Annotated in this window: 54 protein-coding genes (1 of these 54 cut by a window edge); 23 read left to right on the forward strand and 31 right to left on the reverse strand. The window is 67.0% G+C overall.

From position 1 onward, the window contains the following. Window positions 1-159 precede the first annotated feature (159 nt). From Q0632_RS06910 to Q0632_RS06925, 4 genes are all read left to right on the forward strand, one after another. On the forward strand, window positions 160-537 hold the full coding sequence (locus tag Q0632_RS06910) for a YHYH domain-containing protein (protein ID WP_298926409.1): 378 nt from the start codon (window positions 160-162) through the stop codon (window positions 535-537). A gap of 44 nt (window positions 538-581) precedes the next feature. Continuing rightward, window positions 582-938: a DUF6232 family protein gene (locus tag Q0632_RS06915; protein WP_298926266.1), complete on the forward strand. Its 357-nt coding sequence runs from the start codon at window positions 582-584 to the stop codon at window positions 936-938. Window positions 939-1,146: 208 nt separating this feature from the next. Continuing rightward, window positions 1,147-2,679 carry an AAA family ATPase gene (locus tag Q0632_RS06920; protein ID WP_298926269.1) on the forward strand — a complete coding sequence of 511 codons (1,533 nt, stop codon included), beginning with the start codon at window positions 1,147-1,149 and terminating at the stop codon, window positions 2,677-2,679. Then, window positions 2,672-3,610: a DUF4435 domain-containing protein gene (locus tag Q0632_RS06925; protein ID WP_298926272.1), complete on the forward strand. Its 939-nt coding sequence runs from the start codon at window positions 2,672-2,674 to the stop codon at window positions 3,608-3,610. The genes Q0632_RS06920 and Q0632_RS06925 overlap by 8 nt, the downstream gene beginning before the upstream one ends. A 242-nt stretch (window positions 3,611-3,852) precedes the next feature. Here Q0632_RS06925 and Q0632_RS06930 read toward each other — a convergent pair whose 3' ends face one another. After that, complete coding sequence (locus tag Q0632_RS06930; RefSeq protein WP_298926275.1) at window positions 3,853-4,200, reverse strand: hypothetical protein; 348 nt, start codon at window positions 4,198-4,200, stop codon at window positions 3,853-3,855. Between the two features lie 239 nt (window positions 4,201-4,439). Between Q0632_RS06930 and Q0632_RS06935 the strand changes: the two genes are divergently transcribed. Next, window positions 4,440-4,850: an STAS/SEC14 domain-containing protein gene (locus Q0632_RS06935; RefSeq protein WP_298926278.1), complete on the forward strand. Its 411-nt coding sequence runs from the start codon at window positions 4,440-4,442 to the stop codon at window positions 4,848-4,850. A gap of 12 nt (window positions 4,851-4,862) precedes the next feature. Here the strand turns inward: Q0632_RS06935 and Q0632_RS06940 are convergent, their stop codons facing one another. The 3 genes from Q0632_RS06940 to Q0632_RS06950 are packed head-to-tail and all read right to left on the reverse strand — an operon-like array spanning window position 4,863 to window position 11,847. Further along, window positions 4,863-6,107 (reverse strand): TIGR03862 family flavoprotein, encoded by a 1,245-nt coding sequence (locus Q0632_RS06940; protein WP_298926281.1) that lies wholly within the window; start codon window positions 6,105-6,107, stop codon window positions 4,863-4,865. Further along, window positions 6,104-9,331, reverse strand: coding sequence for an exodeoxyribonuclease V subunit beta (locus Q0632_RS06945; protein WP_298926284.1), 3,228 nt, complete (start codon window positions 9,329-9,331; stop codon window positions 6,104-6,106). The genes Q0632_RS06940 and Q0632_RS06945 overlap by 4 nt, the downstream gene beginning before the upstream one ends. Continuing rightward, a complete protein-coding gene (locus tag Q0632_RS06950) occupies window positions 9,328-11,847 on the reverse strand; it encodes a PD-(D/E)XK nuclease family protein (protein ID WP_298926287.1) in 2,520 nt (839 codons plus the stop codon). The genes Q0632_RS06945 and Q0632_RS06950 overlap by 4 nt, the downstream gene beginning before the upstream one ends. Before the next feature lie 103 nt (window positions 11,848-11,950). Here Q0632_RS06950 and trxA point away from each other — a divergent pair, with 103 nt between their 5' ends. Next, a complete protein-coding gene (gene trxA / locus Q0632_RS06955) occupies window positions 11,951-12,283 on the forward strand; it encodes a thioredoxin TrxA (RefSeq protein WP_298926290.1) in 333 nt (110 codons plus the stop codon). 180 nt (window positions 12,284-12,463) lie between these two features. Next, a complete protein-coding gene (gene rho / locus Q0632_RS06960) occupies window positions 12,464-13,729 on the forward strand; it encodes a transcription termination factor Rho (RefSeq protein ID WP_298926293.1) in 1,266 nt (421 codons plus the stop codon). A gap of 66 nt (window positions 13,730-13,795) precedes the next feature. Here the strand turns inward: rho and Q0632_RS06965 are convergent, their stop codons facing one another. Next, entirely contained in the window at window positions 13,796-14,869 is a 1,074-nt protein-coding gene (locus tag Q0632_RS06965; RefSeq protein WP_298926296.1) for an oxidoreductase, read from the reverse strand. A 121-nt stretch (window positions 14,870-14,990) separates the two neighbouring features. Between Q0632_RS06965 and Q0632_RS06970 the strand changes: the two genes are divergently transcribed. The 3 genes from Q0632_RS06970 (at window position 14,991) to Q0632_RS06980 (ending at window position 18,403) form a co-directional block, all read left to right on the forward strand. Beyond that, entirely contained in the window at window positions 14,991-15,293 is a 303-nt protein-coding gene (locus tag Q0632_RS06970; RefSeq protein WP_298926299.1) for a type B 50S ribosomal protein L31, read from the forward strand. A gap of 75 nt (window positions 15,294-15,368) precedes the next feature. After that, the gene (locus Q0632_RS06975; RefSeq protein ID WP_298926302.1) at window positions 15,369-17,054 is read left to right on the forward strand and encodes a hypothetical protein; all 1,686 of its coding nucleotides are present in this window, start codon (window positions 15,369-15,371) and stop codon (window positions 17,052-17,054) included. Then, window positions 17,051-18,403, forward strand: a complete 1,353-nt coding sequence (locus Q0632_RS06980; RefSeq protein WP_298926305.1) for an MATE family efflux transporter — start codon at window positions 17,051-17,053, stop codon at window positions 18,401-18,403. The genes Q0632_RS06975 and Q0632_RS06980 overlap by 4 nt, the downstream gene beginning before the upstream one ends. Here the strand turns inward: Q0632_RS06980 and phoR are convergent. The 7 genes from phoR to pstS form a co-directional block, all read right to left on the reverse strand. After that, on the reverse strand, window positions 18,354-19,598 hold the full coding sequence (phoR, locus tag Q0632_RS06985) for a phosphate regulon sensor histidine kinase PhoR (protein ID WP_298926411.1): 1,245 nt from the start codon (window positions 19,596-19,598) through the stop codon (window positions 18,354-18,356). The two genes, Q0632_RS06980 and phoR, sit on opposite strands and share 50 nt — an antisense overlap. A 166-nt stretch (window positions 19,599-19,764) precedes the next feature. Next, window positions 19,765-20,457: a phosphate regulon transcriptional regulator PhoB gene (phoB, locus tag Q0632_RS06990; protein ID WP_298926308.1), complete on the reverse strand. Its 693-nt coding sequence runs from the start codon at window positions 20,455-20,457 to the stop codon at window positions 19,765-19,767. Then, window positions 20,454-21,155: a phosphate signaling complex protein PhoU gene (gene phoU, locus Q0632_RS06995; RefSeq protein WP_298926311.1), complete on the reverse strand. Its 702-nt coding sequence runs from the start codon at window positions 21,153-21,155 to the stop codon at window positions 20,454-20,456. The genes phoB and phoU overlap by 4 nt, the downstream gene beginning before the upstream one ends. Before the next feature lies 1 nt (window position 21,156). Further along, entirely contained in the window at window positions 21,157-21,939 is a 783-nt protein-coding gene (pstB, locus tag Q0632_RS07000; protein WP_298926314.1) for a phosphate ABC transporter ATP-binding protein PstB, read from the reverse strand. Window positions 21,940-21,951: 12 nt separating this feature from the next. Further along, a complete protein-coding gene (pstA, locus tag Q0632_RS07005; protein ID WP_298926317.1) occupies window positions 21,952-22,836 on the reverse strand; it encodes a phosphate ABC transporter permease PstA in 885 nt (294 codons plus the stop codon). Further along, the gene (pstC, locus tag Q0632_RS07010; protein ID WP_298926415.1) at window positions 22,833-23,771 is read right to left on the reverse strand and encodes a phosphate ABC transporter permease subunit PstC; all 939 of its coding nucleotides are present in this window, start codon (window positions 23,769-23,771) and stop codon (window positions 22,833-22,835) included. The genes pstA and pstC overlap by 4 nt, the downstream gene beginning before the upstream one ends. 80 nt (window positions 23,772-23,851) lie before the next feature. Beyond that, complete coding sequence (pstS, locus tag Q0632_RS07015) at window positions 23,852-24,895, reverse strand: phosphate ABC transporter substrate-binding protein PstS (protein WP_298926320.1); 1,044 nt, start codon at window positions 24,893-24,895, stop codon at window positions 23,852-23,854. Between the two features lie 188 nt (window positions 24,896-25,083). Between pstS and Q0632_RS07020 the strand changes: the two genes are divergently transcribed. Genes Q0632_RS07020 through Q0632_RS07050 form a run of 7 tightly spaced genes read left to right on the forward strand, consistent with a single transcriptional unit; the run spans window position 25,084 to window position 29,732 of the window. Continuing rightward, on the forward strand, window positions 25,084-25,578 hold the full coding sequence (locus tag Q0632_RS07020) for a fasciclin domain-containing protein (protein ID WP_298926323.1): 495 nt from the start codon (window positions 25,084-25,086) through the stop codon (window positions 25,576-25,578). A 7-nt stretch (window positions 25,579-25,585) separates the two neighbouring features. Further along, a complete protein-coding gene (locus Q0632_RS07025) occupies window positions 25,586-26,728 on the forward strand; it encodes an ABC transporter substrate-binding protein (protein ID WP_298926326.1) in 1,143 nt (380 codons plus the stop codon). 54 nt (window positions 26,729-26,782) lie between these two features. Beyond that, complete coding sequence (gene ppx / locus Q0632_RS07030; RefSeq protein ID WP_298926328.1) at window positions 26,783-28,267, forward strand: exopolyphosphatase; 1,485 nt, start codon at window positions 26,783-26,785, stop codon at window positions 28,265-28,267. Continuing rightward, window positions 28,267-28,779, forward strand: coding sequence for a DinB family protein (locus tag Q0632_RS07035; protein ID WP_298926330.1), 513 nt, complete (start codon window positions 28,267-28,269; stop codon window positions 28,777-28,779). The genes ppx and Q0632_RS07035 overlap by 1 nt, the downstream gene beginning before the upstream one ends. A gap of 24 nt (window positions 28,780-28,803) precedes the next feature. Further along, entirely contained in the window at window positions 28,804-29,076 is a 273-nt protein-coding gene (locus Q0632_RS07040; RefSeq protein WP_298926332.1) for a DUF2277 domain-containing protein, read from the forward strand. After that, a complete protein-coding gene (locus tag Q0632_RS07045) occupies window positions 29,073-29,348 on the forward strand; it encodes a DUF2164 domain-containing protein (protein ID WP_298926334.1) in 276 nt (91 codons plus the stop codon). Before Q0632_RS07040 ends, Q0632_RS07045 begins: the two co-directional genes overlap by 4 nt. Window positions 29,349-29,360: 12 nt before the next feature. Then, window positions 29,361-29,732 (forward strand): glyoxalase superfamily protein, encoded by a 372-nt coding sequence (locus Q0632_RS07050; protein ID WP_298926337.1) that lies wholly within the window; start codon window positions 29,361-29,363, stop codon window positions 29,730-29,732. Window position 29,733: 1 nt separating this feature from the next. On the opposite strand, the gene ppk2 is transcribed toward Q0632_RS07050, so the two are convergent. Then, window positions 29,734-30,627 carry a polyphosphate kinase 2 gene (gene ppk2, locus Q0632_RS07055; protein ID WP_298926341.1) on the reverse strand — a complete coding sequence of 298 codons (894 nt, stop codon included), beginning with the start codon at window positions 30,625-30,627 and terminating at the stop codon, window positions 29,734-29,736. A gap of 76 nt (window positions 30,628-30,703) precedes the next feature. Between ppk2 and Q0632_RS07060 the strand changes: the two genes are divergently transcribed. The 3 genes from Q0632_RS07060 (at window position 30,704) to Q0632_RS07070 (ending at window position 32,889) form a co-directional block, all read left to right on the forward strand. Continuing rightward, complete coding sequence (locus tag Q0632_RS07060) at window positions 30,704-31,735, forward strand: transporter (protein WP_298926344.1); 1,032 nt, start codon at window positions 30,704-30,706, stop codon at window positions 31,733-31,735. Window positions 31,736-31,803: 68 nt separating this feature from the next. Further along, window positions 31,804-32,391, forward strand: a complete 588-nt coding sequence (locus tag Q0632_RS07065) for a hypothetical protein (protein ID WP_298926347.1) — start codon at window positions 31,804-31,806, stop codon at window positions 32,389-32,391. A 78-nt stretch (window positions 32,392-32,469) separates the two neighbouring features. Next, a complete protein-coding gene (locus Q0632_RS07070) occupies window positions 32,470-32,889 on the forward strand; it encodes a hypothetical protein (protein ID WP_298926350.1) in 420 nt (139 codons plus the stop codon). A gap of 5 nt (window positions 32,890-32,894) precedes the next feature. Here Q0632_RS07070 and Q0632_RS07075 read toward each other — a convergent pair whose 3' ends face one another. From Q0632_RS07075 to Q0632_RS07115, 9 genes are all read right to left on the reverse strand, one after another. Continuing rightward, window positions 32,895-34,382, reverse strand: a complete 1,488-nt coding sequence (locus Q0632_RS07075; RefSeq protein WP_298926353.1) for a TAXI family TRAP transporter solute-binding subunit — start codon at window positions 34,380-34,382, stop codon at window positions 32,895-32,897. A 2-nt stretch (window positions 34,383-34,384) separates the two neighbouring features. Then, window positions 34,385-35,566 carry a sodium/glutamate symporter gene (gltS, locus tag Q0632_RS07080; RefSeq protein WP_298926356.1) on the reverse strand — a complete coding sequence of 394 codons (1,182 nt, stop codon included), beginning with the start codon at window positions 35,564-35,566 and terminating at the stop codon, window positions 34,385-34,387. Window positions 35,567-35,650: 84 nt separating this feature from the next. Further along, window positions 35,651-36,112: a phosphohistidine phosphatase SixA gene (gene sixA, locus Q0632_RS07085; RefSeq protein ID WP_298926359.1), complete on the reverse strand. Its 462-nt coding sequence runs from the start codon at window positions 36,110-36,112 to the stop codon at window positions 35,651-35,653. A gap of 4 nt (window positions 36,113-36,116) precedes the next feature. Beyond that, complete coding sequence (gene ppk1, locus Q0632_RS07090; protein WP_298926362.1) at window positions 36,117-38,210, reverse strand: polyphosphate kinase 1; 2,094 nt, start codon at window positions 38,208-38,210, stop codon at window positions 36,117-36,119. After that, on the reverse strand, window positions 38,207-39,313 hold the full coding sequence (locus Q0632_RS07095) for a glycosyltransferase family 1 protein (protein WP_298926365.1): 1,107 nt from the start codon (window positions 39,311-39,313) through the stop codon (window positions 38,207-38,209). Before Q0632_RS07095 ends, ppk1 begins: the two co-directional genes overlap by 4 nt. Then, window positions 39,310-40,170, reverse strand: coding sequence for a UDP-2,3-diacylglucosamine diphosphatase (locus Q0632_RS07100; RefSeq protein ID WP_298926368.1), 861 nt, complete (start codon window positions 40,168-40,170; stop codon window positions 39,310-39,312). Before Q0632_RS07100 ends, Q0632_RS07095 begins: the two co-directional genes overlap by 4 nt. Window position 40,171: 1 nt before the next feature. Continuing rightward, window positions 40,172-40,996: a GNAT family N-acyltransferase gene (locus tag Q0632_RS07105; RefSeq protein ID WP_298926371.1), complete on the reverse strand. Its 825-nt coding sequence runs from the start codon at window positions 40,994-40,996 to the stop codon at window positions 40,172-40,174. Window positions 40,997-41,117: 121 nt separating this feature from the next. Continuing rightward, a complete protein-coding gene (locus tag Q0632_RS07110) occupies window positions 41,118-41,900 on the reverse strand; it encodes an alpha/beta fold hydrolase (RefSeq protein ID WP_298926374.1) in 783 nt (260 codons plus the stop codon). Further along, window positions 41,897-42,862, reverse strand: coding sequence for a M14 family zinc carboxypeptidase (locus Q0632_RS07115; protein WP_298926418.1), 966 nt, complete (start codon window positions 42,860-42,862; stop codon window positions 41,897-41,899). Before Q0632_RS07115 ends, Q0632_RS07110 begins: the two co-directional genes overlap by 4 nt. Before the next feature lie 351 nt (window positions 42,863-43,213). Here Q0632_RS07115 and Q0632_RS07120 point away from each other — a divergent pair, with 351 nt between their 5' ends. Beyond that, on the forward strand, window positions 43,214-45,502 hold the full coding sequence (locus tag Q0632_RS07120) for a PhoX family phosphatase (RefSeq protein ID WP_298926377.1): 2,289 nt from the start codon (window positions 43,214-43,216) through the stop codon (window positions 45,500-45,502). Between the two features lie 6 nt (window positions 45,503-45,508). On the opposite strand, the gene Q0632_RS07125 is transcribed toward Q0632_RS07120, so the two are convergent. After that, complete coding sequence (locus Q0632_RS07125) at window positions 45,509-47,068, reverse strand: methyl-accepting chemotaxis protein (protein ID WP_298926380.1); 1,560 nt, start codon at window positions 47,066-47,068, stop codon at window positions 45,509-45,511. Window positions 47,069-47,235: 167 nt separating this feature from the next. Here Q0632_RS07125 and Q0632_RS07130 point away from each other — a divergent pair, with 167 nt between their 5' ends. Beyond that, a complete protein-coding gene (locus tag Q0632_RS07130; protein WP_298926382.1) occupies window positions 47,236-48,162 on the forward strand; it encodes a DUF4214 domain-containing protein in 927 nt (308 codons plus the stop codon). A gap of 14 nt (window positions 48,163-48,176) precedes the next feature. Here the strand turns inward: Q0632_RS07130 and Q0632_RS07135 are convergent, their stop codons facing one another. The 5 genes from Q0632_RS07135 to Q0632_RS07155 all read right to left on the reverse strand — a co-directional run bounded on the left by Q0632_RS07135 (window position 48,177) and on the right by Q0632_RS07155 (window position 53,673). Continuing rightward, window positions 48,177-48,719 carry an MOSC domain-containing protein gene (locus tag Q0632_RS07135; protein ID WP_298926384.1) on the reverse strand — a complete coding sequence of 181 codons (543 nt, stop codon included), beginning with the start codon at window positions 48,717-48,719 and terminating at the stop codon, window positions 48,177-48,179. After that, window positions 48,719-50,053 (reverse strand): phosphoglucosamine mutase, encoded by a 1,335-nt coding sequence (gene glmM, locus Q0632_RS07140; protein WP_298926387.1) that lies wholly within the window; start codon window positions 50,051-50,053, stop codon window positions 48,719-48,721. Before glmM ends, Q0632_RS07135 begins: the two co-directional genes overlap by 1 nt. Before the next feature lie 3 nt (window positions 50,054-50,056). Continuing rightward, complete coding sequence (gene folP / locus Q0632_RS07145) at window positions 50,057-50,899, reverse strand: dihydropteroate synthase (protein ID WP_298926390.1); 843 nt, start codon at window positions 50,897-50,899, stop codon at window positions 50,057-50,059. Window positions 50,900-50,970: 71 nt separating this feature from the next. After that, window positions 50,971-52,887 (reverse strand): ATP-dependent zinc metalloprotease FtsH, encoded by a 1,917-nt coding sequence (gene ftsH / locus Q0632_RS07150; RefSeq protein WP_298926393.1) that lies wholly within the window; start codon window positions 52,885-52,887, stop codon window positions 50,971-50,973. A 126-nt stretch (window positions 52,888-53,013) separates the two neighbouring features. Next, a complete protein-coding gene (locus Q0632_RS07155) occupies window positions 53,014-53,673 on the reverse strand; it encodes an RlmE family RNA methyltransferase (RefSeq protein WP_298926396.1) in 660 nt (219 codons plus the stop codon). A 32-nt stretch (window positions 53,674-53,705) separates the two neighbouring features. Between Q0632_RS07155 and Q0632_RS07160 the strand changes: the two genes are divergently transcribed. Next, window positions 53,706-54,182, forward strand: a complete 477-nt coding sequence (locus Q0632_RS07160) for a YhbY family RNA-binding protein (RefSeq protein ID WP_298926398.1) — start codon at window positions 53,706-53,708, stop codon at window positions 54,180-54,182. Between the two features lie 48 nt (window positions 54,183-54,230). Here Q0632_RS07160 and Q0632_RS07165 read toward each other — a convergent pair whose 3' ends face one another. From Q0632_RS07165 to carB, 3 genes are all read right to left on the reverse strand, one after another. Then, window positions 54,231-54,674, reverse strand: coding sequence for a DUF4149 domain-containing protein (locus Q0632_RS07165; RefSeq protein ID WP_298926400.1), 444 nt, complete (start codon window positions 54,672-54,674; stop codon window positions 54,231-54,233). Continuing rightward, the gene (gene greA, locus Q0632_RS07170) at window positions 54,674-55,150 is read right to left on the reverse strand and encodes a transcription elongation factor GreA (protein ID WP_298926403.1); all 477 of its coding nucleotides are present in this window, start codon (window positions 55,148-55,150) and stop codon (window positions 54,674-54,676) included. Before greA ends, Q0632_RS07165 begins: the two co-directional genes overlap by 1 nt. Before the next feature lie 74 nt (window positions 55,151-55,224). Further along, window positions 55,225-55,276 carry part of the coding region annotated (carB, locus tag Q0632_RS07175; protein WP_298926406.1) for a carbamoyl-phosphate synthase large subunit on the reverse strand (this coding region is incomplete at its 5' end). The annotated region continues 1,417 nt past the right edge of the window, so 52 of the 1,469 annotated nt are shown.

Consider the following 55,276-nt stretch of genomic DNA (forward strand, 5'->3'; position numbering starts at 1 on the left):
CCGGTGAAACATCGGGCCTCCTGCGGGGATCCAGGGGGTACGGGGGGGCTTGTCCAAGGCGAATGGTCGATAAGGGCTCAGAGATTTTTCTGCCAAAACATTCCCTTCGCTACAACTGCATCCGGTAAAGCCCCGTTTACAACTGTAACGACGGTCTATATGCTGGTGCCGCTGTGTACGCCCGGGCTCTTGGTCACGGGACTTCTTGTGGCCTCTGGGGAAGCCATCGTGAAAACCCGGGTTCAGTCGTTAGCGGTGGCGTGGCTTACATGCCTGGTTGCGGCGGCATCGCCTGGCGTTGCTAACGCCCATTCGGGCGGTCTTAACGGTGAGGGTTGCCACACCAACCGAAAGACAGGGGACTATCACTGCCATCGTGGCGGCGGATCAGCCTCCAGCGCATCCACTGAAAAACCCTCTTCACAGACGACCCGTGAGACGCCTGCGCGTAGCGCCGGGCCCACCTGCTACACAGGCCCCCGTGGGGGCACCTACACGATCACCTCAAGCGGCCGTAAGAACTACAGCGGCTGCTAAGCGGTGCCTGTCATAAAAATTCACAACGAAGCAAGGAGAAGAGGATGGACGAGAAAATTTTCTTTCAGGCCCCCGAAGTGCTAGTGAGCAGCTCGCGCGTCGAAATCAGCGGACAAACGTTCGCCACTCGCAACATTGGCTCAGTCAAGGTCACCGCACCAGGAGTCAGCATCGTCGCGGTACTGATGCTCCTTGTCGGTGCTGCAGCGATGGCAGGCAGCGCTACGGGCGTTGGCCTTTTCTTCCTTGTCGTCGGCGCAATCTGGGCGTATACAACTTGGGCGCGGCGAGAGCTCAAACTCGTCGCGGGCGGCGGCGAAGTTCTGGCACTCAAGACTACTGACCGGAATCACGTCGAGAAGATTCGATCCGCAATCGCAGAAGCGATCTCGGTGCGTTGATCAACCGCGACAACCCTCCTCGGTCGGAAGTCTTTCCATCTCTGCGAAATCTGTGCAAATTCCCAAAGCCCTTTGAACCTCATCTAGAGCACGGCTTCGCAACGCAAGATCAATTGCCCCCTCAGATACTTCCTGAAAAAAGCACCAGTGGGTGATTGTCGGATTCTCACCCCTGATATATGGTCGAGGCTAGGGAATAGAAAAGCACATGGACGATTCAACTACACCAAACACACCGACCTCAGCGGGAGGCATGCCCTCGCTCGTAAAGCACTTCAGTATTGAGGGGCTGTACGGTTATAGGTCCTTGGCACTTGATTCCGAGTTTGCCGCTACTGTCTTGATTGCGAAGAACGGCTCTGGAAAAACCACCCTGCTCGGAGCCCTCGATGCGTTTCTTCAAGGGCAGTTTTCTCGCTTTGCGGGACTCGAATTTTCTGTCATTCGGTGCCGCCTCGCCGGTGTAAGCGACGAGCTTATTTTGTCCCAGAGCGACGTTGAACAACTAGTCACCATACCGGAAGGCACTGAACTTCATGCAGCCGCCGCGTATTACGAAATTGAGCCACATGTATTGCTAGAAGCCCTTCACGACGTTCATCTTCGGACCACTCGCGAGCAATTGGACAACCCCGCTTTTTACAAAATCCACGCGAAACTTGGGTACAACATTGCCAAAGCCAAGGTGGTCGTTGACAAATTGCGCCAGGAGCTTGCTGCACGGTTTCCTACCATTGAGGAGATACGGAAAAAGATTCGCGACACGCTCGGTCCAATTGAAATCGTATATCTCCCCACCTTTCGACGCGTAGAAATGTCGCTGCCGGATATCGACGATGCTCGGACGGGGCGGCGAAAGCTCAGCATGTTGGCGAGACTAGGCCTCTCGAAAAGAGGACTGCATTCTGGGGACATTCAGTTCGGACTGGCCGACATTTCCGAGCGGCTTGCAAAGCTGCATCAAGAAATGCTCTTTCAATCCAATCAAGGATATAGAGAGATCAGTGCAAATATCATCAACGATCTGATTTCGGGAGAGTTCGACAGAGAAAACCCCAGCCTAGATCAGCGGCCGAGCCCAGAAGCCCTCAAGATATTCTTCGAGAGGGTCCAGGAAGGTCGCCAGATGGGTCCTTACGAGGTCATGCAGATTCCCGATGTGGACAGAATCTACAAGGGCACGAATCTGCCGGAAGCATCAGACAAGTTTCTCCAGTACTTTCTGGGAAAACTCAACACTGTGATGAAGAAGACTAGAGGCGTGGAAGATGTGGTTGAAGAGTTCATACGAAACTGCAATCGCTATCTCTCCGCAGACGACGAAAGCGCCACTCTAGAACCCAGCAAGCGGAAGAGCACACGAAACGACGATGACAAGCTCTTGAAGCTAGATCGACGCAGCCTAAAGGTGAGCGTTATAAGTGTGAGTACTCAACGCCCTATTCCCCTTGATGCATTGTCTTCAGGCGAGAAGCAGATGATCTCGCTCTTCGCCAGACTTTATTTGTATCCGACAAAGAAAATTGTCCTAATTGACGAGCCGGAGTTGTCCCTATCTTTGGACTGGCAACGCAAGATACTCGTTGACATCGTCACTGCGCCTTCTTGCGTTCAAGTGATTGCGATTACCCACTCACCCTTTGTCTTCGACAATGATCTTGATCAATTCGCGACATCGCTAAAACTTCGGCTGAACCCAATCGCTTCGCTGGACATCGACGAGGAAGATGGCAATGCATGAGGACCACGCTGCCGAGGCGGAGGATCGGTACTTGAAGGAGATGAAGGAGGCTCGCGACGTCTCCGCTGTGTTTAAGCTCAAGCTAATTTCGCTGCGTGCTTCCGACCCTCAAGTAATCGTATTTGTGTTTGAAGGTGTTGACGACAAAAAGGTCTATTTCCATTGGGTACGAAGAATTTCCCCGGAATTGAGCTACGAGGCATTCGTATGCGGTGGTAAAGGAAAATTACTAAAGTTTCTGGCAACGCTGAGACGCGACAGAAGCAACGCGGCAAGCGGGGTCTACTTCTTCATGGACCGCGATTTTGACGACCATCGTGTGGAGGCACCCGGTCCAGAGCTCTTCATGACGCAAACATACTCATTCGAGAATGCGTTGGTAGGTGAGCAGGTTGTTGATGAACTGCTTAGAGGAGAACTCCACTGCCACGCAGAACCGGCTTGCCGCGCAGACGTAGTTGCCATCTTCCGTACACAGTACGAAGCGTTCTTAGCGTCCACGCGTGATGTCAATTTTCGACTTTTTGTTGCCCGAAAGTTGGGCATTGAAGTAGATACGCTTCCATCCAAAATCAATCTCCTGGCGAAGGTGGAATTGGATAGCGTTGCGCCCAGCGGTGCACCGCTTGATGAGATTGTGCCGCTTGCAACGGAGCCCTCTGAAGAACAAATGATTGAGCGTCGGCCTGAATTCGAGGCACTTGATCCGAGAACTCGTTATCGGGGCAAATACGCTTTGCTCTTCTTTTTGCGCTGGGTGCGACTCCTGATCGCAGATCGCAATGATCCTAATAGCCACTTTTTCGCCGCATTGCAGGGAGGCGAATTCAAGGCTGGGGGTGAGGTTTCTTTAGACATGCTCGCGGTGAAGGCCGACATACCTGCCGGTCTGCAGGCTTTCGTTGGCGCAATCAGTGCGCCACCTGGCTAGCTTCGGGCATCGCGCCGGCGGCCACGGCCTCTTGGTCCGCAAAGCGGGTACCATCAATGGTGTGTCACCGGCTTGTATCACTTGGAGCTTGTGAATTCTCCTAAGCCGTTGATTTCATTGGGTTTTCTCAACCAGTTGGCAGCGGTAAGGCTCGTCAACCTTTCATTCTTTGTGTGGGGCCCGCGCGGCACGCAGCCCCCACACGCCGCAGCCGGACCGAAGTCCGGCGTGCGCTTTCCTCCTCAGCCGTTCTTGCGCTTCCAGCTCGCGTACGCCTCGTCCATGCGCGAGCGGCGGCCAGCGTCGCTGCCATCAGTCTGGCTGGCGGGCGCCGCGCCCATGGAACGCGTGTCACCGGCGCGGACGGCGGCTTTTCCGCTTTCTTCCGGGTGCGTGATGCTGCGCACGCCCTTGGTGAACGTGTGGCCGGCATCGGCAGCAATGCCCTTGGCCTGGCGGCCCGTGTCGCGCGCAGCCTCGCCGACACTCACATTGCCATCGCGGTTCTCGTCGGCCCCGGCGGCTTGGGTCACGAGGGGGGCGCCACAGGCCAGCAGCGCGGCCAGGGCAATGGGGGTGAATTTCTTCATGGCAGTTCTCCTTCAACAAAAGATGTCTTGCCATGACATCCCGATCCGCCGCGCAGCCTTGTCGGACAGGCCCGCGAGGCCGCGTCAGCGTCCTGACCCGGCCTGTTCGGGCCGCTGTGCCTTCCTGGCAACGCCAAAGCTGTGCACAAGGGCACAAGACCCTGCTCCCAACCCAGCCGTCCGCTGCAAGCGCAGGCCGCGTGGCTTAGCATTGGCCCAACACCTGAGCAGTTCGCACCATGACCTTCAGCACCACCATCCACCGGGTCACCGACCGTGTCGAGGTGCGCGTGGCCGGGCCGGCGGCGATCAGGGATTTCGTCGATCTGATCCAGGCCATGGCGCAGGAGACCAGCTACTGGTCCGACACCCGCCTGCTGGTCGACCTGCGCCGGATCGAGGGGCGGCTCAGCCCCGAGGAGCAGGTGTTCATCGGCGAGATGGTGGCGCACAGCCTGTCGCACCTGGACAAGGTGGCCTCGGTGGTCAAGGCCGAGGAGATCACCCGCAACAGCGAACGGGCGGCCCAGGAGCTGGGCGCTCGGCTGCGCGTGTTCGACTCCGAAGACGAAGCCCTGGAGTGGCTGGGCTCGGACTCCGCCATCGCCGGCCTCTACACCCGCGACTCGGTCAAGCCGCCGCCGGTCTGAGCCGCGGCCTCCTCAAAGCCCCAAGTGCGCAAGCGCGCCCAGCGCCGCTTGCCGGCCGCTGGCAAAGCAGGCGGTCAGCAGGTAGCCGCCGGTGGGCGCCTCCCAGTCCAGCATCTCGCCGGCGCAGAACACACCCGGCAGGCTGGTCAGCATCAGGCCCTGGTCCATGGCCTCGAAGCGCACGCCGCCGGCACTGCTGATCGCCTCGTCCACCGGCCTGGCCGCCGCCAGCCTCACCGGCAAGGCCTTGATGGCCGCGGCCAGTTGCGCCGCATCGTGCATGGCTTCGGCGGGCAGCAATTCATGCAGCAAGGCCAGCTTGATGCCCTCGAGCGCCAGGCGGCTTTTCAGGTGGCTGGACAGGGAGCGCGAGCCGCGCGGGTGCGCCACCTCGGCCAGCACCTGGTCGGCGGTCTTGCCCGGCAGCAGGTCGAGCTCGAACACCGCACTGCCCTGCTGCGCGATCGCGTCGCGCAACAGCGCCGAAGCCGCATAGACCAGGCTGCCTTCGACCCCGCCAGCCGTGGCGACGAACTCGCCCTTGCGCCGGAACAGTTCGCTGCCATCGGCCGCGCGCACGGCGATGGCCACCGACTTGAAGGGCTGGCCGGCAAAGCGCTCGCTGAAGTAGGCGCTCCAGCCGCCCTCCACATCGAAGCCGCAGTTGGCCGGCAGCAGCGGGGCCACGTCGACGCCGCGCTCTTGCAGCAGCGGCAGCCAGGCGCCGTCCGATCCCAGCCGGGCCCAGCTGGCGCCGCCCAGCGCCAGCAGCAGCGCATCGCCAGGCCTTGTCACCTCCCCCTGCGGTGTGGCAAAGCGCGGCTGGCTGGCATCGTCCCAGCCGGTCCAGCGGTGCCGCATGTGAAAGCGCACGCCGGCACTGCGCAGGCGCTGCAGCCAGGCGCGCAGCAAGGGCGCGGCCTTCATGTCCTGCGGGAAGACGCGGCCCGAGCTGCCGACGAAGGTGGCGACACCCAGGCCCTGCGCCCATTCGCGCAGCTGCTGCGCGCCGAAGCTGCGCAGCAGCGGCTCGATCTGCGCTTGCCGCGCGCCGTAGCGTGAGACAAAGGCCTCGAAGGGTTCGGAGTGGGTGAGGTTCAGGCCGCCCTTGCCGGCCAGCAGGAACTTGCGGCCGACTGAAGGCATGGCGTCGTACACGTCGACCTGCAGGCCGGCGGCGGACAGCACCTGGGCCGCCATCAGGCCGGCCGGGCCGGCACCGACGATGGCTACGCACTTTGCGCTTGGAGTGCTCATTCGACCTCCACCAGCCGGCCCTGGCCGGTGAGGAAGGCGGCCTTGACCGCCGCGCCAGGATAGGCCAGACCCACGGCCACGCGGTAGCGTCGCATCTGGGCCAGCAAGGCTGCATCGCGCTCGGGCCGCGAGGCCGACTTGTAGTCCAGCACCCACCACTGACCGCCGCGCCGCACCAACCGGTCCAGCCGCAGCAACTCGCCCTCATGGAACAGTTCCACCTCGTTGCCCTGCCAGTCGACCTCGCGCCCATCCCAGGCCCAGGCGCCCTCGCCCGCCAGGATGCGAGAGGCCATGGCTGCGGCCTGCTGCATGGGGCCGGCCTCCAGCTTGAACTCGCGGGCCACACGCTGGAGCTGCGCCTCGGTCCAGGCCGCGCCAGTGCGCGTTTCCAGCAGGCTGTGCATGGCCTGTCCGAACAGGGCCTCGTCGGATGGAATCTCGCTTGCTACTGTTTCAATAGCATCCTGGGCATGTTTCACGGGGGGTAGAGGCACAAAAAGCATTTCAAATGGGGCGCAAGCCTGGGCTTGCGCGGGGTTGGCAGCAGCGGCCGCCGCAGGCTCCAGCGGTGCGCACAGCAGCGCCAGCCGCTGCCACCAGCTGGCTTCGGCCGCGATGTGCGGCTGGACGGAGGACAGTACCAGTTGTTGCCTGGCCCGGGTCATGGCCACGTAAAGCGCGTTGAGTTCCTCGCGCTGGCGCGCCGTACGCTCCACCGCCAGCGCCTCGGCGCTGCAGGCCGGCGGCCGGCTCTCGCTGGCGATGAAGGCAAAGCGCCAGGGCGCGGGTGCCTCGCCCGGCCACTCGACGATCACGCCCATGGTCTCGCTGCGCGCCGGCGGGCCATCGGTGTCCAGCAGCAGGACGATGGGCGCCTCCAGGCCCTTGGCACCGTGCACGGTGAGCAGGCGCACGGCCGCGGCATCGGCCAGCACCGGCGCGCGCACGCCGCCGGCCTTGAGGGCCCGCACGAAGGCATACGGCGTGCCATAGCGCGCGCCATCGACCTGCAGCGCCGCGCCCAGCAGCGCGCGCAGGTTGGCCAGTACCGAGGCACGCAGAGGTGCTGGCGCGGCCTGGGCAAACCGCGCCAGCACATCGCCCTGGTGGTAGACCGCTTCCAGCGCATCGTGCGGCGGCAGCGTGTCGACCAGCTGTTTCCAGCGCAGCAAGATGGCGCCCAGGCCCGCCAGCGCCTCGGGCAATTGCTCGCCCTGCTGCAGCAGCTCGAACCAGGTGGTGGGTCGGTTCTCATGGCGGGCCCGCCGCGCCAGCAGGGCCAGCTGCACCAGGTCGTCGTCGTGGATGCCAAACAGCGGCGACTTCAGGGCGCGTGCCAGCGACAGGTCGTGCGCGGGCGAGACCAGCACGTCCAGCAGTGCGACCAGGTCCTGCACCTCGGGCGCCTCGCCCAGCTCGTTCTTCTCGGGCTGCTGGGCCGGGATGCGCAGCGCGCGCAATTGCTGCTCCATCAGCGCCAGGCGGTCGCGCTTGCGCGCCAGCACCATGAAGTCGCCCGGTTTCGCGCCCTGCGCAATCCGGCCGGCAAGCCACTGCGCGGCCTGGCGGCATTCCAGCGCCACCAGCTTTTCCTCGGGCAGCTCGCGCGGCTGGGTCAGGCTGTCGCGCCAGCCCAGCGGCTCGGGGCCCGCCGGCGCGGCGCGGGGCGCGCGCTCGATTTGCGGCAGGCACTGCACCACGCCGGGCAGCGTCGACTCCGTGGTGTGCGGCCGGAAGCCCTCGTACTGGCCGGCCTCTTGCGCGGCCAGCATCACCTCGTTGACCACGGCCATCAGCTCGGGTGCGTTGCGGTGCGTGTGGTCGCAGCTGAGCAGGTCGCCGCCCAGGCCCTCGACCACGAAGCCTTGGGCGGCGCGAAACACCTGGGGCTCGGCACGGCGGAAGCGGTAAATGCTCTGCTTGGGGTCGCCGACGATGAAAACGCTGGGTGCGTTGCCTGCGCCGGCATAGCCGGACAGCCAGGCGTTGAGCGCCTGCCATTGCAGCGGGTTGGTGTCCTGGAACTCGTCGATCAGCAGGTGGCGGATGCGCGCATCGAGCCGCTCCTGCACCCAGCCCGAGAGCACCGGATCGGACAGCATCACCAGCGCGGCGCGCTCCACGTCGTTCATGTCGACCCAGCCGCGCTCGCGCTTGAGCGCGGCGAATTGCTCCATCAGCAGCCGCGCCAGCCGCGCCATGCGCTGCTGGTGCAGCCAGGCGGCGTGCTGCTCGCCGGCTGCCCCGATGCGCAGCACGAGCTCCTGGGCCTGGCGCACCTGTTCGATGCCGGCGAGCTTGTCGCTGAACTTGCGCGGCTCGCCCTTTTGCGTCAGCAGTGCATCGATCGCGGCCTGCAGCAGGCCATCGCTCAAGGCCTGCTCCAGTTCCACGCCCTTGGCGGAGAAGGTGGTCTGCGAGGCCCGGCCCAACGCGCTGGCCGCCGCGGCCAGGCGCTGCCAGACCGCGCCGCGCGTGCGCAGCAAATCAGCAGGCTCGGCCACACCGGTGAACTCGGGGAAGACCTCGTCCCAGGGCTTGACCGACGCCTGGACCACGCCATGGGCGTCGGCCAGGCCGAACTCCACCCGCTTGGCCAGCGCCGCCAGCAAGCCCTTCTGGGTCATGGAGCGGCCATGCGCTGCCACGCTGGCCTCGAAATCCAATCGCGCCTCGGACTGCGCTGCCACCGCCGTGTGGAAGCGCCGCCAGACCAGGGCAATGGCCTCGCTGTCGTCTTCCAGAAGCTCGTAGTTGGCCGGCAGGCCCAACTGCTCCAGCACCTGCAGCGGCGCGCTGCGCAGCAGGGCGGCAAACCAGCTGTGGAAGGTGCGCACCTGCACAGGCCGGCCGGTGGCGAGCAGGGTCTGGTAGAGGTTTTGTAGCGCTGCAACCAGCTCCGGTGCGGGCTCCGGGCCGATTCCCCTCTGGATCAGGGCCTGGCGCAAGGTCTCGGGCGAGGCCTGGGCGAAGTCCTCCAGCCATTCGTACAGGCGCTGGCGCATCTCGCCGGCCGCCTTCTTGGTGAAGGTGATGGCCAGGATCTCGTGCGGCTTGGCGCCCTCCAGCAGCGCGCGCAGGATGCGCGAGACCAGCATCCAGGTCTTGCCCGCTCCGGCGCAGGCTTCGACGGCCACGCTGCGCCGCGGATCGCAGGCGATGGCATAGAACTGCGCGCGGGCGATGCGCTCGCCGTTGTGTTCGTAGGCAAGCATGTTCATGTGGGCCAGCTGTCCTTGCGGCACAGGCCGCGCGCGGCGCAAAAGTCACAGACCTGGCCTTCGCCCAGCGCCGGCAGGGCCGCGCCGCCCGCGATGCGCTCCAGGTCGTCGAGCAGGCCGTGGACCAGCAGGTCGCGCGCCTCGACCACCTCCTCCTGCTCCACCGTCTTGGTCTCACCGCGCTCGCCCACGTTGACGTAGGCCGCGCGCAGGCTGTCGTCTTCCAGCAGCGCGGCGTAAAAGGCCAGCTGCGTGTCCTCGCCGGGCTGCGCGGCACGCCGGGTGGTCGTGGCCGCGGCCTCGGTCTTGTAGTCCATCACCAGGGCCCGGCCATCGGGCAGGCGGTCGATCCGGTCGATGCGGCCGACCAGCTTGACCGGGCCCAGTTGGACTTCGTGCTCGCTCTCGGCCAGCGCGAACTTCGCGCCCTCTTTGGTCTCGTGGCCTTGCAGCCAGGCCAGGTAGCCTTGGCGCACCTGCGGCCAGGCGGCGGCAAAGGGCAGGAACTCGCCCTCCTCCAGGCCCAGCGTGCGCGTCACCTCGGCGGCCGTGATGTCCAGCCGCCGCTCGCGTTCAGGGCCTGGCGGCTCCCAGCTGTCGCGCATCGATTCATGGAAGGCGCCCAGCACACGGTGCAGCCAGTTGCCGAAGTCGCGCTTGTCCAGCTCGGTGTCGATCTCGTTGCTCTCCTGCAGTCCCAGCTGGCGCAGTGCAAAGAAACGGTAGGGGCAGCGGCGCAGATCCTCGTACGTGCTGGCCGACAGGCTCTCCAGCGGCAGCTTGCTGCCCTGCGGTAGGGGACGCTGCACCGGCTGCACGGCAAGTGCGCGCAGGCCGCGCGGATCTTCTCCAGGCTGGCCCGCGCCTTCGAGCTGCAGCGCCTGGACCAGGGCGCTGGCCAACAGGGGCTCTCCACTCTCGTCGCTGCGCCGCCAGAGCACGTCGGTGTGCGGCGTCTGCAAGGCATGGCGCCAGCCCACGCGCATCTGTTCCTCCAGCGCTTCGCGGGATGGCAGTCCCAGCGCGGCGCGCTGGGCCGCGGTCCAGGGACCGGAGGGTTCGGGCGAAGGCGCGAGCCGCAGCTCGTCGCAGCCGGCCAGCACCAGCGCGCCGGCCACGCGACCCAGCAACTGATGGAAGGGCAGGATCACCACATCTTCCTGGGCCGGATGGGCAGGCTTGAACGTGGCGGCTTCCAGCGCCTCGTTGGCCCAGGCGCTGAAGTCGGCCAGGCCCATGCGGCGCGCCGCCTGCGGCAGCTCCTGCCACTGGGCCTGGCGCCCCGCATGCAGGCCCAGCACCTCCAGCACCTGGGCGCCGGCGGCGTCGCGCTCCAGCGGCTGCCAGCGGCCGCCGGCCTGCAGCAGCTCGCGCAGGGCCTGCAGCCACAGCGGCAGCGGTCGCGCCTTCTGCATGCTGTCGCGCCAGAGTTCAGCCTGTTCCACCAGGGCCGACCAGGGACCCTGGTCCAGCCGGCGCGCCGCGCGCCATTCGCGCAGGCCTTCGCGCCGCACGCGCCGCTCCAGCGCCGCCACCGCGCCCTGCGGCGCAGCGGGCGTGTTCTTCAACCAGTCGATCACCGCGTCGCTGCCCACGTTCCATGCGCAGGCGCGCAACGCACTCATCACGTGCGCGGCCGAGCGTGTGGTCGACAGCTTCCAGCCAGTCTCGTCGCGGATGGCAATGCCGCGCGCGTCCAGCATGGCGCGGATGCGCCGCGTCAGCACACGGTCGATCGCCGCCAGTGCAACCGGCATGTGGCCGGCCTCGATGTGGCGCACCACGCAGGCCGCGGCGCGTTCGGCCTCGTCGGAGGGATCGTCCGCTTCGTGCAATGCAATTTGCCCTGGCGGCGCCGGCAGGTCCAGCGACAGCGAGACAGCCCGCTCGCCCAGCCGTGCCTTCAGGGCCTGGGCCACGGGTTCGGCCTGGAAGCCTTCGAGCACCACCAGCAGGTCCAGTTGCGCCAGGTTCTCATCGCTTAACAGGGCATCGCTGGCATAGGCCGATGCAACAGCCCATTCGACCGCGATGCGCGCCACCGCGGCTTCCAGCGCCAGCGCGGGCGCATCGGCGCCCAGCACAGCGCCGGCGCGCGCCTGGGCAGCCCAGGCCGGTCGCGCTGCAGGCAGCACGCCCGCGGCGACGCCGGCCAGTTGCCACGCAGCCTCCACCAGGCGGCCTCCCAACAGGTCGGCGCGTTCGCCCAGGCCGGCGCGCTCGAGCCAGACGCGCGCCGTCAGCAGATCGCGTCCCATGTCGAAGCTGATGTCGTAGGCACCGGGTGCGAAGCCCATGGCGCCGGCCCAGTTCATGGTGCTTTCGAAGCGCGGCGCAAATCCGTTAGGCACTTCGCGCGCCCACAAACGCCGTGCCAGCGGCATCAACTGGGCGTAGGGAACGAGGACGACGGTGCGCGCGGCATGCGCGCCTCGGGTCTCGATCAGGGTCCGGATCGAGGCTGCCAGGGTTTGCCAAAGACCGATCGCATGATGGTCCGGCGCTATCGCATCCATAGCATCCTGTGGGACGCCCATTGGCAGTGAGGGGACTTGGTTTCTGTCACAATTCCCTCACTGTAGCGGTATCGCCAACTGCCTCCCCAAAGGAACAAACACCATGGCCAGCGAACTCATCAAACACATCTCCGACGCCTCCTTCGAAGCCGACGTCCTGCAGTCCGGCAAGCCGGTCCTGGTGGACTACTGGGCCGAGTGGTGCGGTCCGTGCAAGATGATTGCACCCATCCTCGATGAGGTCTCTGCCACCTACCAGGACAAGCTGCAGGTCGCCAAGATGAACGTCGATGAGAATCGCGACATCCCCGCCAAGTTCGGCATCCGTGGCATCCCCACGCTGATGCTGTTCAAGGACGGCCAGCTGGCCGCCACCAAGGTCGGCGCCATGAGCAAGGCACAGCTGACGGCCTTCATCGACCAGCAACTGGCCTGAACCCTAGGGAAAACGCGGCTGCAACGGCCGCGTTCCCGCACGGGGTTTCTCTGTCATAATCATTTCCAGTTCACCGGTGGCTTGAGGCGGCCGGTTCGAGTTTCAAGCTGCGAGGCACCTGTCTCGCCCCGCAGCAACCCTCCCCCAGACCCAATCTAAAACTCCGCAAGGGGTCATTCCATGCACCTGAACGAACTCAAGGCACTGCACGTGTCGGAAGTGCTCAAGCAAGCCGAAGAGCTTGAGATTGAAAACACCGGCCGCATGCGCAAGCAGGAGCTGATGTTTGCCATCATCAAGAAGCGCGCCCGTGCCGGCGAGCAGGTCTTCGCCGACGGCGTGCTGGAAATCCTGCCCGACGGCTTTGGTTTCCTGCGCAGCCCCGACACCAGCTACACCGCCAGCACCGACGACATCTACATCTCGCCCAGCCAGGTGCGCCGCTTCAACCTGCACACCGGCGACATGATCGAAGGTGAAGTGCGCACGCCAAAGGATGGCGAGCGCTACTTCGCGCTGACCAAGCTGGACAAGGTCAACGACGGCCCGCCCGAGCAGAACAAGCACAAGGTGATGTTCGAGAATCTGACCCCGCTGTTCCCCAAGGAACAGATGAAGCTCGAGCGCGACAACTTCAAGGGTGAAGAGAACATCACCAGCCGCATCATCGACATCATCGCGCCCATCGGCAAAGGCCAGCGCGCCCTGCTGGTGGCGCCGCCCAAGAGCGGCAAGACGGTGATGATGCAGCACATGGCGCATGCCATCGCCGCCAACTACCCCGACAGCTACATGATGGTGTTGCTGGTGGACGAGCGTCCCGAAGAAGTGACGGAAATGCAGCGCTCGGTGAAGGCCGAAGTGATTGCATCGACCTTCGACGAGCCGGCCGCCCGCCATGTCCACGTGGCCGAGATGGTGATCGAGCGCGCCAAGCGCCTGGTCGAACTGAAAAAGGACGTGGTCATCCTGCTGGACTCGATCACCCGTCTGGCCCGCGCCTACAACAACGTCGTGCCCTCCTCGGGCAAGGTGCTGACCGGCGGCGTCGACTCCAACGCCCTGCAGCGGCCCAAGCGCTTCCTGGGCGCGGCCCGCAACGTGGAAGAAGGCGGCTCGCTGACCATCATCGCCACCGCTCTGATCGATACCGGCAGCCGTATGGACGAAGTGATCTTTGAAGAATTCAAGGGCACGGGCAACAGCGAAATTCACCTGGACCGCCGCCTCTACGAAAAGCGCGTCTTCCCTTCGATCCAGCTCAATCGCTCGGGCACCCGTCGCGAAGAGCTTCTGCTGGCCCCCGAGATCCTGCAAAAAACCCGTATCCTGCGCCAGTTCATGTACAACATGGACGAGATCGAGTCCATGGAAATGGTCTTGAAGTCGATGAAGGCCACCAAGAGCAATGTCGAGTTCTTCGACATGATGCGCCGCGGCGGCTAGTACTGTTGGCCCCGCGCTCGCTCACTGCGTGTAGCTCCCTGCCCCCCCGAGGGGGCCGCGTTTTGCCTAGGGGCGGCCCGTCGGCAAAACAGCGACCTCCAGTTCCCTGCGCTCATGGGCGCTGCGGCGCCCGAGTTCGAGCAAGGCCATGAGCTGCACGGCCTGCTCGGGCGGCACGGGGTTCTCGCCCCTGCCCAGGATCGCGTCGCGCACCGCGGCGTAGTACGCCAAGTAGTTGCCCGGCAGGGTCGGCACGCTGCGTAGCCCTGTAGGCAGCGTCAGCAGCCCGTCGCGGTCATCCTTGCCCCACTCTCCCAGAGCTTGCAGCTGCGGCCGGCCGCCGGCCTTGAGCGCATCCTCCTGCACGTCCACCCCACGCTTGCTATAGCTGCCCAGCTTGCCGTGGACCAGGAAGCGGGGCGCCGCTTCGGCGGCGATGGTGGTCGCGTGCAGCACAACGCGCAGGCCGGCGTGCGCCCCCTTGGCGTAGCGCAGCTGCACATGGAAATAGTCTTCGGTGACGGCGCCGTCACGGATCGGCGCCATGTCGGCGCTGATGGCATCGGGCAGGCCGAACAGTTGCAGCGCCTGGTCGGCCAGGTGCGAGCCGAGGTCCGGCCAGATGCCGCCGGCGCCGGGGCGGTCACGCCAGCGCGGCAGCACCTGCGGCCGGTAGCGGTCGAAATGCGATTCGACATACACGACCTGGCCCAGCTCCCCGCCGGCCAGCAGCCGGCGCAGGGTCAGGAAATCACCGTCGAAACGCCGGTTCTGGAAGACCGACAGCACCCGCCGCTGGCTGCCCGCCAACGCGGCCAGGTCCTGGGCCTCGGCCAGGGTCTGGGTGAAGGGCTTGTCGACCACCACATGCTTGCCGGCCAGCAGGGCGGCGCGGGCCATGCTGTGGTGCGAGTCGTTCGGGGTGGCGATCACCACCAGGTCAATGTCGGGCCGCGCGAACAGGGTGTGGGGGTCGGCGTGCACCTCCAGCCCGGGCCAGTCGGCATGGACCTTGGCCGCGTCCGAACTGGCCACGGCGGTCAGTTCCAGGCCCGGCACCCCGGCCAGCACCGGGGCATGGAAGGTCTTGCCCGCAAAGCCGTAGCCAACCACACCGACCCGCAGCGTCTTGTCCGTCATTCCCAGCTCCCGGTTGTTTTTGCAAGTCCTTGATTTTGTGCGATAATTTTGGGCTCTAGCGACAAGTGCCCGGCGAATTCCTCGCCCCGGTGGCTGCCGCAGCGACCCCAAGGAACACACCATGGCCAAAGAAGGCATTCACCCCAATTACCGCGACGTCCTGTTCGTGGACATGTCCAACAATTTCGAGTTCGTGACCCGCTCCTGCGTGAACACCAAGGAAATGGGCAAGACCAAGGACGGCAAGGAATACCCGCTGTTCAAGCTGGACACCTCCAGCGAATCGCACCCGTTCTACACGGGCACCCAGAAGTCGGTCAACGACATGGGCGGCCGCGTCGACAAGTTCTTCAAGAAGTTCGGCAAGTCTGCCGCTGCCAAGGCCGAAGAAGCCGCCAAGGCCGAGGCCGCTGAAGCCAAGTAAGCAGCGCTTTCGCCAGCCAAGGGCAGCCCGGGTGACCGCGCTGCCCTTTTGCATTGAGGCACACTCGCCCTTCCCGTGAACCAGCCCACCCCTGCCATCGTTGCCCAGAGCGGCGTGCGCCGTCTGCCGCGCATTGCCCTGCTGCTGCTGTGCCTGGCCTATGTGGTGCCTGGTTTCGTCGGCCGCGAGCCCTGGAAAAACGCCGACATGACGGCCTTCGGCTACATGCTCGAACTGGCCCGCGGCGGCGACTGGCTGGCGCCCACCCTGCTGGGCCAGCCGCCGGAGTTCGACGCCCTGCTGCCCTACTGGCTGGGTGCCTGGGCCATGCAGGCGGCGCCGGCCTGGATGGCGCCCGACTTCGCGGCCCGCCTGCCCTTCGTCGCCCTGCTGGTCCTGACGCTGACCGGCACCTGGTACAGCGTCTACTACCTGGCGCGCAGCCCGCGCGCCCAACCCGTGCCCTTCGCCTTCGGCGGCGAGGCGCAGCCGACCGACTACGCCCGGGCCATCGCCGACGGCGGCCTGCTGGCCCTGATCGCCTGCCTGGGCCTGCTGCAGCTGTCGCATGAGACCACGCCGGCACTGGCCCAGCTGGGCTGCACCACCCTGGCCTTCTATGCCATGGCAGCCCTGCCCTACCGCACCGTGGTGCCGGCCATCGGCCTGCTCACCGGGCTGGCCGGCCTGGCGCTGAGCGGCGCACCGGCCATGGCTGTGCTGTTCGCACTGGGAGGCGCCCTGGTGACCCTGCTGGACCCGCCGGCCGACGCCTCCTCGCCCGGCAGCGGCTGGCGCTGGGCGGCGCTGGTGCTGCTGGCGGCCGCCATCGCGGCCGGCCTGGCCTGGTGGCTGCAGGCCTGGCACTGGCGCATCAGCTCGCAAGCCGGCGAGGGCCGCGAATTGCGTTCGCTGGGCAAGTTGCTGCTGTGGTTCACCTGGCCGGCCTGGCCGCTGGCCCTGTGGACCCTGTGGCGCTGGCGCCGCCAGCTGGGCAGCCGCCATGTGGCCTTGCCCCTGTGGTTTGTGCTGGTCTCGCTGGCCGCCACCATCGTCACGCCAGCGGCAGACCGCTCGCTGCTGCTCGGCCTGCCGGCGCTGGCAACGCTGGCGGCGTTTGCCCTGCCCACGCTCAAGCGCAGCGTGTCGGCCCTGATCGACTGGTTCACCCTGCTGTTCTTCACCGGCTGCGCCGTCATCATCTGGGTGATCTGGCTGTCGCTGCAGACCGGGGTGCCGGCCAAGCCCGCCGCCAACGTGCTCAAGCTGGCACCCGGCTACGAAACCAGCTTCTCCCTGATCGCCTTTGTGGCGGCGCTGGCCGGCACCTTGGCCTGGGGCTGGCTGGTGCGCTGGCGCGTCGGTCGCAACCGCGCGGCCATCTGGAAGAGCCTGGTACTGCCGGCGGGCGGCGCCGCCCTGTGCTGGCTGCTGGTGATGACGCTGTGGCTGCCGGTGCTGGACTACGCGCGCAGCTACACGCCGGTGGTTCGGGGCGTGACCGCCGCGCTGGACACGCCAGGCTGCGTCGATACCTTTGGCCTCAGCCGTGGCCAGCTCGCCGCCCTGCGCTACCACGGCCACGTCGAATTGCGCGCCGTTGGCACGGCCCGGGACTGTCCCTGGCTGGTGGTGGCCTCCGACGTCCAGGCCTCGGCCTCGCTGGCGATCGACATGAAGCGCTGGCAGTTGGTGACGACGGCGCGTCGGCCGACCGAGGCCAAGGACAACCTGCTGCTGTACCGGGCGGTCCGCCCTTGACGACGGAGTTGCGCAGCATCGCGCGCCACGCCGGAACCGTGCTGGTGGGCCAGTTGGCTGTGATGGCCTTCGGCGTGACCGACACCATCGTCGCCGGCCGCTTTTCCAGCGAAGCCCTGGCCGCGCTCTCGGTCGGCTCGGCCGTCTACATCAGCATCGCAGTGGCGCTCAACGGCGTGATCCAGGCCCAGCTGCCGGTCTGGGCCGAGTTGCGCGGCGGCGCCCGCCACACCGACGTCGGCCGCTCCTTCCGCCAGGCCCTGTACCTGGCACTGGCGGCCATCGCCTTCGGCTGCACCTGCCTGTTGCTGCCGGGCCCGCTGCTGCGCTGGACCGAGGTGCCGCCGGCCCTGCAGGGCGAGGTCCAGATCTACCTGGCCATCCTGGCAGCGACGCTGCCGCCGGCCCTGCTGTTTCGCATGGTCGCCACGCTCAACCAGAGCCTGGGCCGGCCGCTGCTGGTGACCTGGCTGCAGATCGGCGGGCTGGCGCTGAAAGTGCCTTTGTCGGCCTGGTTCTGCTTCGGCGGGCTGGGCCTGCCGGTCATGGGCCTGCCCGGCTGCGCCTGGGCCACCCTGGTGGTCACCTACCTGATGCTGGCCTGCGTGGGCTGGATGCTGCGCACCAGCAGCATGTACGCGCCGTATGGCATCTGGCACAAGCTGGAGGCTCCGCACTGGCCGACGCTGCGGGCCTTTCTGCGCCTGGGCGTTCCAACCGGCCTGGCCATCCTGGTGGAAGTGACGGCCTTCACCTTGATGGCCTTGTTCATCGCCCGGCTCGGCACGGTGGCCGCGGCCAGCCACCAGATCGCCGCCAACCTGGTGGGCGTTCTCTACATGATGCCGCTGTCGCTGGGCATCGCCGTCAGCGCCCGCGTCAGCTATTGGCTGGGTGCCGGCGACGACCGGCGCGCCCGGCTGGCCCTGCGCCTGGGCCTGAAGCTGGCGATCGGCCTGGCGCTGGGCAGCGCCACGCTGGTGATTGCCCTGCATGCGTCACTGGCACGCCTGTACGCCGGCGCCAATGCGCCGGTGGTGGCTCTGGCCGCCAGCCTGCTGGTCTGGGCAGCGCTCTATCACTTGGCCGATGCAGTCCAGGCGGTCTGCGTCTTCGTGCTGCGCAGCTACGGCGTCGCGATCTCCTCGCTGCTGGTGTACTGCGTGATGCTCTGGGGCGTGGGCCTGGGCGGCGGCTACCTGCTGGCCTACCGTGGCATCGCCGGCTTCGGGCCGATGCGCGATCCCGCCGCCTTCTGGTCGGCCGGCGCCGCAGCGCTGGCCCTGACCTCGGCCATCTTCATGGCTCTGCTGTGGCGGGCTGTGCAGGCGCGCCGTCTGCGGACCTGACCGGTGCGCGCACCCGGCTGGCCGGGAACTGGATGCTGAACGTGGAGCCCGCACCCAGGGCGCTCTCGATGCGCAATTCAGCGCCATGGCGCTGCACCACGTGCTTGGTGATGGCCAGGCCCAGGCCCGTGCCGCCGGTCTCGCGCGAACGGCTGCGGTCGACCCGGTAGAAGCGCTCGGTGAGACGTGGAACGTGCTCGGCGGCAATGCCGGGCCCGCTGTCGCGCACGGAAAACTCGGCACGGCCATTGGGCAGGGCCTGCCAGCTGACCTCGATGCGGCCGCCCGGCGGCGTGTAGCGCACGGCATTGGACAGCAGGTTGGACATGGCGCTGAGCAGTTCGCTGTGCGAGCCCGACAGTTCCCAGCCTGGCGCCGCGCCGACCACCAGCTCATGCTGGCGACCCGGCGCCAGCAGCGCGGACAGCGAGCGCGCCTCCTGTTCGGCCTGGCCCAGCAGCGCCGGCACCGGCACCCAGTCGCCGGCGCCGGGCAGCGGACTGCCCTCCAGCCGCGACAGCGTCAGCAGGTCGTTGACCAGGGTCTGCATGCGCTGGGCCTGCTGGGCCATCATGGCCAGATAGCGGGAGCGCTCGTCGGCCTCCAGCGGCAGGGTCTGCAAGGTCTCGACAAAGCCGGCCAGCACCGTCAGCGGCGTGCGGATCTCGTGCGAGACGTTGGCCACGAAGTCACGGCGCATGGCCTCGGCCTGCTCCACCGCGGTGACGTCGCGGCTGAGCAGCAGACGGCGGCTGCCCGCATAGGGATGGACCTGCACAGACAGCTTGAGGGGCGCCACACCCGGCTTGGCCATGCTCAGGACCACGTCGCGGCTGTAGTTCCAGGAGGCCAGGTAGGCGGCGAACGCCGGGTCGCGCACCAGGTTGCCGATGTACTGCAGCAGGTCGCGCTGGGCGTCGAAACCGAAATGCTGGGCGGCCGTCTGGTTGCACCACTCGATACGGGCGTTCTCGTCGAGCAGCACAACGCCGTTGGGTGAGGTCTCCAGGGCGATCAGGAACTCCTGCAGCCGCGCCTCGCTCTGGCGCACCTGGGCCTCGCGTCCCTGCAGCAGGCGCTGGGTGCGCTCGACGATCTCGCCCCACATGCCGCCGGCGCGCCCCGGCAGCGTGGCCAGGGCGTCGGCGCGCAGCGCCTTGAGCAGGCGGCGGCCACGCCAGTGGTCCAGGGCCATCCGCCCCAGCACCACGGCAAGCACGCCCGCAAGCGCGTTTTGCGAGCCAAACAGGACCGTAGCTCCCGCCCCTGCTGCTGCAGACGCTATCAAAAATAGAGCGAAACGCATGCTGAAAGAAGGCCCGCGCGGGTGCGCAGGCAGAGCCCTATTCTCGCGCAGGCCGTCACGCAACCTGCGCGGTGAGCCGGTAACCGGCGCCACGCACGGTCTCCACCATGGCGCCGGCGGCGCCCAGCGCCTCGCGCAGGCGCTTGATGTGGACGTCGACCGTGCGCTCCTCGATAAAGACATGGTCGCCCCAGACCTTGTCCAGCAGCTGCGAGCGGCTGTGCACGCGCTCGGCATGCTTCATCAGGTAGTGCAGCAGCTTGAATTCCGTAGGACCGAGCTTGAGCGGCTGGCTCTTCCAGCTCACCCGGTGGGTGGCGGCGTCCAACGCCAGGCCGCCGATATTGACGCTGTCGTCGACCTGCTCGGGGGCGCGCCGGCGCAGCACGGCGCGGATGCGCGCCAGCATCTCCTGGGTGGAGAACGGTTTGGTGATGTAGTCGTCGGCGCCGGCGTCCAGGCCGGCCACCTTGTCCGGCTCGTCGCCGCGGGCGGTGAGCATGAGGATGGGAATGGCCTTGGTGCGCGCCTCGCTGCGCCACTTCCTGGCCAGTTGGACACCGCTCTGGCCGGGCAGCATCCAGTCCAGCAAGATGGCATCGGGCAGCACCGCATCCAGCTCACGCTGGGCCGAGACGCCGTCCTCCGCCCACACCGGCTGGAAGCCGTTGTGGCGCAGGTTGACGGCGATCAGCTCCGCGATCGACGGCTCGTCTTCAACGATGAGGACTCTGGGCATGGACTTCATTGAACAGCGGATTCGATCTCTTCCATCGAAGTATGGCGCACGTCGGCGCCCTTGACGATGTAGATGATGAACTCCGCGATGTTCTTGGCATGGTCGCCGATGCGCTCGATGGCCTTGGCCAGGAACAGCAGGTCCAGGCTGGCCGAAATGGTGCGCGGGTCTTCCATCATGTAGGTGATGAGCTTGCGCACGAAGCCGTCGAACTCCTTGTCGATCAGGTCATCTTCTTTCAGGATGGACACAGCCGTGGCGGTGTCCAGCCGGGCGAAGGCGTCCAGCGCCTTGCGCAGCAGGCCGGAAGCCAGATCGGCGGCCACGCGCAGCTCGGAGGCCGGCAGCGCGCGGGCCGAGCCGCTCTCGATGATGGACTTGACCATGCGGGCGATCTTGGTGGCCTCGTCGCCCACCCGCTCCAGGTTGGCCGTCGTCTTGGAAATGGCGATCAGCAGGCGCAGGTCGCGCGCCGTCGGCTGGCGCCGGGCGATGATGGACGAGAGCTCGCGGTCGATCTCGATCTCCATGGCGTTGACGCGGTTCTCGGTCTCGGTCACCTGGTCGGCGGCCTCGCCGCTGAACTGCGACAGGGCGTAGATCGCCTGGCGGATCTGGGACTCGACCAGGCCGCCCAGCTCCATCACACGGGAAGAGACTGCGTTGAGTTCGCTGTCGAACTGCGTTGAGAGGTGCTTGTCGGACATATCAGCCAAACCTTCCTGTGATGTAGTCTTCCGTCTCTTTGCGCTTGGGCTTGAAGAAAATCTGCTCGGTCTCGCCCACTTCCACCAGGTCGCCCAGGTACATGTAGGCCGTGTAGTCGCTGCAGCGGGCGGCCTGCTGCATGTTGTGCGTGACGATGACAACCGTGTAGTCGCTCTTGAGCTCGGCGATCAGCTCCTCGATCTTGGCGGTGGAGATCGGGTCCAGCGCCGAGCAGGGCTCGTCCAGCAACAGGATCTCGGGCTTGATGGCGATGCCGCGGGCAATGCACAGGCGCTGCTGCTGGCCGCCGGACAGGCCGGAGCCAGACTGCTGCAGCTTGTCCTTGACCTCGGTCCACAGGGCCGCCTTGCGCAGCGCCCATTCGACCCGGTCGTCCATGTCGGTGGCGCTGAGGTTCTCGAACAGGCGCACGCCGAAGGCGATGTTGTCATAGATCGACATCGGGAACGGCGTGGGCTTCTGGAAGACCATGCCGACCTTGGCGCGCAGCAGGGCCACGTCCTTCTTGCTGGTCAGCAGGTTCTCGCCGTCCAGCACGATCTGGCCTTCGGCGTGCTGCTCGGGATAGAGCTCGAACATGCGGTTGAAGGTGCGCAGCAGGGTCGACTTGCCGCAGCCCGAGGGGCCGATGAAGGCCGTGACCTTTTTCTCCGGGATTTCCAGGTTGATGCCCTTGAGGGCGTGGAACTTGCCGTAGTAGAAGTTCAGGTCCTTGACCGAGATCTTGGAGGCGGTGTTGTGCGTTGTGAGGGTGGTGCTCATGGGAAAACCTTGTCAGATCTTGTTGCGCGTGAGGACACGGGCCAGAATGTTCAGACCCAGCACCGCCGCGGTGATCAGGAAGACGCCGGCCCAGGCCAGCTGCTGCCAGTTCTCGTAGGGGCTCATGGCGAACTTGAAGATGGTCACCGGCAGGCTGGCCATGGGCTCGCTCAGCGAAGAGGTCCAGAACTGGTTGTTCAGCGCGGTGAACAGCAGCGGCGCGGTCTCACCCGAGATGCGGGCGATGGCCAGCAAGATGCCGGTCACGACACCTGCGCGGGCCGCGCGCAGGGTGATGCTGATGATGACCTTCCACTTGGGCGCGCCCAGGGCGTAGGCCGCCTCGCGCAGGCCGGGTGGCACCAGCATCAGCATGTTCTCGGTGGTGCGGATCACCACCGGGATGACGATCAGCGCCAGGGCCATCACGCCGGCCCAGCCGGAGAAGGACTTGTAGCGCGCCACGATGACAGCGTAGACGAACAGACCAATGACGATGGACGGCGCCGACAGCAGGATGTCGTTGACAAAGCGGGTCAGCGAGCCCAGCCAGCCCTTGACGTCGTATTCCGCCAGGTAGATGCCGGCCATGATGCCGATCGGCGTGGCGATGAAAGTCGCCAGCATCACCATCAGGAAGGAGCCGTAAATGGCGTTGGCGATGCCGCCCACCTCGTTGGGCGGCGGCGTCATCTGCGTCAGCGTGGCCCAGGCCAGGCCGCCGACGCCCAGGCGCACCGTCTCCCACAGGATCCAGACCAGCCAGAACACGCCAAAAGCCATGGCCGCGAGCGACAGGCCCAGCGCGAGCTGATTGACGCGCTTGCGCGCCGCGTACCTCTGCTCGCGGGTGGCGGCCAGATCGGCCGCGGCCAGCAGTTGTTCTCCGGTGGTCATGACTTGGCCCCCTCGCCCTTGCGCAGCTGTGACAGCAATACCTTGGACAGCGACAGCACCACGAAGGTGATGAAGAACAGCACCAGCCCCAGGTAGATCAGCGCCGCCTGGTGCAGGCCGCTCGCGGCTTCGGCGAACTCATTGGCCAGGGCCGAGGTGATGCTGTTGGCCGCCTGGAACAGCGAGAGCGAATCGAGCTGGTTGAAGTTACCGATGACGAAGGTCACGGCCATGGTCTCGCCCAGGGCGCGGCCCAGGCCCAGCATGATGCCGCCGACGACGCCGCTCTTGGTGTAGGGCAGGACCACCTTGAACACCACTTCCCAGGTCGTCGAGCCCAGCGCGTAGGCCGACTCCTTGAGCATGGGCGGCGTCACATCGAAGACGTCGCGCATGACCGAGGCGATGAAGGGAATGATCATGATGGCCAGGATGATGCCGGCCGACAGGATGCCGATGCCCACGGGCGGGCCCGACACCAGGGCGCCCAGGAAGGGAACACCGGCGAAGAGCTTTTGCAGCGGCTGCTGGACCCAGGTCGCCAGGATGGGGCCGAACACCAACAGGCCCCACATGCCGTAGACGATGGACGGCACGGCAGCCAGCAGCTCGATGGCGGTGCCCAGAGGGCGCTTGAGCCAGGCTGGCGACAGCTCGGTCAGGAACAGCGCGATGCCAAAACTCACCGGCACGGCGATCAGCAGCGCGATGAAGGAGGTGGCCAGCGTGCCGTAGATCATCACCAGGCCGCCGTACTCGTTGTTGACGGGGTCCCACACGCTGTTGGTGAGAAAACCCAGGCCGTACTTGTCGATGGCCGGCCAGGCCCCCACCACCAGCGACACCAGGATGGCCGCCAGCAGGCCCAGCGTGAGCAGGGCCGCGCCGCGCGCCGTCCAGCCGAACAGCCGGTCGGCCAGGGCGCCGCTCAGGATCGCGCGGCGCGGCGCGGGCGAAGGCGCCCGGGCGGCCCGGCGCGTCAGGGACCCGGACAAGGTCTGGTCAGCCACGTGGTTCACTGGGCCGCCATCGTCTTGCCGGAAGCGTCCTTGATGTCACTCCAGGACTTGGCGATGGCCGTCTTCACGGCGGCCGGCATGGGCACGTAGTCCAGGTCATCGGCGGTCTTGTCGCCGTTCTTGTAGGCCCAGTCGAAGAACTTCAGGGTGGCGGCGGCCTGGGCCGGCTTGTCCTGGGTCTTCTGCATCAGGATGAAGGTGGCACCGGTGATGGGCCAGCTTTGCGCCCCCGGCTGGTTGGTCAGGATCTGGTAGAAGCTCTTGGCCCAGTCGGCGCCCGCCGCGGCGGCCTTGAAGGCGCCGTCTTCCGGTGCCACGAACTGGCCGGCGGCGTTCTGCATCAGGGCATAGGTCATCTTGTTCTGCTTGACGTAGGCGTACTCGACGTAGCCGATCGAGTTGGGCAGGCGGTTGACGAAGGCGGCCACGCCTTCATTGCCCTTGCCGCCGGCGCCGGTGGGCCAGTTGACGGCCGTGCCCTCGCCGACCTTGGCCTTCCACTCGGTGTTCACCTTGGACAGGTAGTTGGTGAAGATGAAGCTGGTGCCCGAGCCGTCGGCGCGGCGCACCGGGGCAATGGCTTCGTCGGGCAGGGCCAGCGTGCCGTTGAGGGCCTTGATGGCGGGGTCGTTCCACTTGGTGATCTTGCCCAGGTAGATGTCGCCCAGCACCTGGCCGTTCAACTTCAGCTGGCCGGGGGCGATCCCCTTGATGTTGACCACCGGGATCACGCCACCGATGACGGTGGGGAACTGCACCAGGCTCTTGGCCTTGAGTTCCTCGTCCTTCAGCGGCGCGTCGGAGGCGCCGAAGTCGACCGTCTTGGCTTCGATCTGGCGCAGGCCTGCGCCCGAACCGACCGACTGGTAATTGATCTTGACGCCGGTGGCCTTGTGGTAATCGGAGGCCCACTTGGAGTACAGGGGCGCCGGGAAGCTGGCGCCGGCGCCAGTGACTTCCTGGGCCGTGGCGGTGAAGGCCAGGCCGGTGAGCGACAGGGTGGCGGCGCTCAGGGCGGCCATGCGGAAAACGGTTTTCATGTGGATTCCTCGGAAGGGTTGCGAAATCTGTTGGGCCCGACTCTAGGAAGCTTGTGTGACAGCGCTATGACATAAATCCACGGCCACCAAGCCCAGGCCCAGCGTCACGACTGCGTCACAAAGCAGTCACGGCTGCGTCACAAAGCCTGCCTACGCTGCGCAGCAACCCCATCCCTGGAGAAAAAAGCATGATGACCACCCACCGTCCTTTCCTTGCCCTGTCCCTGGTCCTGTCGGCCGCCCTGCTGGCTGCCTGCGCCACTCCGGCGGCCGCGCCGATGTCGGTCGCCGACACCATTGCCCGCGATCCCAAGCTCAGCACCCTCAATGGCCTGGTCCAGCAGGCCGGCCTGGCCGAGACGCTCAAGGGCACCGGTCCTTACACCGTTTTCGCGCCCACCAATGAGGCCTTCAAGGCCGTCCCGGCCAAGACGCTGGACGACCTGGCCAAGGACCCGGCCAAGCTCAAGGCCCTTCTGGCTTACCATGTCGTGCCCGCCAGACTGGCGGCCGCCGAGGTCAAGCCCGGCAACCTCAAGACCGTGCAAGGCGGCAATGTGGCCCTGGCCAAGGCCGGCCAGTACGTCACCGTGGAGGACGCCATGGTGCAGACCGCCGACATCGTGGCCACCAACGGCATCGTGCACACCGTGGACCGCGTCCTGACGCCGCCCGCCCGCTGATCCCGGCATGACCGCTTCCATGGACCCGTCCGGCCGCCGCCGGGCGATGAAGACCTGCGCCGCCCTGGCGCTGGGTCTGTCCGGCGTCGCCGGCGCCCAGCCGGGCCGCGCCGCAGGCAAGAGCGTCACCGTGGCCCAGATCGTCGACACCTCGCTGGACCAGCAGGACGTCGCCAAGGACTTCTTGATCGGCTCGCGCGCGGCCTGGCAGGACATCAACAGCAAGGGCGGGCTGCGCGGCCGCCCGGTGCAGCACAGCACGATCGAAGTCGACGGCACGCCCGCCAGCCTGCGCGCGGCGCTGGCCAGCATTCGCGACAACCCGGCCTGCGTCGCCCTGTCGGGCACCGTCAGCGACCCTGTCGCCAGCCAGCTGACCGCCCTGCTGCGCAAGGAAACCCTGGGCATCGCCCACGTCGCCCCCTGGCTGCAGAACTCCAGCGCAGAGATCGACGAGCAGACCTTTCCCATCTTTGCCGCCCGCCAGGAACAGATCGCCCATGCGCTCAAATCGCTGTCGGCGATCGGCCTGCAGGAGGTCGGTGCGGTCTTTGCCTCGGCACGCGAGCAGGCCCTGTACCGGGACGACGTGGCCCGCACTGCAGCAGCGCTCAAGCTCAAGCTGCAGGCCTACCAGGGCAACGGCGACCTGGCCCGGCTGGGCCTGCGCCTGACCCCGGCCACACCGGCCGTGCTGCTGTTCATCGGCGGGACGCCGGAGCTGGTGCAGTTCACCCAGGGCCTGGACAAGCAGTCCCGCCAGCGCTATGTGGTCGCGCTGGCCGACGTCAACCCGCAGACCGTCCAGCAGATGGGCGGCGCCCGCTCCACCCCGGTGATTGCCACCCAGGCCGTGCCCATGGTCACGGCCGGCATTCCCATCGTGCGGCGCTACCGCGAAGTGCTGGCGCGGCTGTTCGACGAGCCACCGGTGGCGCTGAGCCTGGCCGGCTTCATCGCCGCCCACTACACCTGCGAGGTGCTGGCCGAGATCGACACCCCCTTGACGCGTGCCTCGGCCCTGGCGGCCTTCCGCAAACGCGCGACCATGGACCTGGGCGGCTACCGGGTGAACTTCAACGCCGACGGCCGAAGCGCGACCTACGTGACACAAAGCCTGCTCACAGCGGACGGCCGCGTCATCGGCTAGCTGGGCGGCCCGGCGCCACTCAAGCTACCCTCGTCCTTGGTATCCTGCGGGCAGATGCAAAACGGTACTCTCCTGGCCGCGGTCGACCTCGGCTCCAACAGCTTTCGCCTTGAAGTGGGCCGCTACGACAGCGGTCAGATCCATCGCACCGATTACCTCAAGGAAACCGTGCGCCAGGGCAATGGCCTGGACGAGGCGCGCAACCTCACGCCCGAGGCCATGCAGCGCGGCTGGGACTGCCTGGCGCGCTTTGGCGAACGGCTGGCGGGCTTTCGCAAGACCCAGGTGAGGGCGGTGGCGACCCAGACCCTGCGCGAGGCGCGCAACCGCGACACCTTCCTGGCTGGCGCCCAGCAGGCGCTGGGCTTTCCCATCGACGTGATCTCCGGCCGCGAGGAGGCCCGCCTGATCTACCAGGGCGTGGCCCATCTGCTGCCGCAGTCGGACGAGCGCCGCCTGGTGGTGGACATCGGCGGACGCTCGACCGAGCTGATCCTGGGCCGGCAGTACGACGCGCGGGCGGTGGAAAGCCTGCGCGTGGGCAGCGTGGCCTGGTCGATGCATTACTTTGCCGAGGGCCAGTTCACCGAGGCCGCCTTCAACCGCGCCCAGGTGGCGGCCAAGGCCGTGCTGGAGGAAGCCGCCACAGCCTTCAGCCCCGCGCATTGGGACGTGGCCTATGGCTCATCCGGCACCATCGGCGCCGTGGGCGACGTCCTGACCGCCGCCGGCTGGCCCGAGGGCGAGGTCAAGCGCGAAGGCCTGGACTGGCTGCTCAAGCAGTTGCTGGCAGCCCGCAGCGCCGACCGGCTGCGGATGGACAACCTGAAAGACGACCGGCGGCCGGTCATCGGCGGGGGCCTGAGCGTGCTGCTGGCGGTGTTCGATCTGCTGCAGATCGGCACCCTGCATGCGGCCCAGGGCGCGCTGCGCCACGGTGTGCTGTACGACTTGCTGGACCGCGAACAGGGCGCGACCGACATCCGCTCGGGCACCGTGCAGCGGCTGGCCAGCAAGTTCGGCGTCGACGAGGCCCAGGGACGGCGTGTCGCCCAGGTGGCCTGCCAGCTGCTGCGCCAGCTGCGCGCCGGCGACTCCAAAGACGAGCTGGCGCGGATGGAACGCAAGCTGACCTGGGCCGCGCATCTGCACGAAATCGGCTGCCGCATCTCCCACAGCGACTACCACAAGCATGGCGCCTACATTCTGGACAACGCCGACGCGGCCGGCTTTTCCCAGCCCGAGTTGCACCGCCTGAGCCTGCTGGTGCTGGGCCAGCGCGGCAAGCTGCGCAAGCTCGAAGCCGACTTCGAGGACGCCGTCTTCGTCCAGCAACTGGTGAGCCTGCGGCTGGCCGTGATCCTGTGCCATGCCCGGCTCGATCCCGACCTCAGGGGCCTGCAGTTGCGCTGCGAGGACCATGAGATCCGGCTGCCGCTGCGCGGCGACTGGGCGGCACGCTTCCCCCAATCGGCCCACCTGCTGCGTGAGGAGGTGGCAGCCTGGCAGAAGACCCCCTGGGCACTGGTGCTCGACTGATGGCCGCCGGACGGATCGACGAGGTCACGCTGGCAGCGCTGCGGGCCTTTCCGGACCAGCTGGCGGACCACTTCGCCGCCATCGCACCGGCCTGGCGGCACTGGGCGCCCCCGTCCTGGGAGGGTGTGCCCAGCGAGGCCTTCACAGCCATCGAGCAGGTCTGGCATGTGCGTGACATCGAGGTCGAGGGCTACCACCTGCGCATCCGCCGGACTCTGGAGGAAGACACGCCCCTGCTGGCCTCCATCGACAGCGAGGCTGTTGCCGCGCAGCGCAATTACGGCCTGGCCGACGCGCAGACCGCCCTGGCTGACTTTCGCCAGGCCCGTGCCACCACCTTGGCGCTTGTCGCCACGCTGGAGCCAGTCCAGCTAAAGCGGACCGCCATCTTCGAGGGCTACGGCCCCCTGACCCTGCGCAGCCTGGTGCACTACCTGTGCAGCCATGACCAGCAGCACCTGGCCGGCCTGCAGTGGCTGCGCGGCAAGATCGCGGCCCATGCCGCCGCCTGAACCGCCCCAATCCGGAGGCTTTCCATGTGCAGAAGCATCAAGACCCTGTTCAATTTCGAGCCGCCCGCCACCGAGCTGGAGATCCGCGACGCCTCGCTGCAGTTCGTGCGCAAGCTCAGCGGCTTCTCCGTGCCCTCCAAGGCCAATGAGGCGGCCTTCGAACTGGCTGTGGAGCAGGTCGCGGCCGCGGCCCAGGGCCTGATCGGCTCGCTGGTGACCACTGCCCAGCCGCGCGATCGGGAGACGGAGGTGGCCCGGGCCAAGGCCCGTTCGCTGGAAAGGTTTGGCGCGCGATGAGCATCGAGCTGGGCAAGGAGGAGCGACAGCAGGCCATCGCCTCCATCGAGCGCTACTTTCGGGAGAACATGGAAGAACAGATCGGCAACGTTGCCGCCGGCGGCCTGCTGGGCTACTTCCTGGAAGAGATCGGCCCCCTGGTCTACAACAAGGCCGTGGCCGATGTGCAGGAGCGTCTGCAGGCGCGCATCGCCGAGGTCGACATCGACGTCCACGAGGACCCATTCGTCTACTGGCGCAAATACGAGCGCCAGACCAAACAAAAGAAATGAAATGAGCAAGCCATGAGCACCGGCCGCGTCATCCCCGTGCTGCGCATCTTCGACGCCGCCAAGGCGCTGGAGTTCTACCGTGACTTCCTGGGTTTCAAGGTCGATTGGGAGCACCGTTTCGAGGACGGCCTGCCGCTGTACATGCAGGTCTCGCACGCGGGCTGCCTGCTGCACCTGTCAGAGCATTTCGGCGATGCCTGCCCCGGCGCCCAAGTCCGCATCGAGACCGAAGGCCTGCCGGCGTACCAGGAGCAACTGCTGGCCAAGCAGTACAAGAATGCGCGACCCGGCCTGGTGGAGGTGGCCTGGGGCGGCCACGAAATGCGGCTGACCGACCCCTTCGGCAACCGCCTGAGCTTCCACGGCCCGATGGAAGAATCCTGAATCAGTAGCGCTGGGGAACGACCATCTCCGGCGACACCGGCCGGCGCCTGTAGTCCTCGCTGCGCACCCGTTCGGGCAAGACGATGTCGGCGTGCGGCACTTCGGTGTAAGGCACCTGGTCCAGCAGGTGTCCGATGCAGTTCAGGCGCGCCGCCTTCTTGTCGTCGGCTTCCACCACCCACCAGGGCGCTTCGGGCGTGTGGGTGCGCTCGAGCATCACCTCTTTGGCGCGGGTGTACTGCTCCCAGCGGCGGCGCGACTCCAGGTCCATGGGGCTGAGCTTCCACTGCTTGAGCGGGTCGTGGATGCGGCCCAGGAAGCGCAGATGCTGCTCCTCGTCGGAGATCGAGGACCAGTACTTGAGCAGTTGGATACCCGAGCGGATCAGCATGCGCTCGAACTCCGGCACGGTGCGAAAGAACTCCTCGTACTGGTCCTCGGTGCAAAAGCCCATGACGCGTTCGACGCCGGCGCGGTTGTACCAGCTGCGGTCGAACAGCACGATCTCGCCGGCTGCCGGCAGGTGCGAGACGTAGCGCTGGAAATACCACTGCGTGCGCTCGCGGTCGTTGGGCGCGGGCAGCGCGGCGACCCGGCACACGCGCGGGTTCAGGCGCTGGGTGATGCGCTTGATGATGCCGCCCTTGCCGGCGGCGTCGCGGCCCTCGAACAGGATGACCATCTTGTGGCCTGTGGCGACCACCCAGTCCTGCAGCTTGACCAGTTCGCCCTGCAATCGGAACAGCTCGCGAAAGTAGCGCTGACGCTCCAGCTTGGCCGCATCGTCCTGCGGCGCCTGGCCGAAACTGCGGTCGTCCAGCTCCAGCTCCAGTTCCTCGTCGTAGCTGTCCAGCATGTCCAGGTGCAGCCGCTGGTCGCGCTCGTCGTTGTCCATCTTCGGTCCAAATCCTCCATCATCGGTGGCGCGTGTGACATCGCCATGACATCGGCGGACACCACAATCACGGCGCATGGACCATCCCGTATCAAGCTATGGCCCGGACGAGTCCGGGTTGATCTGCGGCTATCTGTTCGAAAGCGGAGTCCCGGCAACCACGGTGGACTCGCGCACAGCAGCCGCCACCATTGAATCGCTGCGTGCCGCACCCCTGGGCAAGGAAGACCCGGCGCGCTTTGTCTGGCTGCATTTCAACCTGGCCCACGCCGGCGCCACACGCTGGCTGGAGCGCCACGCCGGCCTGTCGCCGGCCTTCCAGGACGCGCTGCACGGAGAACTGCGCTCCACCCGCATCGAACGTGACGAGGATGCCCTGGTGGCGGTGGTCAATGACGTTCATTTCGATTTTTCCTTCGAGGCGCCCGACATCGCCACCCTGTGGGCCAGCCTGGACAGCCGCGTGGTTGTGACGGCGCGCCAGTCGCCACTGCGCTCGATCGACCAGCTGCGCACCGCCGTCAAGAACGGCGAGCCGCTGCGCTCCACCGTGGAACTGCTGGAGCGCCTGCTGCGGGCCCAGGCCGACGCGCTGCTGGGCATTGTGCGCAGCGTGACGGGCCGGGTCGACAAGGTCGAAGACGAACTGCTGTCGGGCCGCCTGGACGCCAAGCGCGCCCGCCTGGGCACGCTGCGCCGCCTGCTGGTGCGCCTGCAGCGCCTGCTGGCGCCTGAACCGGCCTCGCTGTTCCGCCTGCTGCAGCACCCACCGCCGTGGATCGCGGAGTTGGACGTCCAACAGTTGCGCGAGGCCACGGAGGAGTTCTCGGTCGGCCTGCAGGACATGGCTTCGCTGCAGGAACGCATCAAGCTGCTGCAGGAGGAAATGGCCGCGATGGTCAACGAGCGCAACAGCCGCAGCCTGTTCGTGCTGACGGTGATGACCGTGCTGGCCCTGCCCATCAACATCCTGGCCGGCCTGTTCGGCATGAACGTCGGCGGTGTGCCGCTGGCCGACAACGCCCACGGCTTCTGGGTGGTCGCGGCGATCGTCGCGGCCTTCACCCTGGTGGCCGGCTGGCTGGCGTTCCGCCGGCGCGGGTCCTGAGCCCCCCCGCTTCATGCCCCTGTCATCCGGGTGCGCTCCAATCGCGCCATTGGTCGTTGGGAGCTGCCATGCTGCTGCAAAGAACGGAAAAAGCCCGGGGCGAACTGCAGCCCGGCGTACGCACACTGGGCCTGCGCGAGCGCAGCATGCTGCTGCTGACGGACGGCCGCAAGTCACTGCTGGACCTCAAACCGATGTTCGGCGGCGAGGGTGAACAGATGCTCCTGAAACTCGTGCAGCAGGGGTACCTGGAGCCTGTCAAGCCGGGCTTCAACCCCGGCAGCACGGGAACGTTCGCATTGCGGACTGTGGCATTCCAGGCCATCACGCCACAGGCCGCCGCCATTGCATCCGCGCCAGCCCCATCGCCCCTTCCCGCACCGGTTGCGTCTGCCGCCGCGGACGCGTTCGAAGGCAAGCGGTCGATGGCCACCACCCGCATGTTCCTGTTCGACATCTGTGAACGCATGTTCGCGCGGCGCAACCCGGCGCTCGCCGAACAGTTCCGCGAGGCCCTGCGCAACGCCAAGGACAGGGAGTCGATGCTGGGGGCGGCGCGCGCGATGATCTCCGAGATCGAGCGCGCTGCCGGCCCGGAGCGTGCCGACTCGATCAGCGAGCGCATCGCCATGCTGCTGCCCGCCGAGGCCACCTGACACCCAGCACTTCGCTGCCATTCACGCCTCGCCAAAACCGTATAAACTGTATATACCGTTTAACCAGAAGGAAGCAACATGGCGACTGCGAAGAAGACGACTGCAAAGAAGACCCCGGCCAAGGCCCTCAAGGCCAGCCCCGCGCGCAAGGCCTCGGCCCCCGCCCCGGTGAAGAAGCCGGCACTGCCCCAGGCGCCAACCCCTGCAGCAGGCAAGGCCGTTGCGGCACCTGCCCCGGCAGGCGCGGCGGCCAAGACCGTGAAGGCCGACAAGCCCAAGAAGCCCAAGCTGGTGCGCGACAGCTTCACCATTCCGAAGGCCGAATTCGCTGTACTCGACGAGATCAAGCAGCGCGCGGGCAAGGCCGGCGTGCCGGTCAAGAAGAGCGAGATCCTGCGCGCCGGCATCAAGGCCCTTGCGGCCCTGGGCGATGCCCAGCTGCTGGCGGCGTTGCGCGCCGTGCCGGCAATCAAGACCGGCCGCCCGGCCAAGGACTGATTGCTCTACTGCGCCGGCTTGGGCGGCGCGAGCGCGTCCAGGACGCGTGCCGCCCCCGGGTGCAGGGGTACGGCCAGGCCCAGGCGTGCATTGGCCGCCGACACCTGGGCGCCCTGGGCGCTGCCGCGCGCCGCGAGGTCCGTGCCGGCCTCGAAGATGAAGCGCGTGACGGTGGCCACCTCGGCATCGGTCAGTTCCGCACCGGCCAGCAAGATGGCGGCCACGGCCACCGTCCGCACTTCCCTGTCCTGGTCAGGATAAGTGCCCTTGGCCAGGGTCAGCGGAAAGAAGGCCGGCGAGTCCTTGGCCAGCGCCTGCACGGCGGCAGCGTCCAGCGGCAGCAGGCGCAGTGGCATGGCGCCCGCCGCCTCGCGCAGGCTGTCAGCCGGAAAGCCGATGACCTGGACCAGGGCGTCGATCTCCTTGTTCTGCAAGGCTGACAGCGCCTCGTTCAGGGGCAACTCAAGGGTCTTGGCCAGCTTGCCGGGTGCAAACCCGTGCGCCTGCAGCACCGCCAGCGCTGTGCTGCGGGAAGCCGAACCGGGCACGCCGATGGCGACGCGCTTGCCCGCCAGGTCGGCCACGGAGCGCAAGGCGCCGTCGCCGCGCACCAGCACGTGGACGGCTTCGGGATAGAGGCTGCCGATGGCACGCAGCGCGGAGTACGGCCCTTCCTGGGCAAACGGCCCTTTTCCCTGGAACGCCAGCAGCGCGGAGTCGCCCTGCGCCAGGCCCATGGGCGCCCGGCCGTCGCGCACCATGCGCAGGTTCTCCTCGCCGCCCGCGGTCGTCAGCGCCGTCACCTTCCTGCCCCTGCTGCCGTCCAGCGATTGCGCCAGGCGCAGGTACTGGCCGCCGCTGGCGCCGGCCGCGATGGCATAGCCCTGGGCCGCGCGCGCCAGGCGCGCCTGGATCGCTGCATGGGCGCCTTCGAGTTCCTGCAGGATCACCTCACGCGTGGCCGCCGAGGTCTCGGGCGGCGCGTTGGCGATCGCGCCACGCATGGCTTCCAGCATCTTCTCCGGAGCGGGCCGGGGGGCGCCGGACGCAAACTCTGGCGCCGTCACCAAGCCATGGCCCGGCGGCGCCACCAGCACCCAGCTCTCGCCCTCGCGCTTGTAGGTGGCCGAACCATGCGCCCGGATCACGTCGCCGGCCTTGTTGCCGCCATTGACGACGCCCACCAGGCCCTTGGGGCCCGTGCCCATGGCGCTGACCACGCCAGCCACACCAGGCGACTCCCAACCGCCGAAGTCGTAGTCCTTGTTCAGCTTGAGATCGGCATCGAAATAGATGATGCGCCGCTCCTGCCCAGCGGGCGCCTTGGGGTCGGACTGGGAGCCGCGCCGCGCCATATCGGCCAGCACCAGCAGCTCGGCCGGCAAGGCCACGGCCAGCCGGCCGGCGACATCCTGCTGCAAGGCTTTGGGATCGGGCCCGCGGCTGCAGGCAGCCAACAGCGACAACAGCAGGAGTACGGCAAGGCGGCGCATGCTCAGCCTCCCACGAAACGCAAGGAGAGGAAGCCGGTGAGGATCACCGCGTTCATCAGGTCGACGAAGAAGGCGCCGGACAGCGGCACGATCAGGAAGGACTTGGGCGCCGGGCCGTACTTTGCGGTGATGGCCTGCATGTTGGCGATGGCCGTGGCCGTCGAGCCCATGTTGAAACCGATGAAGGCCGCCGATGTCACCGCGGCTTCGTAGTCGCGACCCATGAAGCGGAAACAGATGAAGGCGGCATAGGCAGCCACCACCACCACCTGGGCCACCAGGATCAGCAGCATGGGTCCGGCGCTCAGCGCCACGTCGATCAGGTCCAGCACCATCATCGTCATGACCAGGAACAGGCTCAGGCAGATGGTGGACAGCAGGCCGCTGGCCTGGTCGTCGAACTTCACCCGCGCGAACGGCGCGACATTGCGGATCACGACGCCGGTGATCATGCACCACAGGAAGCTGGGGATCATTAGCGGCAGGTCCTTGAGGCTGTCCGCCAGCCACTGGCCGATGATCACCGCGGCCAGGATGCCGGCCAGGCCCCCCACCATGCCCAGCCCGCTGGTGCGCACGCTGCCGTCGCTGCTGGCGGCGCTGGTGTCCTGCGCCGTGGAACGCAGCCCGTGGCGCTTGATCAAAAACTGTGCCACCGGGCCGGCAACGATGCCGCCCAGGATCAGACCGATCGTTGCCGAGGTCATGGACAGTTCCATCACCGCCTGCAGGTTATTGACTTCAGAGAAACGTTCCGCGTAGGCCGCGCCCGTGCCATGCCCGCCCACCAGGGTGATGGAGCCGCCAACCAGGCCAAAGATGGGATGCAGATCCAGCACGCTGGCCACCACCATGCCGGTGAGATTCTGGATGATGACGAAGGGGAACAGCAGCACCAGCAGCATCAGCAGCGCCTTGCCGCCCTGGCGCAGCAAGCGCAGGTCGGCCGTCATGCCCACGCCGGCAAAGAACATCAGCAGCAAGGTGGACTTGAAGGCCACGTTCAGCGACATGGTGACGCCCGCACTCGAAGCGGCCGAGGCGACCGCGGCGAACAGCAAGCCGCCTGTGATGGGGTCAGGGATGTTGTAGCGGGCCAGGAAGGCAACGCGCCGGTTCACAGCCGCGCCCAAGAGCAGGCACAGGGCGGCTGCAAGCAGCGATTGGAGGGGCGACAGACTCATGCGAGCCCAGTTTGGGCGGCTGGCTCAGCCACGGGAATTGGCCTTTAGGGCTACAGACAAGCCCGATGTGTCGCTGGAACGCGCCTAGAGCGCGTCGGGGGATTGCACCGCCACCACCACGGTCTGCTGGTGGCCGTCGCGCTCGCGGGTGCGGATCCACCAGACGGCGCCCTTGCGCACGGCACAGGCGTCCTGCTTGAGGCCCAGCAACTGGGCAATCACCTGCCCCAGCACAGGCTGGTGGCCGACCACCACCACCGCCTGCCTGCCGCCCGGCCACTGGGCTGTGGCCAGGATGTCGTCCACCGAGGCATCGGGTGCCAGTTCGGCCCGGATCTTGTATTTGCGGCCCAGCGCCAGCACGGTCTGCTCGCAGCGCCGCGCCGGGCTGCACAGGATGCGGGCTGTCTCGGGCAGCAGCTTGTCCAGCCAGGCTGCCATGCGCGCCGCTTGCTTGTCGCCGCGCGAGGTCAGCGCACGGTCCAGGTCATCGCCGCCTTCAGCCATGTCTTCGGCTTCCGCATGGCGCCACAGGATCAGGTCCATTGCTTCACTCCTGCGGCGCGCCGCCGCGCACCGCGTAACGGGCCATCAGGGCCGCCTGCGCGCCGTGCGCCAGGGGGTCGTTCGCGCCCTTGACCCGCTGGTAGCTGCCGTCGGGCATCAGGTCCCAGGCATCACGCTCGTCATGCAGGTAGGCCACCAGGCATTCGTCGATGATGCGCTGGCGCAGGACGGGGTCGGTCACTGGCCAGGCCAGCTCGACACGGCGCAGCATGTTGCGGTTCATCCAGTCGGCGCTGGACAGGAACAGCTCCTCCTGCGCGCCGGCGCGAAAATAGAACACCCGCGAATGCTCCAGGAAGCGGCCGATGACCGAGCGCACGCGGATGTTGTCGGTCAGGCCCGCCACACGGGCCGGCAGCATGCAGGCCGCGCGCACCAGCAGGTCGATCTTGACCCCGCGCTGGCCGGCGCGCACCAGGGCCTGCATCAGGAACTCGTCGGTCAGCGCGTTCATCTTGAGCACGATGCGCGCGTCCTGCCCGCGCGCCGCCGCCTCGGCCACCTGGTCGATCTTCTCGGCCAACTTGCGGTGCAGCTGGAACGGCGCCACCCAGGCCCGGTGCAGCCGGGGCAGCCGGTTCTGGCCGGCCAGATGCACGAAGATGTTCTCGACATCGGCTGTCAGCAGGGGATCGGCCGTCAGCAGGCTCAAGTCTGTGTACAGGCGCGCGGTCCTGGCGTTGTAGTTGCCGGTGGACAGATGGGCGTAGCGCACCAGGCGACGGCCTTCGCGCCGCGTCACCAGCAGCATCTTGGCATGGGTCTTGAGGCCCACCACGCCGTACACCACCTGGGCGCCGACTGACTCCAGCATCTCGGCCCAGTTGATGTTGGCCTCCTCGTCGAAGCGGGCCTTGAGTTCGACCACGGCGGTGACTTCCTTGCCGCGCCGCACGGCCTCGCGCAACAGGTCCATCAGCGCCGAGTCGGTGCCGGTGCGATAGATGGTCTGCTTGATCGCCAGCACCTGGGGGTCGTCCACCGCTTCGCGCAGGAAGTCCAGCACGCCGTCGAAGCTCTCGAAGGGCTGGTGGATCAGCACGTCGCGCTCGCGCATCTGCGCGAAGATCGACTCGCCGGGCGCCAGCTGCAGCGGATAGGACGGGGTGTGCGGCGGGAACAGCAGCCGGGGCGCATTGACCAGGTCGATCAGTTGCTGCAGGCGCACCAGGTTCACCGGCCCATGGACCCGGTAGAGCGAGGGTTCGGGCAGGTTGAACTGCTGCAGCAGAAAGGCGGACAGGAATTCCGAGCAGCCGGCCGAGACCTCCAGCCGGACGGCCTGGCCATAGTGGCGGTGCTCCAGGCCCAGGCGCAGCGCGGTGCGCAGGTTGCGCACGTCATCCTCGTCCACCGCCAGGTCGGAATGGCGGGTCACACGGAACTGCGAGAACTGGCCGACCTCGCGCCCCGGAAACAGCTGGTGCAGGTGGGCCCGGATCACGCTGGACAGCGAGACGAACAGCGCCTTGCGACCGGCCACCTTGGGCGGCATGCGGATCAGCCGCGGCAGCACGCGCGGCACCTTGACGATGGCGATCTCGTTCTCGCGGCCGAAGGCGTCCTTGCCCGACAGGCGGACGATGAAGTTCAGCGACTTGTTGGCCACCTGGGGAAAGGGATGGGCCGGATCCAGCCCCACCGGGATCAGCAGCGGCCGAACCTCGCGCTCGAAGTACTCGTCGACCCAACGCTTCTGGGCGGCGTTGCGCTCGCCATGCGAGACGATGGCGATGCCCTGCCTGGCGAAGGCAGGCGTGAGCTCGTCGTTGTACAGAGCGTACTGGCGGACCACCAGGGCGTGAGCGGCGGCCGCCAGTTTCTCGAAACTCTCGATCGTGGCCGCGCCCTTGCGGTCGCCGGCCTGCATGGCGGTCAGGTGGGGCGCAGCCCGCACCTCGAAGAACTCGTCCAGGTTGGACGAGACGATGCACAGGTAGCGCAGGCGCTCGAGCAAGGGAACATCGGAGCGATGGGCCCAGTCCAGCACCCGCTCATTGAAGGCCAGGATGCTGTGGTCGCGGTCGAGGAAAACGACTCTGGGGGCGGAATCTGGCAAGGGTGCGGCAGCGCTCATTCAATGACAGATGGGTGACGGATTGGTGACAAGTGTTCCACCGTCTGATGACAAGACTGTGACACACCATTGCTTCGGGCCGGAACCAGGAAGCTGCTGAACAACTCGCTGGCGTGGGCCCAGCTGAAATCCAGGGCACGCGCACGGGCTTCCTGGCGCGGCACGGCAAGCGCCCGGTAACAGGCCTGCCTCAGGTCCGCATCCATGGCCCCGCCCAGGCTGTGGCCATCCTCGGTCTTGCGCCCCAGCACTTCCAGCGGCCCGTCCACCGGATAGGCAGCGACTGGCGTGCCGCTGGCCATGGCCTCGACCATCACCAGGCCAAAGGTGTCGGCATGACTGGGAAAGACAAACAGGTCGGCGGCGCCATAGACCTTGGCCAGTTCGTCGCGCGGCAGCAGGCCCAGCCAGCGGACCTCGGGAAAGCGCGCTTTGAGCTGCTGCTCGACCGGGCCGACGCCGCAAACCACCTTGGCGCCGGGGAAATCCATTTCCAGGAAGGCGGCGATGTTCTTCTCATAGGACACCCGGCCAACGAACAGGGCCACCGGCCGCGGCAGCTCGCCCATGGGCCCATAGGGCAAGGGCTCGGGCTGGAACGGGAACAGCTCGGTGTCCACGCCATGGCTCCAGGCCCGCAAGTTGCGAAAGCCGCGCTGCTCCAGCATGTCCAGCACGCTCTGGGTGGGCACCATCACCGCCGACGAGGGCCGATGGAAGTGGCGGAACAAGGCATAGCCCCAGGACACCGGCACCTTGACGGCAGCGTTGGCGATCTCCGGAAACTTGGTGTGAAAGGCCGTGCTGAAGGCCAGGCCGCGCTGCAGGCAATAGCGGCGCCCGGCCCAGCCCAGCGGCCCTTCGGTGGCCAGGTGGATGGCGTCGGGCCCGAAGGCGTCGAGCTTTTGCGTCAACAGGCGCTTGGGTGAGACGGCCAGATCGATGCCGGCATAGCCCGGGCAGGGCCGGGTGCGGAACTGGCCAGGCTGGATCACTTCCACCACGTGGCCGGCCTGGGCCAGGTGGCGGCACAGTTCCACCAGCGTGGTCACCACGCCATTGACCTGGGGCTGCCAGGCATCCGTCACCAGGGCGATTTTCATACGGTCTCCAGTTGTTGCGGTTGCGCGGTGCCGTGCTGCACAGGTTGCCAATAGACCAGCTCCAGCCGGCCGTCGAAATGCTCCACCAGGGCGCTGCGGCTTTCCACCCAGTCGCCGTCGTTGCAATACAGCACGCCGTCGATGTCGCGCATCTCGGCGCGGTGGATGTGGCCGCAGACCACGCCGTGGTGGCCGCGCCGGCGCGCCTCGTTGGCGACGGCCACCTCGAAATCGGTGACGTAGTTCAGCGCCGTCTTGACCTTGCCCTTGAGGTAGGCCGACAGCGACCAGTACGGCAGGCCCATGCGGGCGCGCAGGCTGTTGAGGTGGCGGTTGAGCTTGAGCGTGAACTCGTAGAGGTTGTCGCCCAGATAGGCCAGCCACTTGGCGCACTGGATCACGCCGTCGAAGTGGTCGCCGTGGATGATCCACAGGCTGCGGCCATCGGCCGTCACATGCACGGCCTCCTGCTCCACCTCGATGCCGCCGAATTGGTGGCCGCCGAACTGGCGGGCGAACTCGTCGTGGTTGCCCGGCACATAGACCACACGGCAGCCCTTGCGGGCGCTGCGCAGCAGCTTTTGCACCACGTCGTTGTGGGCCTGCGGCCAGTACCAGCGGCGGCGCAGCTGCCAGCCATCGACGATGTCGCCGACCAGGTAGAGGTTGTCACAGGGATGGGCCTTGAGGAACTCCAGCAGGGCCAGCGCCTGGCAGCCGGGCGTGCCCAGGTGCAGATCGGAGATGAACACCGTGCGCAGAGGGCGCGGTGACACCGCTGCGTCCTCCTCTTCGTGGGCAGGGTTTGCGAGGAGGCCGGGGAGCAGCGGCCCGAAAGTGTCGAAGGCCGCTCGCATCTCAGGCTCCGAGAAAGTGCTTGCGGTAGCGCGGCGGCAGGTCCTGGATGCGCATCAGCATCGGCAGGTCGGCGCTGTTGAAGTCCGGATCCCAGGCCGGCGCACCCAACACCTTGGCGCCCAGGCGCAGGTAGCCCTTGATCAGGGCCGGCGGCTCCACCTCCAGCGTGCCGTCCAGTTCGTCCACCGGCAGCGGCAGGCGCGGCCGCACCTGGTACTCCACCGGCGCCAGGTGGCTGCGCTGCACCTGCCGCCAGATGCTGGCCGCCGCGTCGCCCCTGACCACGCCCTCGTGCAGCATGGGGATACTGGCGCAGCCGATCATGGTGTCCAGGCGGTTGCGCACCATGAAGTCGGCCAGCGCACCCCAAAGCGCCAGGATCACCCCGCCCTGCCGGTAATCTGCGTGCACGCAGCTGCGGCCCAGTTCCACCATGCGTTCGCGCAGCGAGCGCAGGCGCGTCAGGTCGAACTCGGTGTCGCTGTAGGTGCTGCCCACCCGTTTGGCCTGGGCCGGCGTCAGCACGCGGTAGGTGCCGACCACCTGCTGGCTGTCGGCGTCGCGCACCAGCAGGTGCTCGCAATAGTCGTCGAACAGGTCGATGTCATGACCCGGCACAGCGCTGTCCAGCCGCGCACCCATTTCGCGTGCGAAGACCTCGTACCTCAGGCGCTGCGCCTGCCGGATTTCGTCCTGGTGGCATGCCCAGGAAACTGAAATGCCGCCACGCTGCGCCGCAACAGGGATCTGATCGCTTCGGTGAAGCGACCCCCTGGGCAAGGACACAGGCGACAGCGCAAACGTGGGGTTGGGCAGCTCGTTCATGGTCGGCTCCTTGTGGTCATGCGGACCGAGTCTGCCGGCCGCAGATGACCCGCAAATGGCAGTTGCGTTGCAGTTCGATGACGAAACAGGGCTGTGTCCCCCGTCAAATGGACCTGCGCTGCTATCTGTTTGATAGCTCTCCGAGCGCCGTGCGAAGCTGCCACCAGCCATGGATGCGCGCCAGCACCCAGGCCGGCGCGTCCAGCGGCAGGTCGTGGCCGGCATGGGGATGGACCTGCAGTGGCACGCACCAACGTTCGGCCAACCGCCACGAACAGGACGGCGACACCAGCCGGTCGCCGTCCGAGCACAGCACCAGCAGAGCCACCGGTGGCGCAAGCTGCGGCGCGGTGTAGCGCGCGGCGGCCAGCAACTGGCGCAGCAGGTTGCCGCGCCGCACCGGGCGCTGCTGCGCGATGGCGGCCCAGCGCTGCGCCACGCCGGGATGGCCGGCACTGTGGCTGCTGGTCATGGCCAGCACCCGGGCCTCGCGCTCCAGCGCAGAGAGCCCAGGCCGCAGCAGGCTGGCCAGGCGCAGGTAGTTGTGCGGCAGCAGCCGCTGCCAGAACGGGCTGTGGCCGCCCAGGCTGGTGTTGACCAGCACGCAGCCGGCCAGCTCCTGCGGTGCGCTGTCGCCCCACTCCAGTGCCACCATAGCGCCCAGCGACATGGCGACCAGCACATAGGGCGGCGCCAGGCCGCGTTGCACCGCCTGCGCTCGCAGCGCCCGCGCCATTGCCGCCACGTCGGCCGGGCTGCGTTGCCCGTGCAGCGCGCCGTTGCCCGGCAGATCCAGCGCCAGCACGTGATGGCCCTCGCCCAGGGCGGCCGCGAGCTGCCCTTCGAAGTCGCCCCAGTGCCCCGCCTCCCGCGCCAGGCCGCGCAGCAGCAGCCAGGTGGTCATGGCGCCCTCCGGTACCAGCGGTCCAGCGCCATGCGGTGGTGGTCCTCGCACTGCTCGCCCTGCGGCAGCCAGTGTTGCCAGGAGGCGGCGGCGCGCAAGGCGAACTCCAGCAAGGGCAGGTGGCGGCGCAGCACGCGCTGCTGGCGGTGCGCGATCAGCGGGTTGAAGATGCCGCGGCGCGAGAACAGCTGGCGTGGGTTCTTCTTGACCCACAGCCAGGAGCCCATCTCCAGCGTCAGCGGCAGGAAGACCGTGCCGGGCCGATCGAGCGCACGCAGGCACAGGTGGTCCCACAGGTCGCCATGCGTCAGGTATTGGTGGCTTTGCGGCTCGAACACATAGGGATGGTGGTGGTTGCTCTCATGGAAGATGGCGTGCAGCGCGTGCAACTGCGCCAGTTGCGGGATCGGGCTGCGCCTGTGGGCGTAGGGAAACCAGAGCCGGTCGGCCATGCCGAAACCCGAGTGGCAGTCCAGCGCCAGGCTGAAGGCGCGGCCCTGCAGCTCGCGCTCCGCCACGGCGCACAGGGCGGCGCTCTCGGCTTCCATGGGCATGCCGCGCGGACCGCGGTACCAGGGCAGGCCGGCACTGATGCGCTGGCCGCCCACCAGCAAGGGCACGGGATCGACCGCGTCCACCGGCGCATTGCGCATCAGGTCGACGCCGTTGGGGTTGGCGCGGGTGTGGCGCAACATGCCGCCGGGATTGACGATGGGCATGAAGACCAGGCGCACATCTTCCAGCAGGCGGTGCAAGGCCTGGTCCCAGTGCAGGCGGGTGACCAGGGTGTGCAGCCAGGCCAGCACCACCTGGGTGCCGATGCGCTCCAGGCCATGGACGCCGCCGAAGATGCCCAGGCCGGCGCTGGCCCGGGGATTGCCCAGCGCCAGTGAATAGACGGGCAGCGGCGGGTCGCCCGCCACCGTGGCTTCAAGCTGCACCTGCACGGCGCTGCCGGCCAGTACGGCGATGCGCTCGAGTTCGGCCAGTTCTGGAATGACGGCGCCGGCCGCTGAACTCAGTGGGGCCTCCGCTGGCGCAGGCGCCAGCTTTGCAGCCAGGCGAATTCCACCGCGCCGCGCAGCAAGGCGAAGGAGATCGCGGCCAGGGTTGCCGCGGCGGGGAGCCGTGCCTTCATGGGTGTCCTTTGCAAGCCTGAACCTCCATGCTGGCGCGCCTTTGTTGCAGGACGATGAAAGCACAGGAAGATCCGCCTGTTCACGCCGCTGTCATGGAACCGCCATGGCAGCGTCACGCCGGTTTCCTACGCTCGCGCTTGATTTTTGCAACGACCCCACGAAAGGCGCGACTCCATGAACGCACACACCCGGCCCGAGCAACTGGCGCTCCAGGCCCACGACAACGAAGACTGCAACACCAGCGGCAACCCCTCGCTCAACGACGTCATCGATGCGCGGCTGTCGCGCCGCAACGCGCTGCGCGTGGGCATGGGCAGCGCCGGCGCCGCCGTGCTGGGCTCGCTGTCGCTGTCAGCCTGTGGCGGTGGCAGCGACGCCCTGTCCGTCCCAGCCCCCGCGCCTGCGCCCGCCCAGACCCCCCTGACGCTGAGCTTCTCGCCCGTGGCCAAGACCATGGCCGACACGGTCACCGTGCCAGCCGGCTACACCGCCACCCCGATCTACGCCATGGGCGATTCGCTGGCCGCTGCCACCCCCGACTTCAAGAATGACGGAACCGACACGGACTTCGAGAACCGCGCCGGCGACCACCACGACGGCATGATCTATTTCGGTCTGAACGCCGAAGGCACGGCCGCCAGCGCCACCGGCTCCGAGCGCGGCCTGCTGGCCATGAACCACGAAGCCCTGTCAGACCAGTACCTGCACGCCGCCGGCACCACGCCCAACCCGCGCCCGCCGGCCGAGGCCGACAAGGAAATGGCGGCCCACGGCATCTCGGTGGTCGAGATCCGCAAGACCAGCGGCAAGTTCGCCACCCAGAAGGCTTCGGCCTACAACCGCCGCGTGCACCCCAACACCGCCGTCACCCTGACCGGCCCGGTGCGCGGCAATGCGCTGCTCAAGACCAAATACTCGACGGCCGGTGACGCCACCCGGGGCACGATCAACAACTGCGGCGCCAGCTACACCCCCTGGGGCACCTACTTCTCGGGCGAGGAAAACTGGAACGGCTACTTCTTCCGTTCCGCCACCGACGACGCGGCCCGCGGCGGCGCCACGGCCAAGAGCGTGGTTTCGCTGGCACGCTACGGCAAGCCGCAGAACTCCGCCAGCCGCCACGGCTGGGAAACCGCCGGCAGCGCCGACAAGTACGCGCGCTGGAACATCAGCCAGACCGGCACCTCCGCCGATGGCACGGACGACTACCGCAACGAACTCAACACCTACGGCTACATGGTGGAGATCGACCCCTATGACAAGAACCAGGCCCTGCGCAAGCGCACGGCCCTGGGCCGCTTCGCCCACGAGATGGGCGTGTTCGGCAAGGTTGTCGAGGGCAAGCCCCTGACCGTGTACATGGGCGACGACTCGCGCGGCGAGTACGTCTACAAGTTCGTCTCCAGCGCCAACTGGAGCGCAGCCGATGCCAACCCGGCCAATCGGATCACGACGGGTGACAAGTACCTGGACAGCGGCAAGCTCTATGTGGCCAAGTACGCCGCCGACGGCACGGGCAGCTGGGTCGAACTGCACATCGCCAACGCCGCCATCGCCGGCTACGCGAGCTACAAGTTCGCCGACCAGGCCGATGTGCTGGTCAATGCCCGACTGGCAGCCGACGCGGTGGGTGCGACGCGCATGGACCGCCCGGAGTGGTCGGCCGTCCACCCGGTCACCGGCGAAATCTACGTGACCCTGACCAACAACAGCAACCGCAAGCTCGAGCCCACGGGATCGGCTGCGTCGCAGCAGGCTGTGGACGCCGCGAATCCGCGTTCCTACACCGACGCGCCGACGGCTTCGAGCGCCCCGGGCAACATCAACGGCCACATCGTGCGCATGAAGGAAAACGGCAGCGACGGAGCGGCCACAGCCTTCACCTGGGACATCTACCTGTTCGGCGCCCAGGCCGATGCCGATCCGGCCAAGATCAACCTGTCGGGCCTGACGGCCGACAACGACCTGTCCAGCCCGGATGGCATGTGGTTCTCCAACAAGACCGGCGTGGCCTTCATCGAGACCGACGATGGCGCCTACACCGACGTCACCAATTGCATGCTGCTGATCGGCATGGCCGGCCAGGTCGGCGACGGCGCCACCCAGACCCTGGACTACACCAAGGCCGACGGCAGCAAGCTGACGGTGCAGACGCGCATCGGCGCCAAGCCCACCAGCGCCACGCTGCGCCGCTTCCTGGTTGGTCCCAAGGACAGCGAGATCACCGGCATCGCCGAGACGCCCGACGGCAAAACCCTGTTCGTCAACATCCAGCACCCGGGCGAGACCATCAGCAAGGCCAACATCGGCGACCCGACCAAGTACCTCAGCCACTGGCCGGGCAACGCCGGCTACGGCCCGGGCGGCACCAGTGCGCGGCCCCGCTCCGCCACCATCGCCATCACCCGCAACGACGGCGGCCTGATCGGCGTCGACGGCACGGCAGTGTTGAACAACGCCTGACGCGCGTCAGAAGGCTGGCTGGGCCGACGCGGCACCAGCCAGCTTGAACACCGCCACGGCAGCCACCAGCTGCCGGGCCTGGGTCTTGAGGCCATCCGCGGCCGCGGCGCTCTGCTCCACCAGCGCCGCGTTCTGCTGGGTGGCCTTGTCCATCTGGCCCACCGCGTCGCCCACCTGCGACACGCCCGCGCTCTGCTCACTGCTGGCGTGGCTGATCTCGCCCATGATGTCGGTGACACGGCGGATCGCGGCGACGACTTCGCCCATGGTGGCACCGGCCTGGTCGGCCAGCGCCGAGCCCTGCTCCACCCGCGCCACGCTGGCGCCGATCAGGTCCTTGATCTGCCGGGCCGCGTCGGCGCTGCGGCTGGCGAGACTGCGCACCTCGCTGGCCACCACTGCGAAGCCGCGGCCCTGCTCACCGGCACGCGCCGCTTCCACCGCCGCGTTGAGCGCCAGGATGTTGGTCTGGAAGGCGATGCCGTCGATCACGCTGATGATGTCGGCGATCTTGCGGCTGCTGTCGTTGATGCCCTTCATGGTATCGACCACCTGGGCCACGACCTGGCCGCCCTGCACGGCCACACCCGAAGCGCTGATGGCCAGCGCGTTGGCCTGCTTGGCGTTGTCGGCGTTCTGCTTGACTGTGGTGTCCAGTTCCTCCATCGAGGCTGCCGTTTCCTGCAGCGCGCTGGCCTGCTGCTCGGTGCGGCCCGACAGGTCGGCATTGCCCTGCGCGATCTGCTCGCTGCTGCTGGCCACGCCTTCGGAGTTGAAACGCACCTCGCTCACGCAGCGCACCAGGCTGTCCTGCATGCTGCGCAACTGCACCATCAGGCTGTCGCTGTCGGCCCTGGAGCTGACCACCACCTCCTGCGACAGGTCACCGGCCGAAATAGCCCGGGCGACCTGCGCTGCATAGGCCGGCTCGCCGCCGAGCTGGCCCATGATGTGGCGCACCAGCCAGAACACGATGGCCGCGCCCAGCACCAGGGCCACCAGCACGAACGCAAGGGCGGCGGTCGCCATCGTCTGGCTGCGGCCCAGCACCTGCGACTTGGTCTGTTCGGCCGAACTGTTCTTGGCCTCGATCAGCTCCAGCAGGCGCCCACGCACCGCGCGCCATGCCGGCGTCTCTTCCTGGCTGACCAGGGTGATCGCCGCGGCGGGATTGTCCAGGGACAGCGCGGCGACCTTGGCCAGCACCGCCAGTTGTTTGTCGCGCAGGACCGCGATCTCCTGCAGGACCTTGACGTCGGCCGGGCTGGCGGCCGCCAGGGCCAGGGCCTTGGCCTGCTTGTCCTTGAAGTCGCTGACGGCCTTGTCCAGGTTCTTGTGGCCGGTCTTGTTGCCCGGATCCAGCACCACATTGCGCAGGGCCTGGCCGCCCTGCAGGCCGTCGGCATACATGCCGGTCACCGCCTGCAGCAGCGCCATGTCGCTGCGGATGAAATTCTCGAAGCCCTTGCCGGCATCGTTCATGCCGACCAGTGCGACGCCCGTCGCTCCGCCGAACAGCACAAACACACCGGCCATGCAGGCAATGATCTTGGACCGCAACTTCATTTTTCCTCCCTGTAGTCACAGCCCTTTCGACCGTGCCGGCCAAAGGTTGAGGAGGGGAAACCCGTGATTGACGCGGCTCAGACGGGCCGCGTTGGCCGCGCGCAACGCCGGGGATGCGCTGCGCGGCCCGGCCCGCCACAATGGGCGCACACAAAGGGAGATGCGCAATGGCCAGCGTCATCGCGCCGTTCACACGGCTGGACATGTCGGTCGACTACACCTGGGACTGGACTCCAGTCGATGCGGGCAGCACCTACATCGAACTGCGGGGCGCCAGCTTCTTCGGGCGCTTCACTGGACAGTTCAACGTGAACGTCACCGCAAGCACCGTCACCGGCACCGCCTCAACCTTCCAGTTCGCCCGCAATGGTGTGAACCTGATGACATTCGACTTCTCGCCCGGCCTCGACGCGGCGGTGGTGGCCACCTACATGGACAACGGCGACCGGCTCCAGCCCGCACTGGCCCACCTGCTGCGCGGCAATGACACGGTCACCGGCCAGTCGGGGCTCAACGACATCCTGCGCGGTTATGGCGGTAACGACACCCTGGACGGCGCAGGCGGGCGGGACACCGCCTTCTATGACGGACCGCGCGCGAACTACAGCGTAGGGCTTGTCAGCAACAACTTCAGGGTCACGGACCGCGCTGGAACCGAAGGCACCGACACGCTGCTCTCGGTGGAGCGGATCAAGTTCTCCGACAGCTCGGTGGCGCTGGACATCAATGGAACGGCGGGCAGCGCCTACCGCCTGTACCGCGCCGCCTTCGACCGGGCGCCTGACCTCCCGGGGCTGGGCTTCCAGATCAATGCATTGGACCGGGGCCAGGCACTGGCTTCGGTGGCCGCCAATTTCGTGGCCAGCCCGGAGTTCAGGTCGACATACGGCAGCCTGGACGACAGGCAGTTCGTCACCCAGCTCTACGCCAACGTGCTGGACCGGGCGCCCGACGCAGGTGGCTTGACCTACCACATCAACAATCTGGCACATGGCATGCAACGCGGCGAGGTGCTGATGGGCTTTTCTGAATCTCCCGAGAACAAGGCCGCGGTGATCGGCACGATCCAGAACGGCATCGAATACCAGTTCTAGCGCCGCCTGCACCCTCAAACGGGCTGTAACGCCGCCTGCTCGCCCGGCGGTATCTCCACCCGGATCGCGTCGCCGGCGCGCACTTCACCGCCGTGCACCACCACGGCCATCACGCCGGCCTTGCGCACAAGGTGGCCCTGGCTGTCGCGCCCCAGTACCGCAGCCATCAGGCCTTTCTGGAAGCGGTCGATCTGCGAACAGGGATTGCGCAGGCCTGTCACTTGCAGCGTGGCTGCACCGATATGCAGCCGCGTGCCCTCGGGCAGGGCCAGCAGGTCCAGGCCGCGGGTCGTGATGTTCTCGCCCATGTCGCCGGGAAAGACCGGGTGGTCCGATGCCATGAGTTCGTCGAACAGCTCGGCCTGCAGCAGGTGGACCTGGCGCAGGTTGGGCTGGCTGGGGTCGCGCGCCACGCGCGAGCGGTGCTGCACCGTCGAGCCCGCATGGGCATCGCCCCGCACGCCCATGCCCTCGACCAGGGTGATGCTGTCTTCGCTGAACTTGCTGAAGCTGTGGCTGCTGCTGCGGTGGACCGCCAGCACCGTGGGGCCCGCCATCAGCCCTCTTGCACAGCCTGGACCAGGCGCTCGGCGCTGCGGCGCGACTGCGCCTCTTCGCGCGCCTCCACCATGATGCGCAGCAGCGGCTCGGTCCCGCTGGCGCGGACCAAGACGCGGCCCGCTCCCGCCAGTTCGGCTTCAACTGCCTTGGTCTCGCTGGCCAGCCTGGCGTTGGCCTTCCAGTCCTGGCCCGGTCGCAGCCGCACATTGAGCAGGGTCTGCGGAAACAGCGTAACTTCCTGCAGCAGCTGCGACAGGCTCTTGCCGCTGCGCACCATGGCCTGCAGCACCTGCAAGGCGCTGACCAGGCCGTCGCCAGTGGTGTGCTTGTCCAGCGCCAACAGGTGGCCCGAGCCCTCGCCGCCGAGCAGCCAGCCACGCTTTTCCAGCTCTTCCAGCACATAGCGATCGCCGACCTTGGTGCGGCAGAACTCCAGGCCGCGCGCCTTGAAGGCCAGTTCCACCGCCATGTTGGTCATCAGCGTGCCCACCACGCCGGGCACCTTCTCGCCGCGGGCCAGGCGGTCCGCCACCATCAGGTAGAGCAATTCGTCGCCGTTGTACAGGCGCCCCGTGGCGTCGACCAGCTGCAGGCGGTCGGCGTCACCATCGAGTGCCACGCCCAGGTGGGCTTGGTGGGCCTTGACGGCCCGCACCAGCGCCTGCGGATGGGTGGCCCCCACCCTGTCGTTGATGTTCAGTCCATCGGGCGCGCAGCCGATGGAGATGACCTCGGCGCCCAGTTCATGGAAGACCTTGGGCGCCACCTGGTAGGCCGCGCCATGGGCGGCATCAACGACGATGCGCATGCCCTTGAGGGTCAGGTCATTGGCAAAGCAGCTCTTGCAGAACTCGATGTAGCGGCCGGCTGCATCGTCGAGTCGGCGCGCTTTGCCCAGCGTGGCCGAATCGGCCCAGACCGGAACCTCCTGCAGGGCCGCTTCCACCGCCAGTTCCCATTCGTCGGGCAGCTTGGTGCCCTGGGCGCTAAAGAACTTGATGCCGTTGTCGGGATAGGCGTTGTGACTGGCGCTGATCACCACGCCCAGGCTGACGCGCAGGGCCCGCGTGAGGTAGGCCACGCCCGGCGTGGGCAAGGGACCGAGCAGCACCACGTCCACGCCGGCGGAGTTGAAGCCGGACTCCAGCGCGCTTTCCAGCATGTAGCCGGAGATGCGCGTGTCCTTGCCGATCAGCACCGTGGGCCGCTCCTCGCTGCGCTTGAGCACGCGGCCGACGGCATGCGCCAGCCGCAGCACGAAGTCCGGTGTGATCGGCGGCTGGCCCACCGTGCCGCGGATGCCATCGGTGCCGAAATAGGTTCTTGCCATGTCTCAGTCTTGGTTTTTTGCTACTGAAATTGTAGCGTTCCAGACCTTCAGCGCGGCCACGGTTTCCTTCACGTCGTGGACGCGGACGATGCGTGCGCCACGCTCCACCGCCAGCAACGCCGCTGTCACGCTGGGCACCATGCGCTCGTTGACAGGCAGACCGGTGACCGTGCCCAACGAGGACTTGCGCGACCACCCGGCCAGCAGGGGGTAGCCGGCAGCCAGCAGTTCGTCCTGCCGCGCCAGCAGGGCAAAGTTCTGCTCCGCCGTCTTTCCAAAGCCCGTGCCCACGTCCCAGGTGATGCGGTCCATTTCGACCCCCAGCCCCCGTAAAAGCTGGGTCTGCTGCTGCAAAAATAAGAGCACCTGGGGCACGGCATCGCCCTCCAGCGGGCTGCGCTGCATGGTCTGCGGCTCGCCGTGCATGTGCATCAGACAGACACCGCAGGAGGGATGGGCCGCCACCGCCTCACGTGCCCCCGGTTGGCGCAAGGCCCAGATGTCGTTGACGATGTCCGCCCCCAGTTCCAGCGCCTGGCGCATGACCTCTGGCTTGTAGGTGTCGACCGAGACCGGCACGCCCAGCGTCACCGCCTCGCGCAGCACCGGCAGCAGCCGCACCAGTTCCTGCTCCAGCGGCACCGGCGGCGTGCCGGGCCGGCTGGACTCGGCGCCCAGGTCCAGGATGTGCGCGCCCTGCACCAGCAGCAGTTCGCAATGCGCCAGCGCCGCGCGCACGCCGGCATGGCGGCCGCCGTCGGAAAACGAATCCGGCGTGAGATTGACGATGCCCATCACCCGGGGCCGGGTCAGGTCGAGTCGAAAGCGGGCGGTTTGCCAGTGCATGGCGCGATTTTCATCCATGAAAAGCAAAGGGGGCCGGCTGGCCCCCTTGTTTGCAGTGGCGCGCGTGCGCCTTACGCCGCGGTGGGCGCCGGATCTGTCGCGACCGGCGCGCCGCCGGAGCCGCCGCCAGTGCCCGAGGGCGGCGTGCGCGGCGTCCAGTCCTTGGGCGGGCGAGGCTCCTTGCCGGCCATGATGTCGTCGATCTGCTCGGCGTCGATGGTCTCCCACTCCAGCAGGGCCTTGGCCATGGCGTGCATCTTGTCGCTGTTGTCCTCGATCAGCTTGCGCGCCAGCGAATACTGCTGGTCGATGATGCGGCGCACCTCGCTGTCGACCTTCTGCATGGTCTGCTCGCTCATGTTGGTGGTCTTGGTGACCGAGCGACCCAGGAAGACTTCGCCTTCGTTCTCGGCATAGACCATAGGGCCCAGCGCATCGGTCATGCCGTAGCGCATCACCATGTCGCGCGCCAGGGTGGTGGCCCGCTCGAAGTCATTGGAGGCACCGGTGGTCATCTGCTTCATGAACACCTCCTCGGCGATGCGGCCGCCGAACAGCATGCTGATCTGGCTGAGCATGTATTCGCTGTCGTAGCTGTAGCGGTCCTGCGCCGGCAGGCTCATGGTCACGCCCAGGGCACGGCCGCGGGGGATCACGGTGACCTTGTGCACCGGGTCGCACTTGGGCAGCAGCTTGCCGATCAGGGCGTGGCCGGACTCGTGGTAGGCCGTGTTGCGGCGCTCTTCCTCGGGCATGACCATGCTCTTGCGCTCGGGGCCCATGAAGATCTTGTCCTTGGCCTTCTCGAAGTCCTGCATCTCGACCACGCGGGCGTTACGGCGGGCAGCCATCAGGGCAGCTTCATTGCACAGGTTGGCCAAGTCGGCGCCGGACATGCCGGGCGTACCGCGGGCGATGATGCTGGCGTTGACGTCCTGGCTGATCGGGATCTTGCGCATGTGGACGTTCAGGATCTGCTCGCGGCCGCGGATGTCCGGCAGCTGCACGTAGACCTGGCGGTCAAAGCGGCCCGGGCGCAGCAAGGCGGCGTCCAGGATGTCGGGGCGGTTGGTGGCAGCCACCACGATCACGCCCAGGTTGGTCTCGAAACCATCCATCTCGACCAGCATCTGGTTGAGAGTCTGCTCGCGCTCGTCGTTGCCGCCGCCCAGGCCGGCACCGCGCTGGCGGCCGACGGCGTCGATTTCGTCGATGAAGATGATGCAGGGAGCGTTCTTCTTGGCGTTCTCGAACATGTCGCGCACGCGGGCCGCACCCACACCGACAAACATTTCCACGAAGTCGGAGCCAGAGATCGAAAAGAAAGGCACCTTGGCCTCGCCGGCGATGCCCTTGGCCAGCAGGGTCTTCCCAGTGCCCGGGGGGCCGACCAGCAGCAGGCCGCGCGGGATGCGGCCGCCGAGCTTCTGGAATTTTTGCGGGTCCTTCAGGAAGTCGACGACTTCCTTGACCTCTTCCTTGGCTTCGTCGCAGCCGGCCACGTCCGCAAAGGTGACCTGGTTGTTGTTTTCGTCGAGCATGCGCGCCTTGCTCTTGCCAAAGCTGAAGGCGCCGCCCTTGCCGCCGCCTTGCATCTGGCGCATGAAGTAGATCCAGACGCCGATCAGCAGCAGCATCGGGCCCCAGCTGACCAGCAGGGTCATGAGCAGGGAGCCTTCTTCGCGCGGCTTGACGTCGAACTTGACGTTGTTGGCGATCAGGTCACCGACCAGACCACGGTCCAGGTAGGTGGCTGTGGTGCGCACCTTGCGGTCATCGGTGGTGACCGCGATGATCTCGGTGCCGCCCTGGCCTTCCTGGATCACCGCGTTCTTGATGCGCTTGCCGCGGACTTCTTCCAGGAAATCCGAATAGCCCATCACGTTGGCGCCAGCGCCGCCGCGGGTGTCGAACTGCTTGAAAACGGTGAAGAGCACGAGGGCTATGACAAGCCACACGGCAATTTTGGAAAACCACTGATTGTTCAACACGCGTCTCCGGATAGTGACTCTTGGCCAGTTGCGACCCATTTTAGGCGTTTCAAGCCATGGAACCCTATATTTCCGGAGGCCCGCCCTAGGGCAATCAAGGGCATCCGGCAGAGCAAACCGGACTCAACCCGGGTTTTTCAGCCCGATACCGATCAGGAAGGTCTCGGACGACTTGTCCCGCGAGGCCTTTGGTTTGAGCGGTTTGACCACCCGGAAAGTCTCCTTGAACAGCTTGACCAGCTCGCTGTACCCGCCGCCATGGAAGAGTTTGACCACCAGCGCACCCTCGGGCTTGAGGTGCTGGACGGCGAAATCCACCGCCAGCTCCACCAAGTGGGAGATGCGTGCACTGTCGGAGGACGCCACCCCCGACAGGTTGGGGGCCATGTCCGAAACCACCACGTCGGCCTTGCGGCCGGCCACCAGGGCCTGCAACTGGGCCAGCACCTCGGGCTCGCGAAAGTCGCCCTGCAGGAAGCTGACGCCTTCGACCGGCTCCATCGGCAGCATGTCCAGCGCCAGGATGGTGCCATTGAGCTCACCGGACGCGGCCCCGGTCGGCGACAGCTTGCGGCGCAGGTACTGGCTCCAGGCGCCCGGGGTCGAACCCAGGTCGACCACCAACTGGCCAGGCCGGATCAGCCCCATGGTCTCGTCGATCTCGCGCAGCTTGTAGGCGGCGCGGGCGCGGTAGCCCTCCTTGGTGGCCAGTTTGACCCAGGGATCGTTGACATGCTCGTTGATCCAGGCCCGATTGACCTTCTTGCTCTTGCTTGACTTCATACCTGCCTTGTTGCACAGGGGATAATAGCCCCATGCCTGCCATTCAACTGACCATCGCCCAGCGCAAGGAACACCGCGCTGAAGCCCACCATCTCGACCCCGTGGTCATGGTCGGAAACGACGGCGCCACGCCCGCCGTCAAGAAGGAAATCGACGCCGCCCTCAACGCCCACGGCCTGATCAAGGTCCGGGTCCAGGGCGACGACCGGATTGCCCGCGAAGCCCTCTACCAGAGCCTGTGCGACGAGCTGGGCGCCGCCCCGATCCAGCACATCGGCAAGCTGCTGGTGCTGTGGCGCCCGCCGGTCAAGAAAGAAAAGGCCGTCGACGAGGACCGCATGCCCGGCCCGCGCGACTTCAAGGTCCTCAAGTACAGCAAGCGCGGCGGCCAGCGACCCGAGATCAAGACCCTGCGGGTGCTGGGCAACCAGCGTCTGAGCCCGGGTGGCCAGGTCAAGCGGGCCAAGCCGCCCAAGCAGAAGTCGGTCAAAAAGGGCCGCCAGACCTGATCGGCCGTCATTCCCGCGCAGCGGGAATCCAGGGCTTTCGCCCCGGCCTCAAGTCTCTGGGTCCCCGCCTTCGTCGGAACGAGTGCCGGCCACTTTCCACAGTGCCACGCCGGCGCAGGCCCACTGCAGCAGGTACATGCCGCTGCCCAGGCCATGCCAGAGCTTGAGGTTCTCCCGCGCCAGGATGCGCGGCGCCACGGCAAATTCGCCCAGCAGCGCCAGCAGCATCCCACCCGCTATGAAAACAAGAGCGCCTTGCGCCCAGTCCATGCGGGCTGAGGCCTCTTTTCCTCTTGAAAACAGCATCAGGAGCAGGCCGCAGCCCAGGGCCATCCAGGTCTGCGCGCTGAAGAGCTTGGCCGCCATGGCACCGGCCACGGCCGGCGTGCCCAGATGGGCGAACAACATCGGAACCACCAGAAAGCCGGTGGTGGTCAGGCTACCCCACCAGAGGGCGGCCAGCAGCACCGGCAGGCGCTCCCGCCAGGCCATCAGACGTAGCTGACCTTGACGATCTCGTAGTGCTTGACGCCGCCGGGCGCCTGCACTTCGGCCGAATCGCCCTCTTCCTTGCCGATCAGCGCGCGGGCGATCGGGCTGGAGATGTTGACCAAGCCGAGCTTGAGGTCGGCCTCGTCCTCGCCGACGATCTGGTAGGTCACCTGGTCGCCAGTGCTCTCGTCCTCGAGCACCACGGTGGCGCCGAACACCACCTTGCCGTCGGCGTCCACCGACGACGGGTCGATCACCTGGGCGGCCGACAGCTTGCCCTCGACCTCCTGGATGCGGCCCTCGATGAAGCCCTGGCGGTCCTTGGCGGCTTCGTACTCGGCGTTCTCCGACAGGTCGCCCTGGGCGCGTGCCTCGGCAATGGCGTTGATCACCCAGGGGCGCTGGACGGTCTTGAGTTCGTGCAGTTCGGCCTTGAGCTTCTCGGCGCCGCGCTTGGTGATGGGAATGGTGGCCATGGATTTGTCTCGGGTCTAAAAAGGAAACCGCCGGCCGTTGCCGACCGGCGGTGTCTGTGTCTCGATGCGAAAGATTATGCCAGTTGGGCGTGCAGCTCCTGGACCGAATACACGTCCAGCTTGTCC

Origin of the sequence: uncultured Ramlibacter sp. (assembly GCF_936925435.1) — a bacterium.
In the GTDB taxonomy this organism is placed as follows: domain Bacteria; phylum Pseudomonadota; class Gammaproteobacteria; order Burkholderiales; family Burkholderiaceae_C; genus Ramlibacter.

What these genes read in the sequence shown, in the direction of transcription:
- folP (WP_298926390.1), bottom strand. Translation starts at nt 50,899, where the DNA reads ATGCACTGGCAAACCGCCCGCTTTCGACTCGACCTGACCCGGCCCCGG.
- Q0632_RS07100 (WP_298926368.1), bottom strand. Translation starts at nt 40,170, where the DNA reads ATGCGAGCGGCCTTCGACACTTTCGGGCCGCTGCTCCCCGGCCTCCTC.
- pstS (WP_298926320.1), bottom strand. Translation starts at nt 24,895, where the DNA reads ATGAAAACCGTTTTCCGCATGGCCGCCCTGAGCGCCGCCACCCTGTCG.
- gltS (WP_298926356.1), bottom strand. Translation starts at nt 35,566, where the DNA reads ATGAGTCTGTCGCCCCTCCAATCGCTGCTTGCAGCCGCCCTGTGCCTG.
- Q0632_RS06925 (WP_298926272.1), top strand. Translation starts at nt 2,672, where the DNA reads ATGCATGAGGACCACGCTGCCGAGGCGGAGGATCGGTACTTGAAGGAG.
- Q0632_RS06945 (WP_298926284.1), bottom strand. Translation starts at nt 9,331, where the DNA reads ATGAACATGCTTGCCTACGAACACAACGGCGAGCGCATCGCCCGCGCG.
- Q0632_RS06930 (WP_298926275.1), bottom strand. Translation starts at nt 4,200, where the DNA reads ATGAAGAAATTCACCCCCATTGCCCTGGCCGCGCTGCTGGCCTGTGGC.
- Q0632_RS06920 (WP_298926269.1), top strand. Translation starts at nt 1,147, where the DNA reads ATGGACGATTCAACTACACCAAACACACCGACCTCAGCGGGAGGCATG.
- Q0632_RS06970 (WP_298926299.1), top strand. Translation starts at nt 14,991, where the DNA reads ATGGCCAAAGAAGGCATTCACCCCAATTACCGCGACGTCCTGTTCGTG.
- phoR (WP_298926411.1), bottom strand. Translation starts at nt 19,598, where the DNA reads ATGGCCCTGGACCACTGGCGTGGCCGCCGCCTGCTCAAGGCGCTGCGC.
- Q0632_RS07130 (WP_298926382.1), top strand. Translation starts at nt 47,236, where the DNA reads ATGGCCAGCGTCATCGCGCCGTTCACACGGCTGGACATGTCGGTCGAC.
- Q0632_RS07025 (WP_298926326.1), top strand. Translation starts at nt 25,586, where the DNA reads ATGACCGCTTCCATGGACCCGTCCGGCCGCCGCCGGGCGATGAAGACC.
- Q0632_RS07045 (WP_298926334.1), top strand. Translation starts at nt 29,073, where the DNA reads ATGAGCATCGAGCTGGGCAAGGAGGAGCGACAGCAGGCCATCGCCTCC.
- Q0632_RS07035 (WP_298926330.1), top strand. Translation starts at nt 28,267, where the DNA reads ATGGCCGCCGGACGGATCGACGAGGTCACGCTGGCAGCGCTGCGGGCC.
- Q0632_RS07070 (WP_298926350.1), top strand. Translation starts at nt 32,470, where the DNA reads ATGGCGACTGCGAAGAAGACGACTGCAAAGAAGACCCCGGCCAAGGCC.
- Q0632_RS07155 (WP_298926396.1), bottom strand. Translation starts at nt 53,673, where the DNA reads ATGAAGTCAAGCAAGAGCAAGAAGGTCAATCGGGCCTGGATCAACGAG.
- glmM (WP_298926387.1), bottom strand. Translation starts at nt 50,053, where the DNA reads ATGGCAAGAACCTATTTCGGCACCGATGGCATCCGCGGCACGGTGGGC.
- Q0632_RS07125 (WP_298926380.1), bottom strand. Translation starts at nt 47,068, where the DNA reads ATGAAGTTGCGGTCCAAGATCATTGCCTGCATGGCCGGTGTGTTTGTG.
- Q0632_RS06935 (WP_298926278.1), top strand. Translation starts at nt 4,440, where the DNA reads ATGACCTTCAGCACCACCATCCACCGGGTCACCGACCGTGTCGAGGTG.
- Q0632_RS06965 (WP_298926296.1), bottom strand. Translation starts at nt 14,869, where the DNA reads ATGACGGACAAGACGCTGCGGGTCGGTGTGGTTGGCTACGGCTTTGCG.
- Q0632_RS06915 (WP_298926266.1), top strand. Translation starts at nt 582, where the DNA reads ATGGACGAGAAAATTTTCTTTCAGGCCCCCGAAGTGCTAGTGAGCAGC.
- Q0632_RS07135 (WP_298926384.1), bottom strand. Translation starts at nt 48,719, where the DNA reads ATGGCGGGCCCCACGGTGCTGGCGGTCCACCGCAGCAGCAGCCACAGC.
- Q0632_RS06940 (WP_298926281.1), bottom strand. Translation starts at nt 6,107, where the DNA reads ATGAGCACTCCAAGCGCAAAGTGCGTAGCCATCGTCGGTGCCGGCCCG.
- trxA (WP_298926290.1), top strand. Translation starts at nt 11,951, where the DNA reads ATGGCCAGCGAACTCATCAAACACATCTCCGACGCCTCCTTCGAAGCC.
- rho (WP_298926293.1), top strand. Translation starts at nt 12,464, where the DNA reads ATGCACCTGAACGAACTCAAGGCACTGCACGTGTCGGAAGTGCTCAAG.
- Q0632_RS07105 (WP_298926371.1), bottom strand. Translation starts at nt 40,996, where the DNA reads ATGAACGAGCTGCCCAACCCCACGTTTGCGCTGTCGCCTGTGTCCTTG.
- Q0632_RS07120 (WP_298926377.1), top strand. Translation starts at nt 43,214, where the DNA reads ATGAACGCACACACCCGGCCCGAGCAACTGGCGCTCCAGGCCCACGAC.
- pstA (WP_298926317.1), bottom strand. Translation starts at nt 22,836, where the DNA reads ATGACCACCGGAGAACAACTGCTGGCCGCGGCCGATCTGGCCGCCACC.
- greA (WP_298926403.1), bottom strand. Translation starts at nt 55,150, where the DNA reads ATGGCCACCATTCCCATCACCAAGCGCGGCGCCGAGAAGCTCAAGGCC.
- sixA (WP_298926359.1), bottom strand. Translation starts at nt 36,112, where the DNA reads ATGGACCTGATCCTGTGGCGCCATGCGGAAGCCGAAGACATGGCTGAA.
- Q0632_RS07160 (WP_298926398.1), top strand. Translation starts at nt 53,706, where the DNA reads ATGCCTGCCATTCAACTGACCATCGCCCAGCGCAAGGAACACCGCGCT.
- Q0632_RS07020 (WP_298926323.1), top strand. Translation starts at nt 25,084, where the DNA reads ATGATGACCACCCACCGTCCTTTCCTTGCCCTGTCCCTGGTCCTGTCG.
- Q0632_RS07060 (WP_298926344.1), top strand. Translation starts at nt 30,704, where the DNA reads ATGGACCATCCCGTATCAAGCTATGGCCCGGACGAGTCCGGGTTGATC.
- Q0632_RS07050 (WP_298926337.1), top strand. Translation starts at nt 29,361, where the DNA reads ATGAGCACCGGCCGCGTCATCCCCGTGCTGCGCATCTTCGACGCCGCC.
- phoU (WP_298926311.1), bottom strand. Translation starts at nt 21,155, where the DNA reads ATGTCCGACAAGCACCTCTCAACGCAGTTCGACAGCGAACTCAACGCA.
- ppk1 (WP_298926362.1), bottom strand. Translation starts at nt 38,210, where the DNA reads ATGAGCGCTGCCGCACCCTTGCCAGATTCCGCCCCCAGAGTCGTTTTC.
- Q0632_RS07165 (WP_298926400.1), bottom strand. Translation starts at nt 54,674, where the DNA reads ATGGCCTGGCGGGAGCGCCTGCCGGTGCTGCTGGCCGCCCTCTGGTGG.
- Q0632_RS07065 (WP_298926347.1), top strand. Translation starts at nt 31,804, where the DNA reads ATGCTGCTGCAAAGAACGGAAAAAGCCCGGGGCGAACTGCAGCCCGGC.
- Q0632_RS06910 (WP_298926409.1), top strand. Translation starts at nt 160, where the DNA reads ATGCTGGTGCCGCTGTGTACGCCCGGGCTCTTGGTCACGGGACTTCTT.
- Q0632_RS07095 (WP_298926365.1), bottom strand. Translation starts at nt 39,313, where the DNA reads ATGAAAATCGCCCTGGTGACGGATGCCTGGCAGCCCCAGGTCAATGGC.
- Q0632_RS07075 (WP_298926353.1), bottom strand. Translation starts at nt 34,382, where the DNA reads ATGCGCCGCCTTGCCGTACTCCTGCTGTTGTCGCTGTTGGCTGCCTGC.
- ppk2 (WP_298926341.1), bottom strand. Translation starts at nt 30,627, where the DNA reads ATGGACAACGACGAGCGCGACCAGCGGCTGCACCTGGACATGCTGGAC.
- phoB (WP_298926308.1), bottom strand. Translation starts at nt 20,457, where the DNA reads ATGAAGTCCATGCCCAGAGTCCTCATCGTTGAAGACGAGCCGTCGATC.
- Q0632_RS06950 (WP_298926287.1), bottom strand. Translation starts at nt 11,847, where the DNA reads ATGGATGCGATAGCGCCGGACCATCATGCGATCGGTCTTTGGCAAACC.
- Q0632_RS07110 (WP_298926374.1), bottom strand. Translation starts at nt 41,900, where the DNA reads ATGACCACCTGGCTGCTGCTGCGCGGCCTGGCGCGGGAGGCGGGGCAC.
- pstB (WP_298926314.1), bottom strand. Translation starts at nt 21,939, where the DNA reads ATGAGCACCACCCTCACAACGCACAACACCGCCTCCAAGATCTCGGTC.
- ppx (WP_298926328.1), top strand. Translation starts at nt 26,783, where the DNA reads ATGCAAAACGGTACTCTCCTGGCCGCGGTCGACCTCGGCTCCAACAGC.
- Q0632_RS07040 (WP_298926332.1), top strand. Translation starts at nt 28,804, where the DNA reads ATGTGCAGAAGCATCAAGACCCTGTTCAATTTCGAGCCGCCCGCCACC.